We start from the raw sequence: 57,671 nt of genomic DNA, 5'->3' as shown, positions 1-57,671 counted from the left end.
GCGGCCGACACGATGTTTTCCGACGCGATCAATTCAATCTCGTTGCGCTGGCGTTTCAGCTCGCCTTGGATGGCGGCGTGCAGCGCAGGGTCGCGCGTTTCCAATGTTTCGGTGAAAAAGCCGGCGTCGCGGACATTAGCGGTCATGGATGATTTTCCTTTACAGGTGCCAAAGCGATATGATGCGCCTCTCTTACCGCAGGACCGCCCCGTTCTAAAGCATCAAAACGACCATGATCTTTATGAGGACGTCATGTAGGTTTCGTATCGGCGTCTTGCGTTTCGGGTCTGATCCCACCACAACTATGCGGAAGTTGCTGGATGGATGTCTGATGTCACTACAAAAAATCGCCTTTGTCGCCAGCCCGGTGCCGACAGCGCAGAACGCGCTGGACCGGTTGGTGGGGTTATACGGTGATGTGACCCCCGGCGACGCCGACGTGATCGTTGCTTTGGGCGGCGACGGGTTCATGTTGCAGACATTGCATGCGACCCAAGGATTGGATCTACCTGTCTACGGGATGAATCGCGGCACTGTCGGGTTTTTGATGAACGAATTTCACGCGGACGATTTGCCCGAACGGTTGAACGCTGCCGTCGAAGAGGTGATCAACCCGCTGGCGATGACCGCCCTGACCGTTGACGGCCAAATGCACGAATCTTTGGCGATTAACGAGGTCAGTTTGCTGCGCGCTGGTCCGCAAGCCGCCAAACTGCGGATCACCGTCGATGGCAAATTACGGATGCCTGAACTGGTCTGTGACGGTGCGTTGCTGGCGACGCCTGCCGGATCGACCGCCTATAACTATTCCGCGCACGGCCCGATCTTGCCGATTGGATCGGACGTGTTGGCATTGACCGCGATGGCGGCGTTCCGGCCCCGGCGCTGGCGCGGTGCCTTGCTGCCCAAAAGGGCCGTGGTGCGGTTTGACGTGATCGACCCCGCCAAGCGTCCGGTGATGGCTGACGCCGATGGCAAATCGGTGCGCGATGTCGCCAGCGTTGAAATCCGGTCAGAGCCGATGGTGCGGCACCGGATTCTGTTTGACCCCGGTCACGGCCTGGAAGAGCGGCTGATCAGAGAACAGTTTGTTTAGGCGTATGTGAGCGTCGAGCCCAAACGCGCGGTGACGCAAAATGTGCTGCTGGGCAGGCGCACCGCTGTTGAGCATCAGCAGTTATCTTCAATCGCCTCACATACCGTCTCACATTCCCGCTCGCTAGGAGAAGAAGAGTAAGTGAAATCATTATCACAGGTATCTTCGCAAAGGTTCACTATCTGGGAACAGGACTTTTGAGTTCTTCGTGAAATCATCAGGTACTGTTCGGTCATTTTGAGGTCACTAATAAGTTCCTCATATGTCATTTCGCGGCAATGGTTGCCAACATCTGCAAATCCAGTATTGCAAAGGTAGCCATTGCTGAACGGATTTAACGTCGCGTTATCTGGCACAAAGACCCTTTCGCATTCATCTCCAACTTCTCGAAATCCCCTGTCACATGCCCAACCCTTTGATCCTGGCAAAGTGAATAGGTTTGGAGTCAATTGAGCATTTTCTGGAACGACAACGAACTCACATTGGTCGCCTCTGCGTATGTAGCGGGTTATACATCTCCAACTATTTCCCGTGCGGTCCAATTCAGCGTTAGTGGGAATGATTATTTCATTACACGATTGAGTTGGGAACCCTTCTGGCTCGTAACCTCGTGGGCACGAACTCAAACCAAATGAGTTTTCAGTTGGTGCAACGGTTCTTGGCCTTTGCTTGACTTCGTTAAACGCTATGTAGCGAGAAACACTATCAATTCTCATACAAAATGAGTCAGAAGGTAATCCGTATGTGCGGATATAAAATCCCATATCAGTACCACTGGGGTTAGGAAGTGTACCCAGCGAGATAGCATATCTGCCATTCACTGCTTGTAGAAGCTCAACGTCTTCGAACCTCTCGCTATACTCAACGGTAAGTTGCTTGGCTTCATCCAGACTTGTTCTGGAGGCAACAATAAGCTTGCATTGATCGGCCAAGGCCGCGGCTGAAGATACAGCTGTGAGCAATGACAATGCCAGAATTGCGCATAGTTTCTTCGACATACTAGGCTTTCCTTACCTCAACGTACCCGCGGTTATTCGCTCGCGACAAGACTAAGGCCGTGCCATGCGCTTTGAAGTCCCCATCGATGACATTGCAATATAATATGGTTCAAAGTTCCACTTCGCCCCGTATAACACCTATTGCGTTCCCGTATCTGGCATCTGGGCGCAGTAGGGGCGCCTTAGACACCTAATCGGTCGCGCAGGGCGTAGTACCATGATCCGATCATCGAATAGGGCACGCGGAATGTGCGCCCGCCGGGGAAGGGGTACCATGGGACTTTGGCGAAAACGTCAAAACGGGTTTTGTCGCCGGAAACCACCTCTGACAAGATGCGCCCGAAGGTGTGCGATCCGGTCACGCCGTGGCCGCTGTAGCCGTGGGCAAAGTAGGTGTTGTTCCCGAGACGTCCCATTTGCGGTACGCGGCTGAACGACAGGGCGAAATTGCCGCTCCAGGCGTGGTCTATTTTGACGCCTTTCAGGCTTGGATAGACCTTTTCCATGGCGGGGCGCAGTTTGGCGACCACGTCGCTGGGGTCTGTGCCGCCATAAACGGTGCCGCCACCAAAGATCAGCCGTTTGTCGGCAGACAGCCGGAAGTAGTCGAGGATATAGCGCACGTCCTCGACACATTTGTCGGTGGGCAGCAGGGCGTTGGCTTGTGCGTCACCCAATGGCACGGTGGCCATCATTTGGGTCGATACCGGCATCACCCGCGCCGTCAAGGCGGGGATGACATTGCCAAGGTAGGCGTTGCCGCACAGGATCAGCGTGGTGCAGGTCATCGTGCCGTGGGCGGTTTTGACGACGGGTTTGGCGGCATCCGTATCCGCATGAATCACGGGTGATTGTTCATAGATCACCCCGCCGAGGCTTTCGAATGCGGCGGCTTCGCCCAAGCATAGGTTCAGCGGGTGCATATGGCCGCCCGTGTGGTCGATCATGCCACCGGCGTATACGTCAGACCCGATATGATCGCGCAGCTCTTGTTTGGTCAGCATATCTTGGTTGTGCAGCCCGTATCCGGCCCAAAGCGCGCGGCGTTCTTCAAGTTCTTTCATGTGGGCGGCGGTCAGGCCGGTGAAAATGTTGCCCTGCTTGAGGTCACATTGGATGTCGTAGGTTTTAACCCGCTCGCGGATAATTTCACCGCCTTCTTGCACCAGACCGGCGACAAAGTTCGCGGTGTCCTGGCCGTAGCGTTTTTTGATCGTTTGCAGGCTGGCATTCAGGCCGTTGACCACTTGGCCGCCGTTGCGCCCCGAGGCGCCCCAACCGACGCGGGCACCTTCGATGATTGCGACCTTGAAACCTTTTTCGGCAAGATGAAGCGCAGTGGACAGCCCGCTGTAGCCTGCACCAACGACACAAATGTCGATCGTATGGTCGCCCTTGAGCGATGGCCGTTCCGGCGATGGGTTGGCGCTGGCCGCGTAATAGCTGGTGGTGTGCTTTGTCTGGCCGTTGCTGGCGAATGTTTCGATAGCCATTGGTGCTCCGATGCTGCGCCAGGACCGGCGGCGCGACGTGATGTGGTGAGGAGGTCTTTGACTGCCGTTATGGGCTACCCAAGCGTTGCTTTGCAAGGGACGAGAGTGAAACATGCGTGCGATGTTTTGTCGGTGTGGTTGGTCAGCCTTTCGGTGAAAGACTGACCAGATTTTTGGTGGCTAAGCGCCCGCATACCCAAGAGGTTTCAGCGCGGCCCTGATTTCGTCCAAAATCAGGGGATCATCAATGGTGGCCGGCATTTTAAAGTCCGCGTTGTCAGCGATTTTGACCATTGTCGCCCGCAGGATTTTGCCAGACCGGGTTTTGGGAAGCCGGTCAACCACAGTCACCAGCTTGAACGCGGCGACCGGCCCGATTGTGGTGCGCACAGATGTGATGACTTCTTTGATGATGTCGGCGTGCGGGCGGTCGCACCCTTTATTGAGGCAGACAAAACCGAGCGGCAGTTGCCCCTTGAGTTCGTCAGAAACCCCGATCACAGCGCATTCACCAACATCAGGGTGGTTGGCCAACACTTCCTCCATCGCGCCGGTGGAAAGACGATGCCCGGCAACGTTGATCACGTCGTCTGTGCGCGCCATGATGTAAAGATAGCCGTCTGCATCAATCATTCCCGCATCCCCTGTTTCATAATAACCGGGGAAGGTGTTGAGGTAGGATTTCTTGTACCGCTCTTCGGCGTTCCACAGGGTGGACAGTGTGCCAGGTGGCAGCGGCAGTTTGATCGCGATGGCTCCCAGTTCGCCGGGTTCTTGCGGGTGTCCTGCCTCGTCCAGGATTTGCACGTCATAGCCGGGCATCGCCACGGTCGGCGATCCGATTTTGACGGGCAGCGGTTCGATGCCCACCGGGTTGCCCGCGATCGTGTACCCCGTTTCAGTCTGCCACCAGTGGTCATAGACGGGTTTGCCCGTCATCGCTTGGGTCCATTTGATCGTATCGGGGTCCGCACGTTCCCCTGCGAGATAGATCGCGTTCAGACAGGACAAGTCGTATTTTTTAACAAACTCGCCGGTGGGGTCTTCGCGTTTGACGGCCCGGAATGCCGTTGGCGCGGTAAAGAAGGATTTGACGTTGTGTTCTTGGATCACCCGCCAGAACGTGCCGGCATCCGGGGTGCCGATCGGCTTTCCTTCGAACACGATGGTGGTGTTGCCGTGGATCAGGGGGCCGTAGCAAATATAGCTGTGCCCGACCACCCAGCCGACATCGGACGCCGCCCAAAAGACATCGCCGGGATCGACGTTGTAGATGTTTTTCATCGTCCAGTTCAGCGCAACCAAATGGCCCGCAGTGGGCCGCACAACGCCTTTGGGCGCGCCGGTAGTGCCGGACGTATAAAGGATATAGGCTGGATGGTTGCCTTCGACGGGCACACATTCGGCGGGGGCGACGCCGTATTGAAAGCCGTGCCAGTTATAGTCGCGGCCGGGGATCAGGTTTGCGACTTCTTGTTCGCGTTGAAAAATCACACAAAAGTCGGGTTTATGGGTCGCCATGGTGATGGCGCCGTCCAGCAGGGGTTTATAGTGAATGACGCGCCCCGGTTCCATCCCGCAGGACGCCGCGATGATCGCCTTTGGCTTGGCGTCGTCGATGCGCACCGCCAATTCATGAGCCGCAAAACCGCCGAAAACAACGGAATGGATGGCCCCCAAGCGGGCGCAGGCGAGCATTGCCTCAAGCGCCTCGGGGATCATCGGCATATAGATAATCACACGGTCGCCTTTTTCGACGCCTTTGGCGCGCAAAGCCCCGGCAAGGCTGGCGACGCGGTTGCGCAGTTCGACATAGGAAATTTCGCGTTTGGTATGGGTGATCGGACTGTCGTAAATGATCGCGGTCTGTTCGCCGCGCCCGTTTTCGACATGACGGTCCACGGCGTTATAGCAGGTATTCACGCGCGCATCCGAAAACCATTCATATAGCGGCGCATTGTCAGCGTTCAGCGCGCGCGACGGCGGGGTGACCCAGTCAATGGCTTTGGCTTGCTCCATCCAAAACGCTTCTGGATCGGCTTGCCAAGCGGCGTAGACGTCTGCGTATCCCATCGTGTTCCTCCCAAAACAACCTATGGGAATGTGTTACGCCTGCCGAACCGTCCGGGCAAGCAGTGCGGGTGCGACAAAATCAAACCGCGTAAATTTTTTGACAGATTGGGTGGGTGGTTACGTGACGCGCCGTTTTTCTAAGGAACTGCGCGTTTTTCACACCATTTCACCAGCATTTGGATTGATAGGGTTTGGTCAGCGATCGCCCCATCGCCGCGATTTTTGCGCACGCCCGAGACTGGCCGCAGGCCACGCTTTGGCATTTCAACGATTTCTTATCCAGCTCTGGTTTCAAGATTCTGCCTTGGCATCACAGGCGGCGTCCTGTCTGTTTCAAGTACCATAGCGACAGCTCTCTTTCCGCTGCGATAAGCGTTTCGACGTTCAGTGTCCTTGTCACCAGTGCGCGGTTGATTGCACGGGTGCGTTTGTTCACGACGCCTGTCTCTTCTTCTTCAACATCCAACTTTTGGTACAGCGATAACAGGCGATTTTGCACGGATCGTAACGACATCGCCTGCCGGTCGGCGATCATTTTGTCAGTCAGCCCCAACGCAAGATCAACAAGCACGTTGAATTCGACTTCGTTCAACGTATCGCGCGGTTCAAATGATCGTTGTTGGAATTTATGGACTTCGCGGTCGACCATGATTTGGCCTTCGATCAACACTGCGCGCAGCGCAAGCTGAAGACGGTTGGTCGATGCGGTTTTGAGAATATAGCCATAGGCGCTATCGTTGGGGACGATTTTCGAAATGCCCCGCAAATACGCCTCGTCGGCGTAATTGGACCAGAAAAGAATGCGCGTTTGTGGCCGTGTGGCCCAGATTGTCCGCGCGGCCTCGACACCGTTGCGCGACGGCATTTGCAGATCAAGCACGACAGCCGGGTAATTCCCTGTCATGGCCTCTGTCTCTCCTTCACCGCCATCGGTCACATGTGTGATTTCGCTCACCTCGGGCAGCGAATCCCCCACGGTTTCAAGCATAAAATTTGCATGAAAGGGATCGTCCTCTACAATCAAAAGCTTCATTCCGCATCCCCTTGTGATCTCGCCGGAAGTGTCAGCATAACGCATGTTCCTGCCTCTTCTGTGATTTCCAGATGCGCAAGTATCAGGCGCGCCCGCGTTTCCATATGCGCCAGCCCGGACCGTCTGGGGCTATCGCGGCTCGATATGCCGCAGCCGTTGTCGCGCACCGAAATCAGCAACGCACCTTCGGCATTTTGGTCAACGATGACGTCGATACGTGACGCACCTGAATGGCTTGCTGCGTTGTTGACGGCCTCTTGGGCGATGCGGAACAGCGCGGTGCGGACCGTCGGGCTGATGTTGTCGATCATCCCGTTGGTCCGGTCTTCAACCATTGCAGCGCATACTTCCGAACGCGCGGCTTTGCCCAAATGTTCGGACATGGCATGGGTAAAACCAAACAGATCAAGCTGCGATGGTACGGCTTCGTCGATAATCAGCCGCAGGTCGCGAATGCATGTGGTCAGGCTATCCACCAAAAACTGGCGATCAGGCGTCGCATTGTCATTTGTGACAACACGCAGCAACCGTGTTAGATCCGCCAAGGTCTGGTCGTGCAGGTCCATCCCGATCCGTTGGCGTTCTTGTTCGAGCGCTTGCGTCAATTTGGATGCCCCTTGGCGCAAACCCTCTGCACGTGACTGGACCTCTGCCCGGGCAAGCACATCGCGCTGTGCTTTTTCGATGGCGCGCAATGCATGGAAATAAGGCGCAAGCAAATCAGCCAAATGCTGCGCAAGGCGCAGCGTTTTGTCGTCAAACAGGTTCGCCTCGCTGTGGGAAATATTCAAAGTGCCTATCAGTTGTCCCATGACTTTCATGCCCACGTGCACCCGTGATCTGAGGCCATGATTAAAGATCGGGGCGCTGCTGGCACCGGGAAACGTTTGACGGGGATCTTCCATCGCGTTGGTGCAGATCATATGGTCCACGCCACCTGTCAAAATGTCCCTGATCGGCGAATGCAATAGCCGGGTGCGTCGGCGGGACCAGCGCGTTGTGATCCCAGCTTCGTATGACACAAGCCAATCGGGGCCATCGATCAGGCAAATGTCAAAGTGGGTGTATGGCAACACTGTGCCAATCTCGTTTGCAACGGCAGCCAACGCTGATTGAATTTCAGTCTCGCACGCGAGGTGCGCAGAAATACGCAAGAAAATATCACGCTGGTCCGCGCTTAGGTATTGCCGCGATATATGTGTGTTCATCGTTCCCCCCGACGCTTGCACGTCCAACCACCACCCTAGCGCGTCTTTGCTTCCCCGAGAACCACAATACCCGCATCACCGGTGCGGGAACCCGCAACACATTTGCGGCTTGCGCGATTTACAGGGCAATCTGTTCCAGTGACGATGGGCGCTGGTGGTACGCGCTGGTTGCGTCGCACCAGATAAAAGAGTGCGGAGATAACTCTGTGCTTTATCTCGGGAGGAGAACCAAAATGAAAAAACTGCTGCTTAGCGCGGCGGCCATTGCGATGGCGTCATCATCCGCACAGGCCGACACATCCAACACACGTATCGCGCTGTCCAATAACTATGCCGGGAATTCCTGGCGTCAGGCAATGCTGCAATCTTGGGAAGAGGTCGGCGCTGGCGCTGTCGCAAACGGCACCGTCGCCGCTGCCGACGCGTTTACAACATCAGAAAATCAGGCAACCGAGCAGGCGGCCCAAATTCAAAATATGATCCTGCAAGGTTACGACGCGATCGTCGTCAACGCAGCGTCCCCGACCGCGCTGAATGGCGCCATCAAAGAAGCCTGCGATGCGGGCATCATTGTTGTGTCGTTTGACGGCATCGTCACAGAACCCTGCGCATGGCGTATTGCTGTCGATTTCGCTGAAATGGGCCGCCTGCAAGTCGAATACCTTGCCAGTCGTATTCCAGAGGGCGGCAATCTGTTGGAAATTCGCGGCCTTGCCGGTGTGTTTGTGGATGATGAAATCTCGGCTGGTATTCACCAAGGTGTCGCCGAGAACCCGCAATTCGAAATCGTTGGATCCGTGCACGGTGACTGGGCCCAAGACGTGGCGCAAAAGGCTGTAGCGGGTATTCTACCGTCGTTGCCAGATATCGTTGGTGTGGCGACACAAGGCGGTGACGGATACGGGACCGCACAGGCATTTGCCGCCGCAGGCCGCGATACGCCGCTGATCGTGTTAGGTAACCGCCAAGACGAAATGGCATGGTGGGCCGAACAGCACGCAGACAACGGTTATGAAACGCTGTCGCTATCCATCGCGCCGGGTGTTGCATCGCTTGCTTTCTGGGTTGCGCAGCAAATTCTCGACGGCGAAGACGTCGCCAAAGACCTGTCGGTGCCATTTTTGATGGTGACCCAAGACACGCTGGACGATGCGTTGGCCAGCACGCCCGAAGGGTCGGTTGCCACGGTTGACTACACGCTTGACGATGCCAAAGGCATCATCGCCGGAGCTATGTAATCACAATGAACAGTGCCACGCTGAATGGCACGCCAATTGTCGCCCTGACAAACGCCGAAAAACATTTCGGTGCCGTCAGGGCGCTTGATGGTGTGAGCCTGTCAATATGCCCGGGTGCATGTATCGGCCTTGTTGGTCATAACGGCGCGGGAAAATCCACGTTGGTGAACCTTGTCAACGGTGGGCTTGCGCCGTCGTCTGGAACGGTCACGTTCCCACAGTCGGGTGAAACGCGTGCGCTTGCCGCAGGTGTGCGGTCTGTATTTCAGGAGCTGTCGCTGTGTCCCAATTTATCCGTCGCCGAAAATCTGCGCATTTCGCACAGCGATCTGTCCGGCTTTGGCTGGCGCAAAAGGGCGCGTGCCGAAATTTTGCAAAGCCTTGATATCGTGTTTCCTGGCCATGGTATTGATCCCGATGATGCGGTTGATCGCCTGACAATCGCGGAACGACAAATGGTTGAAATCGCGATTGGGTTTGCGCCACGCGGCACCCAAGCCAAGCTGGTTATCTTGGACGAACCCACGTCATCGCTGGATGCGGGTATCGCAGAGCAGCTTTTGACACATATAAAAAATTACTGCGCGGATGGCGGCGCCGTGATTTTTATCTCGCATATGATCGGCGAAATTTTCACCGTCGCCACGCAGATCGTCGTGATGAAGGACGGGAAAATCGTGGCGTCGCGTTCGACAGACCAATTTGATCGCGCGTCACTTGTTGAATCCATGGGGCATGTGGTCGCCAACGCAAGCGATACCGCTGCGCAAGAGACGCGCGTGATTGGCGCCGAAATACTGCGCACGGATATCGGGCTTACGGCGCGCAAAGGTGAAATCATCGGTCTTGCCGGGCTGGCAGGTCACGGCCAAGCCGAGGCGCTGGCAAAGCTTTATTGCGATAGGACATCGTCATGGCGCCCGGGTCAGACGGGGGACATGGTGTTCGTCGCCGGAGACCGTGGCCGTGACGGGATCTTTCCGCTTTGGTCGATTTTACGCAACGCGACCGTTTCCACACTCTCGCAGTTTGGCAAACACGGGCTTGTCGATCGCGACCAAGAAGAGCGCATCGTCGCAGATTGGAAAACACGCATTGGCATCCGCACCAACGATACATCAAACAATATTCTGTCGCTGTCAGGCGGCAACCAGCAAAAGGTTCTTTTTGCCCGCGCGTTGGCTTCAAATGCGCCGGTCGTCGTGATGGATGACCCGATGCGCGGTGTTGATATCGGCACCAAACAAGACGTCTATGCGATGATCCGCGCCGAAGCGGCACAGGGCCGCACTTTCTTATGGTATTCAACCGAAACCGAAGAAATTTGCCAATGCGACCGGGTCTTTGTGTTTCGTGACGGGCAAATCTCTGCGGAACTGACGGGCGCGGACATTACCGAAGAACACATTCTCGAAGCATCGTTCGAAATGCAGGAGGTCAGCGCATGATCCGTCTTTTTGCCCGCCACCGTATTTTGCTACCAATCTTGTCGTTGGTAATCTTACTGGCCGCCACTTTTTATCTACAGCCACGCGCAATGAGCTATTTTGGCGTGAACCTGCTGTTCAACTTGGCGGTGCCCATTGCGCTGGCAACAATCGCCCAGATGATGATCATTATGGTCAATGACATCGATCTGTCGATCGGGGCGTTTGTCAGTCTGGTGGCCTGCATCACAGCCACATTTGTTCAAGACGCCCCACTGCTTGGGGCGCTGATATTGCTTGTTCTGATCGCAGGTTACGGTGTCATGGGCGCCGTGATCCACTGGTTTGAATTGCCCGCGATTGTCGTCACGTTGGGGATGTCCTTTGTGTGGGGGGGGATCGCGTTGACGATCCTGCCGTCGCCAGGCGGGTCATCGCCCGAATGGCTGCGCAGCACCATGACCGTGAAACCGCCCGTGGTTCCGATGGCTGTCGTCGCGGCCGTTCTCATTGGCGCATCGACACATGTTTTGATTATGCGCAGCGGTATTGGCACGGTGTTGCGGGGCGTTGGCGGCAACGCCGCCTCGGTGTCGCGGGCGGGTTGGCCGCTGTTGCGGCTCAAGGCGCTGGCCTACGCGCTTGCCGGTTTCTTCGGTGTGCTTTCAGGCATGGCGCTGGTCGGGCTTGCAACGTCAGCGGACGCGAACATCGCGCTGCGCTATACGCTCTTGTCGATTGCAGGTGTAATCTTGGGTGGTGGCGAATTCACAGGCGGCAAAGTCAGCCCGGTGGGGGCCGTCATCGGGGCCCTTACACTGGCACTGGCCGCATCGTTTTTGTCATTCTTACGGCTCAGTTCGGATTGGCAGATTGGGGCACAGGGGGCCATTTTGATCTTGGTGCTGGCAGCGCGCCTGATCTTTACGCGCCGCAACAGGCAAGAGGGATAATCCACATGTTGAAAACTGTTCTTTCACGCCCGTGGATATGGTCATGGGTCGCAGCCGCAGCAGCATTTGTGATGATTATGCTCATGACGCACGGGCGCGGCGCAAGCGAGCTTGCCTATGCGGCGCTTTCTTTCGGGGCATTTGCCGCAATTGTCGGGCTTGGTCAAATGCTGGTCATTACCTTGGGGCCCGGCAATGTTGACCTGTCGATCCCGGCGGTTATGACTTTGGCGGGCACGCTCGCGCTTAAGACGATGGGGTCGGACGCGAACACGGCCATTCTTGGGCTGGTGGTGGCGATCGGGGTCGGCGTTGCAGCGGGTGCTGCCAACTTTGCACTGATTTACCTGCTTCGATTGCCGCCGATTATTGCCACGTTATCGGCATCGTTGATTTACCAGTCGGTCGCCATTTGGTCGAACCGGGGGCTGCGGATTAAACCCCCGACCGGGCTTGCCGAATTTGCAACAGGGCGCACAATCGGCATTCCCAATGTTGCGCTGATCGGGCTGGGGTTGTCGATTGCCATCTGGATCGTGTTGGAGCGCACCATCTTTGGACGATGGCTGTTGTCATCGGGGCAAAACCTGCGCGCCGCGCGACTGGCGGGCATTCCTGTCGAACTCGTGCGCGCAACAACATATATTGCAGTCGCCGTGTTTGCATCAATCGCAGGCTACCTTTTGGCCAGTTTTTCAGGCGGAGCCGCGCTGAACATGGGGCAAGAATACCTGTTAACCTCAATCGCTGTGGTCGTCATTGGCGGCACGTCAATCGCGGGCGGTTATTCAAACGTACCCGGGGTTTGGGGGGCGTCGCTCTTTATGTTTCTTGTTGTGTCTATGTTGAATTCATACGGGCTCGGGGCAGGCGTTCGCATGATGCTGACAGGGGTTATCATCATCGGCATCGTGATCGCCGCCAGCACAAGGAAAACACGCGCATGACCGAATTACCCGCCCACCTTGTTGCGTATGATGACGCGTTTCTAAACCTTGTTCATCCCATGTCGCGGCTTACGCAGATCGCAACAGGTTTTACATGGACCGAAGGGCCGGTCTGGTTCGGGGATCATAATTGCCTGATGTTTTCCGATATTCCGTCACAAAGATTGATCCGTTGGGATCCCAAAAACGGCACCACGATCCTGCGCGAAAACACGCATTTCAATAACGGGAATACGCGTGATCGCCAAGGGCGCCTTGTTGGCTGCCGGCATGGCACCCGCGATGTTGTCCGCACCGAATATGATGGAACGCTCACCGTGCTTGCGGACCAATTCGACGGAAAACGTCTAAATTCGCCCAACGATGTCGTAGTGTCGTCCGACGGTGCGATCTGGTTCACCGACCCCACCTATGGGATCATATCGAATTTTGAAGGCCACCAAGCCCCGCGTGAACAGGCACATAACCACGTGTTTCGTGTTGATCCGGTGACGGGCGAAATCGCGGCGGTCATTTCCGATTTTGTGCAACCCAACGGGCTTGCTTTTTCCCCGGACGAGCGGCGGCTGTACGTCGCTGAAAGCGGATCTAGCCATGACTGCAACGTGCCCGCTGTGATCCGTCAGTTTGACGTGCATGGCGACAAGGTCACGGATGCGGGTGTCTTTGCGACACTTGATCGCGGGCTGCCCGATGGAATACGTGTGGACGTTGCGGGGAACCTTTGGTCGTCTGCCCAAGATGGCGTCCATTGCTTTGCGACAGACGGGAGGCTTCTGGGTAAAATCATTGTCCCAGAGACCGTCGCCAACCTTTGTTTTGGCGGCGCGGACGGTCAGCGCTTGTTCATGACGGCGACGACGTCTGTTTATCAGGTGTTTGTGGACATTAAAGGTGCTGAACCGTGGACAAGGTCATGCCTTTGACGGCAATGGGCAATGAAATCCGGATCACCAAAGATGATCCGCCACCGGTGACAAACAGTGGCGGATCATCTTATTGATTTGCGTTACCCGTAATGTGCCACAGGCGTTCCCGCCAAGGCCGCCATGTTCAGCAACCCGCGCGTTGTAATCGAAGGGGTGACAATGTGACAGCGGTTGCCCATACCCATCAGGATCGGCCCAACCTCTAGGCCGCCGCCCTTCATCTTCAGGATATTGCGCACGCCTGACGCGGCGTCTGTGTTCGCGAAAACCAGCACGTTGGCCGCACCCGGCAAATGGGCATCTGGAAAGACCCGGTTCCGCAGTTCGACGTCAAGTGCTGCATCGATGTGCATCTCGCCTTCATAGGCGAAATCGCGCGGTGCGCTGTCAAGAATAGCCATTGCCGCACGCATCCGGCGGCCTGAATCGCTGTCAAGGTTGCCGAACTGGCTGTGCGAGCAAAGCGCGATTTTTGGTTCAACCCCAAAGCGGCGCACGTGGCGTGCGGCCCCGATCACCGTTTCCGCGATCTGTTCGGGCGTCGGTTCGGCATGGACCTGCGTATCAGCGATAAACAGCGGACCATCTTCGAGGATCATCAACGATAGCGCGCCGACCGGGTGGAGGGTTTGGGTGCCCAGTACTTCGGTCACGTATTTCAGGTGCCATAGGAACTGACCGAAGGTGCCGCAGATCAATGTGTCGGCTTCGCCGCGTTGCACCATGACCGCGCCGATCGCGGTGGTATTGGTGCGCATGATCGCCTTGGCCAAATCCGGTGTCACGCCTTTGCGGGCCATCAGGCTATGATAGGTTTCCCAATAATCGCGGTAACGCGGGTCGTTTTCCGGGTTTACGATGCTGAAATCGACACCGGGCCGAATTTTCAGCCCGGCGCGTTCGCAGCGCTGGGCGATCACATCGGGACGGCCGATCAGGATCGGCGTGTCGGTGGTTTCCTCCATGATCGCCTGAGAGGCCCGCAACACGCGCTCGTCCTCGCCCTCGGCAAAGACGATGGAGCGGGTCGCGGTGCGCGCGGCTTCGAAGACAGGGCGCATGATCATCGCGGATTTAAAGACCGACCCGTCAAGGTTGGCTTTATAGGCTTTCATGTCGGGGATCGGACGGGTGGCGACGCCTGTTTCCATCGCCGCCTTGGCAACAGAACTGGCGACAACGCCCATCAGCCGCGGGTCAAACGGCTTGGGGATCAGATAATCGGCGCCAAACGTCAGTTTTTCACCGGAATACGCAGCGGCGGCCTCTGCGCTGGTGGTGGCACGCGCCAAGGCCGCGATGCCTTCGATGCAGGCGATCTTCATCTCGTCGTTGATGTCGGTCGCGCCAACGTCCAGTGCGCCGCGAAAGATAAACGGGAAACACAAGACATTGTTGACCTGATTGGGGTAATCACTGCGCCCGGTGGCGATAATGGCGTCCGGTTTCACGGCACGGGCGTCTTCGGGGCTGATTTCGGGGGTGGGGTTCGCCAATGCAAAGATGATCGGCGCATCCGCCATTTTCGCCACCATTTCGGGTTTCAGAACACCGGGTCCCGACAGGCCAAGGAACAGGTCCGCGCCGGCAATGACGTCACCTAGTGTAGCGGGTGTTGTGCCTTGGGCATATTCTGCCTTTTGCGGGGTCATGTCTTTTTCACGGCCATGGTAAACAAGGCCTTCGATATCACACAGATAGACGTTTTCGCGTTTGACGCCCAGTTTCAGCAGCATATTCAAGCAGGCAATTCCTGCCGCGCCGCCGCCGGTGCTGACGATTTTGATGTCTTCAAAATTTTTGCCCGCGACCCGCAGCGCATTCGTGGCCGCAGCCCCAACAACGATTGCAGTGCCGTGCTGGTCATCGTGGAACACGGGGATATTCATCCGCTCGCGGCAGATTTTTTCGACGATAAAACATTCAGGTGCTTTGATATCTTCCAGGTTGATCGCCCCAAAGGTGGGCTCTAGGGCGCAAACGATATCAGCCAGCTTTTCCGGATCGGGTTCGTTCAGTTCGATATCGAAACAGTCGATATTCGCGAACTTTTTGAACAAGACTGCTTTGCCTTCCATCACAGGCTTGGACGCGAGCGCGCCGATATTGCCAAGGCCCAAGACCGCGGTGCCGTTGGTGACAACGCCCACAAGGTTGCCGCGCGTGGTGTAGTCGCGGGCGGTGTCCGGGTTGGCTTTGATTTCTAGGCAGGCTTCCGCGACGCCGGGGGAATACGCGCGCGACAGATCGCGCCCGTTGGCCAACGGCTTCGTCGCGCGGATTTCTAGCTTACCGGGCTTGGGGAACTGGTGGTAATCCAGCGCGGCTTGGCGCGCGCTATCTTTGGCGTTATCTGTCATCATTGCTCTCCCAATATGGTTTAATGTTAAACCACTTTTTGCCGCTTCGGAAACTACTGCCTTTCGTTAATCACAGTTTCGGGGTTGTTGGCAAATCATTCGATCAGATTGCGTCTGTTTCAGTCATTGGAAATGGCGCTGCATCACGACACGATCGATCGGCGGAACACGATGACACGAGCCGGGCGATGGCCCGTTTGACCACCACATATTTGCGTACGGACCTTTGGTTTTTTCGCAAAACCTTGGGGATGCGGCATGATGTGATTTATACGACGGTCGCTGTGTTTTCGGGGCATGGGCTGCGCCTGGGCCCGCCATTTAGGATGCCAGAAAACACCCATTCGTTCGTCGCGCGTCGGCTGGCCGATCAGGCCCTTTCCACCCTGTCGGTTTTTAACCGGTCAAAGGTTCTGATCGGTATTCAGATGGTCGCGCAATTCTTCGATCCGGCGCAGAGCTTGGCCTTGGGTAAGCGAGGCGTCGAAAGGTTCTGTCGCACTTTCGCAAAGAACACGCAGCAGATCTGCCTGATCTCCGGTCATCGGAGAGTCCGGATCGTGCGGCGTCGATGTGAGAAGGGTATCTGTGACGACTTTTGGCGGTACGGCCATATCGAGGCTCCTTTTACTGTCATGTGTTTAACACCGCGTGCGGCGTTTCGGTTCCATCTGGGCTTGCATCCGGCGGCGTCACAGACCAGTCTGGCGTGATCAAACCGGAGCAAAAAATGACCCTGATCGACACCGCCCGCGCTGTGCGCGAAAACGCCTATGCCCCCTATTCGAAATTCAAAGTAGGCGCGGCGATCCGGTCCACGTCGGGTGCAATCTATGCCGGGTGCAATGTGGAAAATGTGGCCTATCCCGAAGGCACCTGTGCCGAGGCTGGTGCCATTGCAGCAATGATCGCCGCAGGTGACACGCGGATTGCAGAAATCGCAGTGATTGCTGACAGCCCAAAACCGATTAGCTGCTGTGGCGGTTGCCGCCAGAAGATCGCAGAATTTGCCGATGGATCGGTCGTTGTAACACTGACCACCGTGGACGGCGTCACGGCGCAGACAACAGTAGCAGATTTGCTGCCCGGTAGTTTCGACGCCGACTACATGAGCCGCGTGTAACATGGATGCGCGCGCGATCATTGCGGCGGTCCGGCACAAAGAAACGCCCAGTCAGGAAGAACTGCGCTGGTTTGCGAATGGTTTAGCGTCCGGTGCGGTCAGTGACGCGCAGGCGGGTGCCTTTGCGATGGCGGTGTGCCTGAACGGGCTGTCGGACGCGGGGCGGGTGGCCCTGACGCAAGGGATGCGCGATAGCGGCGATGTTCTTACCTGGTCTTTGGACGGTCCGGTGCTGGACAAGCATTCGACAGGGGGCGTTGGCGACTGTGTGTCTTTGATACTCGCACCGACGTTGGCGGCCTGCGGTGTTTACGTGCCGATGATTTCGGGGCGCGGTCTGGGACATACAGGTGGCACGCTTGATAAACTTGAAGCCATCCCCGGCCTGTCTGTGGACGTGTCCGAGGCGCAGCTGCGCCAGATTACCCGCGACGTGGGCTGTGCAATTGTCAGCGCGACAGGGCAAATTGCACCTGCTGACAAACGGCTTTATGCGATCCGTGATGTGACGGCGACGGTTGAAAGCGTCGATTTGATTACTGCGTCAATTCTGTCGAAAAAATTGGCGGCGGGGCTGGATGGTCTGGTTTTAGATGTGAAATGCGGGTCGGGTGCGTTTATGAAAACGCATGACGACGCCCGCGCCTTGGCCCGTGCGCTGGTGGACGCCAGCAATGGCGCCGGGTGCCTGACCGAAGCCTTGATTACCGATATGAATGCCCCTTTGGCCCCGGCGCTGGGTAACGCGCTAGAGGTAGGCATATGTATGGAGGTGCTGTCGGGAAATACCGCCGCCGCACCGCGTCTGTATGAATTGACCGTGGCGCTTTGCGTGCGCCTGCTGGATATGCGCGGTATTGCGGACGCTCAGGCAAAGGTGGTCGCGGCCATTTCGTCGGGGGCCGCGATGGCGAAATTCAGCGCGATGGTTGCGGCCTTGGGGGGGCCGCCGGATATGGCCGATGATTGGCACACACATTTGCCCAAAGCCCCGGTTGTGGTGCCGGTGCCTGCGCTGGATTCGGGCTATGTCGCAGCCATCGACGGCGAGGCGCTGGGCCTTGCCGTTGTTGCGTTGGGTGGTGGTCGGCGGGTCGAGACCGATAAGATCAATCCGGCGGTCGGGTTGTCCGATGTGATCGCGTTAGGCGAACAGGTACGATCGGGTGCGACGCTGTGTAACGTTCATGCCGCCACAGACGCAGACGCTGCGGCCGCGGTGCAAACGGTTCAAGCCGCGATCAGGCTGGGTGGCCCCGTGACGTGCGGCCCGTTGATCATTGAAAGGATCAGCTAAATGGCACGTGCATTTTTGATCGTGATTGACAGTGTCGGGATTGGCGGCGCACCGGATGCCGGCGCTTTTTTCAACGGTGATCTGCCTGATACAGGGGCGAATACGGTGGCGCATATTGCGCAGGCGGCGGGACTGCATGTGCCCGTTATGGACGCGCTTGGGCTGGGGGCTGCGGTCAGACTGGCCTCTGGCGAAGAGGCGCCCGGCTTAGGGGTGACGCCGACTGGCGCATGGGGCGCCGCGACCGAAGTATCACCCGGCAAGGACACACCGTCGGGCCATTGGGAAATGGCGGGCGTACCGGTGCCGTGGGACTGGCATGTGTTTCCTGATGAAAACCCTGCCTTTCCTGCGGATTTGACAGCGCAAATTTGTGCGGCTGCGGGGACCACAGGCATTTTGGGAAATTGCCATGCGTCCGGCACAACGATCATTGCCCAAGAAGGTGCCGCGCATTTGAAAACAGGGTGGCCGATTTGCTATACTTCGGCGGATTCTGTGCTGCAAATCGCGGCGCACGAAGATCATTTCGGTCTGGAACGGTTGCTGAAACTATGCGCTGATATCGCCCCGATTTTGCACGCGATGAAGGTGGGGCGCGTGATCGCGCGGCCTTTTGTGGGCGAACCGGGACATTTCAAGCGGACCGGAAACCGTAAAGATTACGCCATCGCGCCGCCATCGCCAACAATCTGCGACTATGTGCATGCGGCTGGCCGCAAGGTGTACGGCGTTGGCAAAATTGGCGACATCTTTTCGATGCGCGGCATTGATGACCTGCGCAAAGGACGCGACGACGTGCTCATGGGACATATCAGCGACCTTGTGGATGACGCGGATGACGGCAGCTTTGTGTTCGCGAATTTGGTCGAGTTTGACAGTGAATTTGGCCACAGACGTGATCCGGCAGGCTATAGCGCGCATTTGGCGTGGTTTGACGTCGCGTTGGGGCAGCTGTTGCCGCGGCTACGCCCCGATGATCTGTTGATCGTCACCGCAGATCATGGCAATGACCCGACATGGCCCGGGACCGACCACACCCGTGAACGGGTGCCGGTATTGGTGCATGGGATTGGGGCGCGCGCCTTGGGGCAATTGGCCTTTACCGATATCGCCGCAACAATCGCCGCGCATTTAGGCGTTACATATAACGGAGAGGGGCGCAGTTTCCTATGAATTTCAAAGCGATGCCAAAAGTCGAGCTGCACACGCACCTTGAAGGCGCGGCGCCGCCCGCGTTTATTGCCGGGCTGGCGAAAGAAAAGAAAATCGATATCAGCGGGATTTTTGACGCCAATGGCGGCTATGCATTCCGCGATTTTGACCATTTTCTGCAGGTCTACGAGGCCGCATGCACAACCCTGCAATCGCCCGAAGACTTTCACCGGCTGACGACAGCCGTGCTGGAAGAAACCGCGGCACATGGTGTGGTTTATATGGAAACATTTGTGTCGCCCGATTTTTGTGGCGGCGGTGATGTATCGGCATGGCGCGAATATCTTGCTGCGATGAAAGAAGCGGCCGACGCGGCAGAGCAGACCATGGGCATCACATTGCGCGGGATCGTGACCGGCATCCGGCATTTCGGACCGGATCAATGCAAAGTCGCGGCGCGCTGTGCGGCTGAGACCAAGGGTGATTTTGTCACGGGTTTTGGCATGGCAGGCGGTGAAATGGCCGGACGCCCCGGCGATTATGCCTATAGTTTTGACATGGCCCGCGAGGCAGGGTTGCAATTGACGGCCCATGCGGGCGAATGGGGCGGCCCGACGATGGTCGCCGAAACAATCCGCGATTTGAAAGTCGAACGGATTGGCCATGGCATCGGCGCGATTGACGACCCGGCGCTGCTGGCAGATATCGCTGCGCGCGGCATTGTATTAGAGGTCTGCCCCGGATCAAATGTGGTCTTGAATGCGGTCACCGGATGGGACGTCCACCCGATTGCCAAATTGCGTGATGCGGGCGCGGCTGTCACCGTGTCGACCGATGACCCGCCGTTTTTCCACACGACCATGACCAAAGAATACGAGATGCTTGCCAAAACCTTTGGGTGGGGCCAAGCCGACTTTGACGCGATCACCGAAACGGCGCTGGCCGCAGCATTCTGTGACGAAGAGACCCGCGCCCGTGTGGCGAAACGACTGGAGCTTAGCAATGACTGATCATGTGACCCATGTGACCCACCCGCTTGTGCAGCATAAACTGACTTTGATGCGCCAAAAGGAGACCTCGACCGGGGGGTTCCGCCAGCTCCTGCGCGAGATTGGTCAACTGTTGGCCTATGAGGTCACGCGCGATCTGCCCATGACGACGCGCCGGATTGAAACCCCGCTAGAGCCAATGGATGCGCCCGTGATTGATGGCAAAAAGCTGGCGCTTGTGTCGATTTTGCGGGCCGGCAACGGGTTGCTGGATGGGGTGCTTGAATTGATCCCGTCGGCGCGTGTTGGATTTGTGGGGCTTTACCGCGACGAAAAAACGCTTCAGCCGGTTCAGTATTATTTCAAGGTACCGACCGAGCTGGAAGACCGTCTTGTCATCGCGGTCGACCCCATGCTGGCAACGGGCAATTCGTCGGTTGCCGCGATTGATCTGCTGAAAAAGGCTGGCGCGACCAATATTCGGTTCTTGTGCCTACTGGCATCCCCTGAAGGGATCGCGCGAATGAAAGAGGCCCACCCGGATGTGCCGATTGTTACGGCAGCGATCGACAGCCATTTGAACGCGCAGGGCTATATCGTGCCCGGCTTGGGTGATGCCGGCGACCGGATGTTCGGGACAAAGTAAGCCAAAGACAGGTTTAGGCGCGCGATACGCGCCGCGCCTAAATATTGCAGATGTTTTGTAGGCTGACCCAATCCCCATCGGTCAATATCATCGGCGTCTGTGCGCCGTCCGCGGGCATCGCGGCAAGATCAGGCATTGTGCCAGAACGCCGATCAACCAGTGCCAGATACGGGGCTTGCGGAACCTGTGCGCTGACAAACAGCGCGTGCAGTGCATCGATGTCGGGCTGCGGGGCAGGGTCGGCAAGCATATCGTTGGCATAGTCGCGCAAAACATCGTTTGGGATTTCGCCAGTGGTCAGCAGCCGAAACGTCGTGCTTAGTCCTTCGCGTTCGAGCAGGACACCAAGCGGATCCATGTGGATCACTGCAGCCCGACTGGCCAGGATGTACCCCGCCAACGCAGCGGGGTCGGGTGCGGCTTGCACCAACGCATAGTCAACCAAAATCAGGCCGCCCGGAATTGAAAGCGCACCCTGCGCCAGTTCTGGCACCACGACAACTTGTGTCTTCGTCTCAGCGCCAAATAGGCGTTTTGCAAGGCGTCCAGCAGCTTGTGTCGCATTTGCTTCGCGGCAGGCAGCCCCCGTTTGCGTTTGCATATGACCAAGAATGGTCGCCCCGATCTCCACGCGTTTTGGCAGCGGCACAACCGCCAATGTTTGCCGCCGCAGTGCACCGGGCAGCCAGAAAACAGCCAACGCGAGTGTGACAGCGACGACGCCAGCAGTGATCCAGTGCCGCAGCTTACCGGGGTGCGGGCGTGCCTTGGCCAAGGCCGCTTGCACCTGATCAATCGCGTCGATCATTGTTGCGTCGGCGATTTCGATGATTTCGCTGCCGTCAGGATCGGGCGTGTAAATAGCGGGGCGTTCACCGGGGTTTTGCCGGGCGATTGCGGGCAGCGACCAATGCGCGATCGGTCGCCCTGCGCCATCCGCAATGACCAGTGTTGCATCGCCAAACGATACGACAACATCGCGCCGCTGTGCTTCGGCGTCGGCACGCCAAAGCCCATCGCTTTCTAATCGCACGTATTTATCAAGTGCCGTCATCTGCCCGCCACGTACCTTTTTTTGTCATACTAGACCGCAGGCTGGCGGATGTCATGTCGGTAATCGTCCGGGTGGCGTTAGTCGCAAGTGTAAGCCAGATCGCCGTCGCCAAAGTTGACGATCAAATAGTCGATCCGCGATTTGACGCCGCATACGCTGACGTAAACCTGCAGGCTGTCGCCGCCGGCGACCCATGCCGCTACGCCGTCGACTTTGGGGCCGTTGGCATAAAGGGTTGGAATTCGGGCGCGCATATCACGATCGGCAAAGATACGGTCAACTTCGTCACCTTCTTGCGCGATGCCGAACCGGTGGACGTTTGCCCGGTCTTGTTGCAGAATTGCGGCCACATCGGATAGCGCGACGCCGCGCGAATTGCGCATGTCGGCCGCATCCAGATCGGCGTAATAGCTGGTGATTTCACCAGCGAAGGCGGGTGATGTCAAAAACGACAGAGCAAATGTTGTCAAAATTTTCATTGAAATATCTCTTGGAAATTGGGTTGTAAGCCAATTTTGACCAAAAAAACGCGCCATGCAAGCATAGCGCGTTTCAAATTTGAACGGTTTGGCCAGCTTAAGCTGCTTTGGTATCTTGCCCAAAGCGTTTATAGAACGCTTGGTTTTTGTCCGCCATGTCGCGCAGTAGCGCGGGGGTGGTGAACCTTGCGCCAAATGTTTCGGTCAATTGGTCACAGCGTTCCGCCGCATAGGGTGTGCCGATGATGTCCAGCCAACTGAACGGACCACCTGACCAAGGCGCAAAGCCCCAGCCAAGGATCGCGCCAACGTCACCTTCGCGGATGTCTTCCAGCACGCCTTCTTCCAGGGCGCGCACGGCTTCCAGTACCTGCGCGAACATCAGGCGGTGCTGTACCGTGTGCAGGTCGGGCTGGTCGTCGGCCACAGGGTATTGTGCCGCAAGCCCATCCCAAAGTCCGGTACGTTTGCCTTTGTCGTCGTAGCTGTAGAAACCGCTGTTGGATTTGCGGCCCAGACGTTTTTGATCAAACATCCAGAACAATACCTCGTCGACCTCGCCATCGGGGTAATCGTCGCCCATCGCGGCCTTTGTCGCCTTGGCAATTTTCACGCCCAGATCAACGGATGTTTCATCGACCAGTTGCAACGGACCCAGCGGCATGCCCAGCAGCTTTGCAGCGTTTTCGATCAGTGCAGGTTCGACGCCTTCCTTCACCATGCGAATACCTTCGTTGATGTAAGGAATGATGCAGCGGTTCGCATAAAAGAACCGTTCGTCGTTGACGACGATAGGTGTCTTGCGGATTTGCCGCACGAAATCAAGCGCTTTGGCCACGGCCACGTCGCCGGTTTGTTTCCCTTTGATGATCTCAACCAGCAGCATCTTGTCGACGGGGCTAAAGAAGTGAATGCCGATGAACTTTTCAGCGTCGTTCGATGCTTTGGCAAGTTCGGTGATCGGCAGGGTCGATGTGTTCGTCGCAAAGATGCAATCGGGCCCAGTCACAGCCTGTACCTTGGCGGTGACCTCGGCCTTGACGCTGACGTCTTCGAATACCGCTTCGACGATCAGATCACAGCCCTTAAGTGCTGTGTAATCTGTCGTGGCGTTGATCAGGACCAGCACGGCTTCTTTTTTCTCTTCAGTCGCTTTTTTACGCGAAATCCCTTTGTCCATATAGGACGTGGTGTAGGATTTACCCTTGTCTGCGGCTTCCTGCGTGCTGTCGATCAGGACAACCTGAATGCCAGCCAGTGCAGAAACCAATGCGATGCCTGCGCCCATCATGCCTGCACCGATGATACCGACCTTTTTGACCTTTTGGTCGGGCGCATCGGGGCGGTTCGCGCCTTTTTCAAGGGCTTCTTTGTTGATGAACAAGCTGCGGATCATCGCAGATGACGATGGGTTCATCAAAATGTTGGTGAACCAACGCGCCTCGATCTTGAGCGCGGTATCGAAGGGAACCAACGCCCCCTCGTAGACGGCCGACAGCAATGCCTTGGCCGCAGGGAATGCACCTTGGGTTTTGCCGTTGACCATCGCGGATGCGCCGACAAACGTCATAAAGCCGGCCGGATGATACGGCGTGCCCCCGGGCATTTTATAGCCCTTTTCATCCCAAGGCTTCACGATGGATGGGTTGGATAGAACCCATTCTTTCGCCGCTGCCAATGGATCTGCCACGACTTCGTCGATGACGCCTGCACGTTTTGCGCCCTGCGGATCGTTCAGCTTGCCTTCAAGAAGCAGGGGTGACGCACCCATCGCGCCCAGCTTGCGGGCAAGACGTGTGGTGCCGCCCGCGCCGGGGAAAATGCCGACCATGATTTCGGGCAGGCCGATTTTGGCCTTGGCGTTATCCGCCGCGAAAATGCGGTGACAGGCCAGTGGAATTTCCAAACCAATGCCAAGCGCGGTGCCGGGCAGGGCGGCTGCAATCGGTTTGCCGCCTTTGTTGGTTTTCGGGTCCATGCCTGCGCGCTCGATCTTGCGCAGGATGCCGTGCATCCCCATCAAGCCGTCGAACAGACCCTTGGCAGGGTTGTCGCCCGCGCTTTCTTTCATCTTTGCGATGATGTTCAGGTCCATGCCGCCAGCAAATGTGTCTTTGCCGGATGTGATTACGATGCCTTTGACCGCGTCATCGGCGAGCGCATCGTCAACAAGGCCTTCCAGAACGGGCCATGCCTCCATCGACATCACGTTCATGGACTTACCGGGAACGTCCCAAGTGATGATCGCGACGCCATCAGCGCCTTTGTTCATGGTAAAATCAGTCATAGTGGGACTCCTTACACGCGTTCAATAATTGTGGCTGCACCCATGCCGGATGCGATGCAAAGCGTGGCAAGGCCTGTGCCTTTGCCAGTCCGTTCCAGCTCGTCCAGCAATGTACCGATAATGATCGCACCCGTGGCACCCAAAGGGTGACCCATTGCGATCGACCCACCGTTGACGTTGACCAAAGACGGGTCGACGTTGAAGGCCTGCATAAACCGCAGGACAACCGACGCGAACGCTTCGTTCACTTCGAAAAGGTCGATGTCACTGATCGACATGCCGCTGTCGCGCAGGATTTTTTCGGTCACGGGAACCGGACCGGTCAACATGATTGTCGGGTCGGTGCCGATTTTGGCTGTGGCCCGAATGATGGCGCGGGGCTTAAGGCCCATCGCCTCGCCATATTCCTTGGAGCCGATCAACACGCCAGCTGCGCCGTCCACGATACCAGAGGAGTTGCCGGCGTGGTGGATGTGGTTGATCTTTTCCAGATGCGGATATTTCATCAGCGCAACTTTATCAAAGCCGGGCATCACCTCGCCCATGGCCTGGAACGCCGGGTTCAATGCGCCAAGGGACTGCATGTCGGTGCTGGGGCGCATGTATTCGTCACGGTCCAGAATGGTCAGACCGTTAACATCCGTCACTGGGACGATGGATTTGGCAAAACGGTTGTCTGCCCAAGCCGCCGCCGCACGCTTTTGGCTTTCGACGGCCAGTTGGTCAGCCATCTCACGGGTAAACCCATATTCGGTCGCGATGATATCGGCAGAAATCCCTTGTGGCACGAAATACGTGTCCATCGCGATTGATGGATCGACTGCGATCGCCGCACCATCAGACCCCATAGGCACCCGACCCATCATTTCGACGCCACCAGCGATATAAGCCTGACCAGCCCCGCCGCGCACTTGGTTTGCGGCAAGGTTTACCGCTTCCATGCCCGATGCACAGAAACGGTTGATCGCGAGGCCGGGGATAGATTGATCAAGATCCGAAGCCAAAACAGCGGTGCGTGCAAGGCAACCGCCCTGTTCGCCGACTTGGGTCACGTTACCCCAAATCACGTCCTCGACGGCGTGGCCCTCAAGGTTGTTCCGCGTTTTGAGCGCGTTCAGCACGCCAGCAGACAGGCGGGCAGATGTCACCTCGTGCAGGCTGCCGTCGGCACGTCCTTTGCCGCGCGGGGTGCGCACGGTGTCATAGATATAGGCTTCGGTCATGGTTTCCTCCGTTTACGCAGACGCGCCAAAGGCGGGCTGCATCAGTTCATAGGGTGGTTTCCAACCGGGCTGGGCGGCAATCGCGTCCAGCCAGCGGTCAATATTGGGGTAATCCGCGCGGTCAAAGGTGAAGGGCTCGGGATAAAACAGGTACCCGGCACAACACAGATCCGCGACGGTGATATCATCGCCTGCAAGCCAAGCGTGATTGGTGAGTTGGTCATCAAGCGTCTTTAGCGCAGTCGCCAAACGCGCCGCCAAAAAGCTGATCACGTCGGCGTTGCGTTTTTCCGCAGGAAGGAAATTCATCTGGAACCGCAGCATGCCCGCAATGCTGGACAGTTTGTGGTTATCAAAAAACATCCAACGCAGGACTTCGCGGCGCGCATCGGCGGAACGCCCGCCCATTTTACCGGTCTTTGAGCTCAGATAATCAAGGATCACACCTGATTGGGTCAGCGTCAGATCGCCGTCTTGCAGCACCGGCGCCTCGCCCATGATGTTTAGATCACGGTATTCCGGGCTGCGTGATGCGCCTTTGAAAAAATCAACAAACACCGGTTCCCATTCGACGTCCATCATGGAAAGCGCCATGGCGACTTTGTAAGAATGGCCGCTTTCGCCAAAGCAATGCAGTTTCATGGTCATTAACTCTCTCCCAGAGTGTGCCCCTGCGGGGCTATTTTGAGTATTTGCAACAAAGCGAGGGGCGATGTTGACTGCTCTTTAACCATCTTGAACTAGCAATGACCCGCGGTACAGGCTGGAGAGCCGATGACCGCACAAAGCGAGGACCCTGGCCTGTGCTGCTGCGCCCCGGACGCGGGGAACTCTCTCAGGTTCGGGGGACTTTCTTGTCCTCGCTTTGGGTCAAATACTCCCGCCGGAGGCTCCGGCGGAAGCAGGTGTGTGCGACCTTAAAAGTTGGCCGCATCCAGCGCCATCACCGTGTCGGCGCCGCTGTTGATCCGTGCAAGGTGCATCGCCGTCGCGGGCAGCTGGCGCACCATGTAGTACCGGCCGGTCGCGATCTTGGTTTCATAGAACGCGGTGTCCGTGGCCCCACCATACAGTGCTTCCATTGCCGCTTTGGCCATGCGTGCCCACATCAAGCCAAGGCAGACATGACCCATCATATGCATGAAGTCATAAGACCCCGCCAACGCGTTATTTGGATTCTTCATGCCGTTTTGCATAAAGTACATACCAGCAGCCTGCAGATCCTTTGAGGCGGCCTTGAGCGGGTCCAGAAAATCGGCCTTCAGGGCGTCGTTACCGTCATTGTCTTTGATGAAGGTTTTGATCATCTCGAAGAACGCCATGACATGTTTGCCACCGTCTTGCGCCAATTTGCGTCCGACAAGGTCAAGCGCTTGCACGCCGTTGGCGCCTTCGTAGATCATTGCGATCCGCGCGTCGCGGGCGTATTGGGACATGCCCCATTCTTCGATATAGCCGTGACCACCATAGACCTGCTGGGCGGCTGTCGCGTATTCAAAGCCTTTGTCGGTTTGGAACCCCTTGATGACCGGCGTCATGAGAGAAATCAGACCTTCGGCTTCTTTGTCGCCATTGCGATGCGCGCGGTCGATCAGGTTGGCGCCCCAGAGGGTAAAGGCGCGTGCGCCCTCAACAAAGGATTTTTGATCCATCAGATTGCGCCGAATATCGGGATGCACGATCAACGGGTCAGCCGGACCATTCGGGTTTTGCGCCCCGGTCACTGCCCGTCCCTGAAGACGATCATTGGCATAGGCCACCGCGTTCTGATAGGCGCTTTCCGCTTGGGCATAGCCTTGCAGGCCAACACCGATGCGGGCCTCGTTCATCATTGTGAACATGGCGCGCATGCCTTTGTGTTCCGTGCCCAGCAAGAACCCTGTCGCCGCGTCATAGTTCATGACACAGGTCGAATTGCCGTGGATGCCCATTTTTTCTTCGATCGAGCCCACAGAAACACCGTTGCGATCGCCAAGGCTGCCGTCATCCTTGACGATAAACTTTGGAACGATGAACAGCGACACACCCTTGATGCCCTCTGGGCCGCCTTCGATTTTGGCCAAGACCAAGTGGATGATGTTGTCCGCCAGATCGTGTTCACCCGCAGAAATAAAGATCTTTTGGCCGGTGATTTTATAGCTTCCGTCGGCTTGTGGCGCGGCCTTGGTCCGCATCAAACCCAGATCGGTGCCGCAATGCGGTTCGGTCAGGTTCATGGTGCCGGTCCATTCGCAGGTGACCATCTTGGGCAGATACATCTGCTTTTGCGCGTCCGTACCGTGGGCATGGATCGCCGAATAGGCGCCGTGGGTCAGGCCTTGGTACATGTTAAACGCCATGTTGGCGGATACAAAAGGCTCTTGCGCGGCGGTGTTCATCACATACGGCAGGCCTTGTCCGCCATATGCGGGGTCGCAGTCCATGGCGGTCCAGCCGCCTTCTTTCATCTGTTCAAAAGCTGCTTTGAACCCGGTCGGGGTGCGCACAACACCATTTTCAAGCACGCAACCTTCTTTGTCGCCGACGACATTGAGTGGGTGTAACACCTCTGTTGCGACCTTGCCCGCTTCTTCGATCACAGCGCTGGTAAAGTCGCGGTCCAGATCGTCGTAACCTTCAATGTCCTGTTCGCTGACTTTCAACAGGTCGTGCAACACAAATTGCAGGTCTTTTGTTGGTGCATTGTAAATTGGCATTGTCGTCTCTCTCCCTAAAGTCGCGTGTCTGCGGCGGGTCAGGCCGCGTCGGATTTCCCTTTGGCAAGTTCGGCCAGCTTGGCTGCGCCCCATGCCATCTGTTGTTTCAGCTCGCCGATTGCTTCGTCCAACTCGGCCTTTTGGGCCTCCATGTCGGCCAAATGCCGTTCGGCAAGTTCATATGTCTTGGACAGCTGCGCCTCTTGGCCGTCGCCCATGTGGTAAAGGTCCAGCAATTGCCGGATTTCTTCGAGGCTGAACCCAAAGCGTTTGCCGCGCAGGATCAGCTTGAGCCGAGCCCGGTCGCGTTTGGTAAACAGTCGTTTTTGACCGTCGCGCACAGGGAACAGCAGTTCCTTTGATTCGTAAAACCGCAGTGTGCGTGGGGTGACGTCAAAGGCGTCGCACATTTCACGGATGTTCATGGTTTCAGTCGTCATTTTGCTTGTCCTTGGTGCATGTCGTTTGACGCGCACTTGCGGATTTGACCTCTACCTTACAAGCAAAGGTGACGTTAACGTAAACGTAACGTCGCGTCATTTTGAAGGTGACGAAAGGTAAGGTAATTTGACGTTAGGGCATGCGAAATTTTATAAGGGGGAAGAATGCCACATTTTTCCCCCTGAGACGATTATCCGAGCGTTTTCGCCGTGTCTTCGCGCAGGGATTTCAGCTCTTGCATGGTGTCTTCAAGCTGCTTTTTCTGTTCGGCCAATTCCACCATTTGACGGTCGGCCATGGATATCCATTCGCGCATCTGCGCCTGGGTTCCCTCATTTTCGTAGATCAACAGCCATTGCCGGATGTCTTCAAGTGAAAACCCGAACCGCCGTCCGCGCAATATCAGGGTCATGCGCGCGAGTTCTTTCGGGCCGTAGAATCGCGATCGCCCCTCTTTTTCGGGGGTCAGCAATTCAATGTACTCATAGTACCTCAATGTGCGCGGTGTCACATCGAACTGGGTGCACATTTCTTTGAATGATAAGCGTTTATCAGGCATGGCATCCTCCCTTGTCTTACGTTAGCGGCAGTTTTGTGCGTGGGCAACGGTTGGAATGATCAAGTTTGCCCCGATGATGGATCCGGCCTTGCGGTTGTCGCACAGGCCGTCACAATTACATCCACCGGTCAACGCACCGAGAGGAGCAAAAATGACAGACAGCACAGAACAAACGCGCGTCAAGGTCGCCCGCCAATTCATCGAGGCGATTCCGCATGCCAAGGCATTGGGGATGGTGCTGACAGAAATCGGGCAAGGGACCGCCGAAATCACCATGCCCTACGACGTCCGCCTGATCGGTGATCCCGAGACAGGCGTTATCCATGGCGGTGCCGTATCGGCGCTGATGGATACATGCAGCGGTGCCGCCGTGATGTCGCACCCCGCCGCGCCGATGGCCACCGCGACGCTTGATCTGCGGATCGATTACATGCGCCCGGCCAAACCGGGTGATATGATCACAACCCGCGCTGAATGTTATCATGTGACCCGTTCGGTGGCATTTGTCCGGGCGACGGCGTTTGATCATGACCTGTCGCGCCCTGTTGCCACGGCAACCGGTGCATTTACCGTTGAAAGGCCAAAGACATGAAACGCCCCGAACCCGTACAGGTCGTAAAGCAACGCCGCGATGCGACGCTGCAAAATCTTGTGGCTGGCGTGCCTTATATTCAGTTTCTGGGTATAAAAATGGACCGGCGTGGCGACGAGTTGACCGGTATTTTGCCCTATGATGACAAGTTGATCGGCAATCCAATGCTGCCTGCCCTGCATGGCGGCGTTACAGCCGCGTTTCTTGAGGTGACAGCGATTATGGAGCTGTCGTGGTCGCTGGTTTGGGAGGACATGGAAGCGGGGCGTGCGTTGCCAGATGCTCCGCGTATGTCGCTGCCTAAAACAATCGACTTCACGGTTGATTATCTGCGCACCGGCTTGCCGCGTGATGCCTATGCGCGTGCGCGGGTAAACCGATCTGGTCGGCGGTACGCATCGGTGCATGTCGAGGCATGGCAAGACAATCGCAGCCGATTGTTCGCGCAAGCGACAGGACATTTCCTGATGCCGCCGCGCGATGGCTGACGCGGCAAGACTGACCCATCGCCGCGTTCTGACGATTACGATTCCCATCGTGTTGTCCAACGCGACAATTCCGATCCTCGGGGTCGTGGATACAGGTGTGATTGGGCAGTTGGGGCAGGCGGCCCCCATTGGCGCGGTCGGGATTGGCGCGATCATTTTGACCGCGATTTACTGGATTTTCGGTTTTTTGCGGATGGGCACGTCGGGTTTGACGGCCCAAGCGGTCGGTGCAAACGCCCGCGAAGAGGTCGCCGCGCTTTTGACGCGCGCGTTGATCATCGGGCTGGCTGCGGGTGCTGTCATTATCGCACTGCAGGGTGCGCTGTTTGCGGGGGCGTTTGCGGTGTCGCCGGCCACCCCCGAGGTGGAATCACTGGCACGCCAATATATGGCGATCCGCGTTTGGTCGGCGCCCGCGATGATTGCACTTTACGGGATTACGGGATGGCTGATCGGGCAGGAACGCACCCGCGCTGTTTTCGCGATGCAACTGCTGATGAATGGGACGAATATCGGCCTTGATCTGCTGTTCGTGCTGGGGTTCGATTGGGGTATCGCGGGTGTGGCGTGGGCCACGTTCATTGCCGAATGGGCCGGATTGATCTTGGGGCTTTGGATGTGTCGTGCCGCCTTTGCGGTGCCTGATTGGCGCGATTGGTCGCGGGTGCTGGACCGGGCGCGGCTGATCAACATGGCTGCGGTGAATTCGGACATCATGATCCGGTCTGTTCTGCTGCAAGCGATTTTCGTGAGCTTTTTGTTTTTTGGCGCGAACTTTGGCGCGGTCCAACTGGCGGCGAACCATATTTTGCTGCAATTTCTGAGCGTCACAGGCTATGCGATGGACGGTTTTGCCGTCGCGGCCGAGGCGCTGGTCGGGAATGCGATAGGCGCACGGTCACGCGCCGCGTTGCGGCGAAGCGCGGTCATGACAACCCTTTGGGGGGGGATCATCTGCGTCTTGCTTGCCGTGTCATTCGCGGTTTTCGGAACAACGATCATCGCGATCATGGCAAGGAACGTGCCGGTGCAAGACGCAGCAGCCGTCTATCTGCCTTACATGGTTGCCGCGCCAATTGTGGGTCTGCTGCCTTGGATGCTGGACGGGATATTCATTGGCGCGACCCGCACAAAAGACATGCGCAACATGATGATCATTTCCGCGATCATCTATTTTGTGACCGTCATTCCGTTGATGCATGCATACGCAAATCACGGACTTTGGCTGGGGTTGCTGATCAGCTTTGTGGTGCGCGGTGTCACGTTGGCGTGGAAATATCCGGGATTAGAGGCGGCTTCAGAGCCAGTCGCCTCTGCCTGACCCGACCGCATCGGCAACAGATGCATAGCCATCACGTTCCAGCAGGGCGTCCAGCCCGCGCGTAATGTCATCGACCAGTGAAACGCCGCCGTACACCAACGCCGTATAAAGCTGCACAATGCCAGCGCCAGCGCGGATTTTCTGATAGGCTTGTTCAGCGCTGCCAATGCCGCCGACACCAATGATGGGCAGATTGGTCATGCCCGATAGTTGGGCCAAGGTGCGCGTGGATTTTTCGAACAACGGCTGCCCTGACAATCCGCCCTTTTCTGCAGCATGTGGTCCGTGCAGCCCAATCCGGTCCAAGGTGGTGTTTGTGGCGACGATCGCGGAAATGCCAGACGCATTTGCGACCTCCGCCACTTCGGCCAATTCGTCGGATGTAAGGTCTGGCGCGATTTTCAAAAAGATCGGGATCTGGGTTTGTAGCGCTGCACGGGCCTCCATCACACCGGCCAGCAGCGCGGCAAGGGCAGCTTTGCCTTGTAGATCGCGTAGCTTTTCTGTGTTGGGTGACGATACATTCACTGTCGCGAAATCGACATGCGGTCCGCAATGGGTCAAGACCGTCGCAAAGTCGGCGGCGCGGTCTGTGCTGTCTTTGTTGGCGCCCAGGTTCAGGCCCAGAATGCGGCCGTTCGGGCGCGCGGCGAGGCGGCGGCCAATCGTTTCCATGCCGTCGTTATTAAACCCGAAACGGTTGATCGCGGCCTGATCTTCGGTCAGGCGAAACAGACGCGGCTTTGGGTTGCCCGGCTGCGCGCGCGGCGTGGCGGCGCCAACCTCAAGAAACCCGAAACCGGTGCGGGCCAGCGCATGTAGCGCCGTCGCGTTTTTGTCGAAACCTGCGGCCAGTCCCACGGGGTTTGGCAGATCAAGCCCGGCAAACTGGGTGCGCAAACGGTCTGTGGTGAATGGGCCGCCACGCGGGCCTAACCCGGTGTTCAGCGCCTTTAACGCCAAACCATGCGCAGTTTCGGAATCGCACCGCCGCAGCGCGGCCAAACCAATCGTTTCAAGCAACTTCATGTGAGGTCCGGAAATTGGTGGGTGCCGTCAACCAGCGGCAGCGGGGCATCCCACAAAATGTCGGAGAGCCGCAGATTTCGGTACAGATGCGGGAACAAGACACCAGCGCGCGCGGGCTCCCATTTCAGCGGGTCAAGGCTGTCTGCCTCCAGCGCCAGCAACACCAGCCCTTCGACCCCTGCGAAATATTTGGCCGCCGTTTCGGCGACCGTTTCGGCAGTCGAAAAGTGCACATAGCCATCGGCAACATCAATCGGCGCGCCGGGTGTTTCGCCGTTGGTTTGCAGGTCAGCCCATTCATGGGCGCGGAAAATTTTATATATCAGCATGCTCTTGTCATGCAGGTTGCACACAAATTGGTCAAGCATCTGATCACCACCCGATGTGCAACCCGTTAACGCGGGGGCAATCATCCTGCGGTGGCGATGCTATTTGACTCTGTAGCGGGCCATTGCCAAGCTAAGGTCATTCCAAACTGGGGACTGAAACAATGATTTCACGTATTTTGACATCCACCTGTGCGCTTGCACTGTCGGCAGGGACGGCGATGGCCGACTATTCGCTGACGATCCTGCACACCAATGACTTTCACGCGCGGTTTGAACCGATCAGCGCGTATGATTCCGGCTGTTCCACCGAGGACAACACCGAAGGAAAATGCTTTGGCGGTACGGCCCGTCTTGTGACCGCATTGGCCGACGCGCGCGCGCGCAGCAACAACAGCATCCTTGTGGATGGTGGCGACCAATTCCAAGGCACATTGTTCTATACATACTACAAGGGCGCGATGGCGGCCGAGTTCATGAACAAGCTGGGTTATGACGGAATGACCGTCGGCAACCACGAATTCGATGATGGCCCCGAAGTGCTGCGCGGCTTCATGGATTCGGTGAACTTTCCGGTCCTGATGTCGAACGCGGATGTTTCGGCTGAACCGCTGCTTGCAGATGTTCTGATGAAATCGACCATCATCGAGCGTGGCGGCGAAAAGATTGGCCTGATCGGTCTTACACCCGAAGACACCGATGAATTGGCAAGCCCCGGCGATAATGTTGTGTTCAGCGACCCGTCTGCCGCTGTGCAGGGCGAAGTGGACAAATTGACAGCCGAAGGCGTGAACAAAATTATCGTTCTGTCGCACTCTGGCTATGCCGTCGATCAGGCAGTTGCTGCCAACACAACGGGCGTCGATGTTATTGTCGGCGGTCACGACAACAGCTTGCTGGGTGATATGGAAGGCGCCAAAGGCCCGTACCCAACGATGGTTGGTGATACAGCAATCGTGCAGGCCTATGCTTATGGTAAATTTCTGGGCGAATTGAATGTCACCTTCAACGACGAAGGTGTCATTACCGAAGCCGCTGGCGCACCGATCCTGATGGATGGCGCCGTCGTCGAGGATGAAGCCACTGTGGCGCGGATCACCGAATTGGCCGCCCCGCTGGAAGAAGTACGTAACAAAGTCGTAGCCGAGGCCAGCGCCCCAATCGAAGGCAACCGCGATATTTGCCGTGCCATGGAATGTTCCGGCGGCAACCTGATCGCTGATGCGATGCTTGACCGCGTTGCAGACCAAGGCATTCAGATCGCGATTGCGAACTCTGGTGGTATTCGCGCCAGCATCGATGCCGGCGAAGTGACAATGGGCGAAGTCCTGACGGTACTGCCGTTCCAAAACACGCTGTCGACTTTCTTTGTCAGCGGCGAAACGGTTATCGCGGCGCTTGAAAACGGTGTCAGCCAGATCGAAGAAGGCGCGGGCCGTTTCCCACAGGTTGCCGGGATCACATTCAAAGTTGACCCGGCAGCAGACGCCGGCAGCCGTGTTTCGGACGTGATGGTTGCGGGCGCGCCAATTGATTTGGCGGCGACCTACGGGTTGGTGTCAAACAACTATGTGCGCAATGGCGGCGATGGCTATGCGATGTTCAAAGACGCGGCCAACGCCTATGACTTTGGCCCGGATTTGGCCGATGTAACGGCGGAATATATGGCAGCACAAGGGCCGTACACACCGTATACCGACGGTCGCATCACCATTAAATAACACGGGATTTTCCCGGACCGGGACGCGCCGCAGGTTTGTGCGGCGCGTTTTTTTATGCGCCTGAACCACCGCGTTTCGCGCCGCAATAGCATACCGCGCGCGCCACGCCACCGTTGTGATGCAGCCCGAATCGGCCCGAACATGTCGGTCGCGCCTGGACATTTTGGCACTTGCGGCGCGGCAACCTTGCCTATCTGTCATGTCACGATCAAAAAAACCACAAGCGACGCGGGTTTCATTTTTGGCGCGTGCTGCCTGGTAAGCATTTCAAAGCACATAAAATTTTCTGCTTTTATTGACGTGCCACGCGTGCGGTTTCCTGTTTGCGGGAAATACCGTAGGTCTGAGAATTTAAAAAATGAAGTCGGGTTTTCCTGACTACCTTTAATAGCAGACCGCGATAAGCTTATTACACTATTTTACGACCAAGACGTTTTTTTCGAATTATTAATTTACTCTATTTTCCGCATTCCGTGCGGGGTGGTATGGGTCATGAATTATATCGACAAGACATTTCTCGCCTTGACGCGTCCAGCAACTGCGACCGGTTTGTTTTCTCAGGACTCGTTAAAGGCAATTACGGCGTCAAGCTATGGTATTCCCACGACCGAATTATCGGGTGTGGCTAGCGCACGATTTGACAAGTTGGATGTCGCGCCGTTTTCGGGCGCAATAAGCACCGATATTTCGCGCGACGGATATTCGGTTCAATACGGCGCTGCATGTGCGTCCGGTACAGGCCCGTTGGACGCCAGTGTTCAATTAATGTGGCACGGTTCAATCACAACATCGGCGGCATTCCCGCGTGCAGCGATTGGGGTTGCGCGCGCAGTTCCACTGACGATGGCCGCTCTGGACAATGACATACCAAACCCGGTGCCGACCGAACCTGCCGCGCTCGAAGCAGCACGTCGAACGGTACTATTGGCGCGGCTTGCCGCAAATGCCCATGATCCGAACGGGATTAGCGCAACGTTGATCGACGATTGGTTGGCAGATAACGGTGTCGCGGATTTAACGATGCTGCTGGAAAACCCGTCCGTCATGGCCACGCTCAGCCAATGGGTTTTGTCCTTCACGCCAATCCCCGGCACGGTGGCTGCCGCACAGACCGAATTTCCCGTCGCTGCCGCGATTATGGTGCGCGATGTCACGGCACCGGGTTTCCGGTTGGTCGATCTGGTGCAAGCCTCACAAGATGTCATGGCACGATTGCGGCTGGACGGCGTGACCCCCAAATCAAGCGGCGATCACTTGCCGCGGGGGCGGCCCGTGGTGGTTTGGGTTGTGCCAATCACGTGGTTCGACGATGGCGACTGGCCCGGTGCCGATGTCAACACACGTATTCGAAACGCCAATACATGGCTTGCCGCATCAGGCATTGCCCTTGCTCCGACGCTTTAAATTTAACGTCCCCCGTCATTTTTCGACGGGTATTTCACACACTGAATTGCAACGATGAAGGAGGTTACAAAATGGCAATCGCATTCCCATTTGTCGAAGTTTCTATTGATACCAAAGGACTTCAACCCGAGGTCCAACGGGCACCGGGGGTCTTGGCAATCGTAGGCGGCACCAACAATAAGGGGACGGCCGCAAATAACGACCCTATTGTCGTCAACAGCTTAGAGGATGCCGTCCCGCTGTTCAACGAAATGGCGGGCCCGAATATCGTGGCAAAGTCCGCGCTGTATCGCGCCTTGGAAATCGCGTTTTTGCAAAATCCCAGACCGTCGAAAATATACGCGGTCAAGGCCGCAACCACGGCCGGCGGACTAACCGCATTGGAAGCGCTGGACGACGTGACCTTTGTCGCGCTGGCCGATGACCCGGTCAAGACAGGGGGCGGGGGCACAGCGCCCGTCGCCGCATTAAAAGCGCATGTTGAAAACCAATCGGCAGCAGGGAATAAACGGATCGGCGTCGCCGCGATTGATCCACAAATTGCCGCATCGGCGACATACGGCGCCGACATCATAGCGCTAGCGACCCCACTAAAAGCCACAACCCCGCGCATGGTCATGGTCGCCGCTCGCGGCGCAGTCAACGGCGCTGGCACAAGCGCCGATGTTGCGGTGGCAGCGGCCTCTGCAATCGCGGGGCAGGCACCCGCATCCTCTTTGGTCCTTAAGAAAATATTCGGCCTGACGATACCCTTGGCCAGCCAATATAGTCCCGGCGAGATTATGGCGCTGTCCAACGATGGCATTATTGCCGTCATTGATCCTGCATTGGTGGCAGGCGAAAGCCTGCATTTCGCGGAAGGCACGCTGTACACGACCGATGCCGCGCAAAAGTATATTGATCTGGTCCGGCTGCTGGACGATGTGGAGTTTCGTCTGCGTGCCGGATTGATCGGCCTGATCGGGGATGCGCGCATCACCCGCACCGGGCTTGCCGCTGTGATCCGAAAAGCCGAGGGGATTCTGGGTGTGGTCAAATCGACCGGCGCCATTACAGGGTATTCATTTAATATTCCTGCCTACAACGCCCTGCTAAAACCTGAATCCGCCCGCAGCGCGACAGAAACGCAGATTATTTTCACCGCACGATCAGAGCGGCTCGTCGATATGGCAGTGACAATTGTAATTGGCCCGGCAATTCACCGGCTTAAAATTGCGTTGCAGCCAAAGTTTTAATTTAAAAATACAAAAGGATATTTGATATGCCTACATGGAATTCACACCTATCCATTAAATACGACACGGGTGACGGTGAAAAAACAATTACACCAATTGAAAGCTTTCAGCCGACATTCGCCATGAATGCAGAGCCGATGCATTCTATCGAAGCCATCAATATCGGCGTTGTCTATTTGCCAGAACAATTAAACTTTTCCATTACGGTTAAGGCGGTCGGCACTGCCACGGCTGAATTGACCATGCTTGCCGCCAAAGGCACGCCCTTCAATATCGTGATGGAAGAGGTCGATGAGGGCGACGTTGAATGGTCGCTTACAGAGGTTTTGTTATCTGATTGCATCATCACCAACGCGACACCATCGTCTGCGGCTATTTCTGGCGCACCCACAGCAACATTTTCGGGTTTCGCGCTTGGTGGCAAAGTATCATCTGCCGGCGACTCTGCAGTCGCTGGTGCGCTGTAGGGCGCGGCGGATATGTCTGGTTCAGGAACACCTGGCGGGCGGACGTTTGCCTCGCTTGTGGGCAACGGCGGGCGCAATGGTCCCAAACGGATCACACGCACGGGACTGGCGTTGGTACACGAAAACGAGATCGTGTACCCCGCAGCCGGGTCGGCCGCGCAGGCCGTCGCAGCCATCGGTGACGCCAAAGGCGCTGTGCAGGTGTTCTTTCCGGTCCAGATAGAAATTCGTGAACTGTCCGCACGTGAACCTTCACCCCCGGCCGACACGACCGCCGACGTTCTTTTCCGCGCCGCGGCTGAAATCGACCCCTAACCCAGCGGATGCGCAGTTGCCAATCGCATAGAACAGCCGCCCGCTGAACCGTCACGCACGTCTGTCATCATCAATCGCACAAGGTATTTGAATGCCCGTCCAAGTCCACATTCCCCTGAAGGTCACGATCGACCCTGCTGTGGCGGGGGCATCGTTGGCAGGGCAATTGCGCCATGCGGTCGTCAGCGGCGTCGGGCGGGCATTGGCTGAACTTGATCGCGAAGTGATCGCGCCGCGCGGCGGGTATGCGTGGCCTAGCTACGCCGCCCCTGAAATCACTTGGTCGCTTGGTGCAGGGACCACGGGGATGCCGGGCGACGATTGGCGTGCTGGTATTGAAGACGAAATTCGCCTTGCGTTGGATGCCGCGGTTACCGCGGCACCTGCGTCCGCGACCAAAGCGCTGGATGACGCGCCCGAGGCGATACCTGTCGGCCCATTAGGCCGGTTCGACGCGCGCCAGTTGGACGCCGACGGCAGATACCTTGTCCCGTCCTATGAAACCGACCTTCCATCGCCGGATGCACCGATATCATTGGATTATTTCAACGCGCATACGGAATGGCACACGACGCACGATGTCGCGCTTTGGTATTTCAGGGGCAATCAATCCCGGTTCATTCAGCTGATGCAAGCCCATCTGGCACACGACGTTAGCCCGCGCCCGCATGCGGGACAGGTTTTTGGGCTGCTGTACCGCGCGAATGGCGCTTATGAGATTGCCGTGGTTTCCATTAACCGGACAACACAAGACGCTGTTTACTTCGACATTGTCCGCAGGTTTTCGCCGGGTGACAAAATGATTATTGCGTCACCTGATCGTGCAACATCGGGTGGGGCGCTGAACAGAAATAATTGGATGGCGCTGTCGAAGCTTCGCCAGTTTACGTCCCGCGACGATCTGGAGGCCCTTCACTTTGAAAGGTTTTGCAGGCTCGGAAACTTGGCGCGCACCCCGCAAGCTGGCGAAACCGAAGAGGATGCGCGCACGCGCGCCTTCTACCGACAGACCGCCACCGCATGGGCCAGCGAAACCGATCGCGAAATCGATCTGAGCGGGCCAAAGCAGGCAGCAGAGCTTGACGGACTATTTTGCATCATTCCCGCGAACGCCTTTTCCGGCCAATCCATCCGCCTGTTGCCCATCTGGCGCGTCATCGAAAAGACCGATGCAGTTGACGGGGACGGGGGCGCGCCGTCAGAAAACCCCGGCGATACTGCGGGCGGTGATGCCGGTTCCGGCGGCGGATCAGCCATGGCCGAACCGTCAGCGCAACAAGCCAAAGGCCAAGCGTCGCGGTTCCCGATGTCTATCGGTGGTGAAACGATCACGCTTGATTTTGAACCCTTTGATGGCGAACCCAGCTTTGACGATCTTGGCGCGCTCGGGGACCGGCTGCGTGTGCTGATGGGGCAGATTGCCTTTCGGCTTGAAATGCCGACGGGAAATTATCCCGCATCGTTCATTATTGCCGCCGGTCAGGTTTTGGGTGCACGCGCCAGTGCTGTCGGGCAATACGCGGCCCGCACCCCTGCGGCGACAAATGTGCGCAATACAATGGCGGGTGATGGCAACCTTGGCGATATTCACATCGGCGCCACCGACAGCCCGTCGATCCGTGTCCTTCGATTTCTGGCGGCGACGGCGCCGATGATGACGCGTTTCGAACGCATTCTGCACGATATTATCGGTCTTCCCGCCGTCGCCGCCATGATCGTTGGGCCCCACGCGGGCCAGTATCCCGCGTGGGGATTGGCGTTTTATAAAATATATACCCCGATCATCACTGACAGCGGGTCGCAGATGTTTTTGCGGGCCTGTCAAATAAAGATGCTAGAGGCGTTGCGGGCCTCGCAGGTCGCCATCGACACGCGATTGAACCGCTTTGACGATTACTATGCCTCGGTGCGCACAATGTTGTTCAGTTTTGTGTCCACACAAGCAGAGCTACAGTCACTGCGGGATAGGCTGGCGGAAGAAGACACGCGCGTATCGACCTTTTCTGCCGGTGTCGCGGCGGTTTACAGCACATGGAGCAGTGCGCGCGAGGCCCTGTCCACCAGCATGTCCGATCACTATTTAAACCGGAATTATCTGACCGCGACACAGGTCCAAGGGCGAATTGTGCGCGCAGGAAACGTCGTGAAAATCCGCGACGACAGCGGGCGTGATTGGACACTGGCCGAACTGGACGAAGCGATTGCGTTTCGGATGCGCACAGCGACCTCGACCGACCCGCTGATCAACCATTTCCGTGACATTACCGAAGTCGTCGAGACCTTTCGCCAGCGACCTGCCAGCGCCTATTTCTACTTGCGATCATTGTTGATGGAGATGAAGGCAGACAATCACGCCATGCAGCGCAAGACGCAAAGCCGCGTGAACTTTGCCTTTCGGGCCGGCAAAATTCGCGAAGACCTGCCAAACCGAACTGTATCCGGAACGTCCGTTGCGCTGCAGGGCATTCACCTTCTGGCCCACGAGGCGATCGGTGACGCGTTCTTGGGCGACAAAATCTATGGGATGGGCATCGACCAACTGATGGACGTTGAATTGGGTGTTCAGGGTCTGATCCTGTTTGGTGAAACGGTTTCGGTGCTGGCGCTTGCTGCGATCTGTCCGCCTGCTGCTGCGGTTCTGGGCGCGGTTTACGCCGGGATGCACTACTATCAAGCCTCACAGATGGACACGCTCTATAACGCCCTGCTGGATCCCGAAGGCATCCTGAACAAGGCTGAAGTCGAATTTGATCTTTTCCTTGCGGAATTCGAGGTCGTCATGTCGGTCATACCCGAGGCCGGTCCCTTGCTGCGGGGCAGCGCATTTGCGGGCAAGACCGTCCTTCGGAGCGGGGTACGGCAGGGCGGGCGCATCATTTCTAAGCGCCTGCGCCGGGAATTGCTGCTGTCGGTGGGCCGCCAGCTCAAGCGCGGTGTCGCTCAGGCTGTTGTAACAGGCGTTTTGACAGACCGCGCGATGGCTTTGGCGCTGCCGCATCTTATCGGTCCCGTTTTTGCCGAGGTAAATACAGCAATATCGCGTGCGTCGGGCATGCCGCCACCGGTTCCGGTGCCGACAGGGCCTGCGCCCGAAGACGTCGCAGCCCCCACCGAAACCGCACTGATCCGGCGTCTGGAAGAATACGATGATACCTTGCATTTTGATGACAGTACGCACTCCGGACTGGAGGACGGGACATGATCCTCAATTTTGTCAGGCAAGGGTTCCGGGGGTCGATTGATATATCTGCGACCGTGCGCGGCAATGCGGAGTTTCGCGCTGTCGTGTCACGCATGACCGACGAACTTGGGATTCCCCATCGCCGTGCGCGCCGTATCGCGGAAGACATGGTGGGATGGGCCGCCTTGCGACACGGCGATAATTTGATCGCCGGGCGATCTGCGATGATTGATGATATTATCCAGATCCGGTCCCGGCTCGACGAGCTATACGCGACAGTCCTGAATTACGACAGTCCGCATACGACAACAGCGAACCGCGTCGTTTCACCGCGCGATATTGATGTACAGCTGGCTGAACTTGCGCAGGCCTATCGCCGGCTTGACGAACAGATGACGCAGCTTCAACTTCCGTTTTATGCGTCACCTTACACGCTGGGCGACGTTGGGTTGCCGCGCCATTTGCTGGATGAAATCGACAATGCGCCGCGGGTATCGACATCGGGACAAACACATCGGCCCCATGCTGACGATGTGCGCGCACACACCCAATATGATGGCGGTTTTCGTCGCCGACTTACCGGCGTGCGCTACTATTTTGTGCGACAGGCAGACGGCAGTTATGTTCGCACATTCACAGACGGGGCCACGGCCACCTTGCGGCTGGTGGATGGGCGCTACAGGATCACCACGCGTGACCGCGCGGGGACTTTGCTCAGTGAATTTGGCGAATTCGACATCCTGCACACACCCTTTGGCCGCAAGCCGCGCACGACTGCTGTGATGCAGGCGCACCATGGCATGCAAGACAGCCTGATGTCATCGCTGTTCGGCGGGTTCGGCTACGATCGCAATTCTGTCCCGACCATGTGGTTGCGCAATTCGCGTGCCGGATCACCCCATGGTATGATCACAGACGCGCAAAATACGCGGGCCGTCCATCGTCGCGCTACGGCGGGCGGTACGCCGCCAGCAACCGGTGCCACATCACCGCCCGTGGCCGCAGGAGGCGCCCCGGCGCCCAGTACCGGCATGACCTATTCCGACATCCGCAACAAAGCGATTGAAGATTTCCGGCTTGGTCAAGTGCCGCACGAAAAAGCTGTCGAATACCTTGCAGCCTTTGACGCCTATTTCGAACGCACCGTTTTGCCACAGGTGCGCGCCGCAGGCGCCTTGCACTTGCTTGGCACATGGACACCCAGAGGGGGCTTGTAAAAATGATAGATCACACCGACCCGAATCTTGACGAGATGCTGGACCTGGTCGCACCACGCCCGCTTTGCCAGCCTGCGACAAATACTGAAATCGCAGACATGAACAGGGCGGCGCCGCTGCCAAATGACCTTGCCCGGCTTTATGCGCGTGACAGTACATTTGGCATGCCCGGTTTCGAGCTGTTCCCGCCCGGTATCTATTGTGATGTCAACGCAAACCGATCCAACTTCGGGCTTCTGCGTGACCTGATATACTTTGCGGACGACGGAAGCGACGGGTTCTTCTTTTGCGACGCTGACGACATTCTGGGACTGGGTGCGAATGCGATCGGTTGGGTCGATCGCGCGAACTTGCAGCCTGACGCGGTCGTGCCCGTCGGTGATGACCTTGCGGCAGTGCTGTTACGCCTGTCGCGCGACGAAGATGTCGCACGCGGTGAAACACTTTCGGCGCGCGCCCTTGACCGCCTGCGCCAACGGTTTGCACAGGGGCTGCCTGCCACGATTATCGCCCGCCCGCCTGCGGACCCGTTGGATATTTTCAACGCGTGGCCCACGCGGCGCGTCACAATCACGTTTCCGACTGCAGACATTCTGGGATTGGCAAATGGTCTCTATTGGCCCGCCTCCGGGCGCACGATTTTTGGCATCGATAAAATCACGATGGCCGCGAACAACAGCCTCGCCATCATTGGTCACGACCCGGTTCTGGGTACACTGGCGGTCACGCGTGGTGACTTCGCAAACCTTCCTTCCGATCGTTTGCTCGCGATCGGTACGATGAACGAGCCGTCAAACTACAAAATTCTTGGCCGTACCGCCGATGTGATCCGGTTCTGGATTGATCAACAGCAACAGGAGCAACCCCAATGACGCGCAAAAGTTTTGAACGCGGTCTACTCGCACCCACACGCGATATGAAAATTGGCGTACCATCTGCGGTGATTGGCTTGTTTCCGGTTGTGGTGCCGCTGTTTGCTGTGTCGACCATCTCGATTTCGGAAAGTTTCCATTTGCCACCCCTTGGGTCGGGCGGCGACCGCGTCCTGATGGACACCCACGATGACACGATTTCTATTTCCGCCGTCCTTCCGGGAACCGAAAGGTTCGTTTGGAAAAGTGCGTTGGAATTGCTGGCCCAAGTGACCCTTGGTGTGAACCCTTGGCAATCCTTATCCGGTGGGTTGACGGGCGGGATGCAGCTTTGGACATCCATGACTTTGCGTTCGGATATTTACATCAAGAACCTGTCTTTTTCGGCGACGGCACAGAAACGCGATGTGATCGATGTGACGCTGACACTTGCCCATTTGCCGCGCAATCAACTGCTGACGCTGGGGCTTGAGGCGGTCGGTGTTGGTGCCGCTATCGCGATTGATATGACTTAAGGAGGACAGCAAAATGAATCTGAATTCCCCTATCACCGCGCGCCTGACACCCGATGGTCGCCGGCCACCGCGCGATGAAGTCACCATCGTGCGCGCAGACATCACGCGTGGATTGCCGCATCGGATCGACATCGCTCCGCAAGGGCTTCGTCTATATCTGACAGTCGCGACAGGCCAGTTTCGCAGCCTAATGAAGATGCCACCGGAAACCCAAGTGTCGCACGGTGCGACACAACAGCAAGCGGACGCAGACGCCGATATCGCGCCGATTGCTGACTTTAAAGACCTGCAAGCGCGCAAAGCCGCGCAAACCCGTGTTGCGCTGGGCCAGTCGCGCGCACGGGCCTGCCCGCGACTTGTTTTTGTCAATGACGGCAAATTCGTCGGACAATGCCCCGCCGTTCTGGGGCAATGCATCTTGATCCCGGCCGCGCCGCGTCTGCCAAATAGTGCTGGAACCTGGATCGAAGTCACCGGATTGTCGATCAAAGCTGGCGCACTTGTCGGGGGCGGCAGCACGTCAAGCTGGATCGAATTGGGCTGGCGCGACATTCGCGCGGGCAGCGCCACGTTCGATTCCCGCGTCTTGCGCCCGGGTCTTGCTGAACGCCTGTTTTACGTGCGCACCGATGTTTCCGGATCACGCCAAATTGTGCCTGTCGCGGCTGCGCTATCTTCGGACGATGCCGATGTGCGCGCACAGGCAGGTGGCATAAACTGGAGGCTGTCACATGACCGTTTATAAGCCGACAGAACACCTAAGTCGCGTTCCGTGCTGGGCATTTCGGTTCTACAAGTCCGGCCCCCAAAGAACACCGGGCGATCCTATTTTAACCATCGATCAAAGCAGTCATTTTGCAGAAACGACCATGTCCCTTGAAGGCGGGCTAACGCCGGGGCGGTTAAAGATTTCGCTGGCGCGGTTGACGGACAGTGACTTTGGGCTGCTCGCCAAGGAACGGCTTGGCGGTACGGTCGAAGATCCCAAAGAGATCTACGTATCCGTCGCTTTATTCTGGCGCAGCGGATTGGATTTTTTTGGCGGTGATTTCGATCAGGATAAAGTTATCGAAACCTTCCGCATCACAGAACTTAACCGCAAGACCGAAGGCCTTGAAGTGATGACCGAAATCACGGGCCGCCGCGCCGTCTATGACCGGCTGGCCGCCACTGCGACGCCTGACACAGATGCGATCGAGGACACAACGCCCCTTGGCCGGATCGAAGCCTGCCTTTTGGCTATCCAGTGGCAGAACAATAAAGATTTCGTAATCTACCCCCATGATCCCGACGCAGAAGGTGAAACTGCGCGGATCATGCCCAACAGCAATATGATCGATGTGCTGACACAGGCGCGCGAAGAAATACATCGCCGTCCACCGTATCGGCGGGGGCGGCCGATCTACCTGATCCGCGATGGGAAACTGCATATCGGACCTGGGCGTCCGATCCCTTACGACGCGGTCAAGCCGTTGAACGCGGATACAGGGTTGATTGAACCGATTGAGACCGGCCGCGTGAATGCGCTTGATTCCGGGACGAAGGCAGTGGGCACAAAACCGGACGATCGCGAAACTTGGGCGTTAAAATGCGTCGGTCGCAGAGATATCCAGCCCGGTGACGTTGTCTGTTTCCGACGCCCGTCACCACTGACAGGCACCTTTGGCGGCTTCGGGTTGCCAACGCTTCCCGCAGGTCTAGACGACGGCGATGACGTCCAGCAACACGTTTATGTTGCAAGTGTTACCCATACAATGTCGCGGGCCATGGGCTGGATTACGGACGTTGCTGGTGTGGCCGTAGATGGCACCGATATCAATCAAACCGCGTGGGATGTGTTTCAGGTCGCTGACCCACACGTGCCCGCCTTTAACGAGGAAACCGCACAGGGGCAGGGCGGTGCATCTGCCCTCAGCCGCGCAATCAACGCCCGCATCGGTTTGGCAATGTCGCAGCGCCGTGTTTCCGATATTGCGGAAATTCGCGCACATCATATCGAAACCACCGCCGAAGAGGGACGTGTTGTCGCGGCGGCACAGGCGTCAACGATATTGCGCGGGATCATCGATGAAGGCGGCCCGCGCCAAGCCCGTCTTGATGATATCCGCCGTGAAGACGGCGACATCCAAGTCAACGTGCCCTACGTCACAAATTTTGCGTGGGGGCCGTTTGGGCATGTCCTGCCCCGCTATCCGGGGATGCGGGTGATGACTGTCAACAATGGCAGTGATCCTGCTGATCCTGTTGATATCGGGGCGCTTTGGCAAACCCGCGACGGGTCGCCTGTTCCGTCGCCGGCTGAACCCGGAGACTGGTGGCTAATCCTGCCGGCCTATCAAGGATCGCCGCCAACGGCGGCGACAGGCACCGACGCCTTGCCGGGTAGCGACGCGCAAGCCTCGCACGACCTCATCACCGCGAACGGAGGCCGGGCGATCACCGTAAACGGTTTTTCGATCAAGGCATTTACAGCCGATAGCATGCCCGGCGCGGATGCCCGCCCTGATTTGGCTGACGACGGTGGCATCATCATCGAACAGGCAAACACAGGGTCCGCCATCAGGATGTTCTCTGACGGGCGGATCGAAATAGAGGCCAAAACCGATCTGACATTGAAGGCGGACAATATCGCCTTGGTCGCTCGCGGCTCTGGGAAGGTGGATGTATCCAATGGCTAACGATATTCGCAGGTTAACACCTGCACAAGAACGGAAACTTTTAAAATGGGCGCCGACGCTTGTGCCCATATTTCCCGATGCTCACCAGTATGGCGACATCAGCCTGCGTGCGGGTCCGACAGGCGCGCTTGATCTGGATCTCGTACAGGGCCAAGAAAATCTGGAATTGCAGATCCGGACGGCGATTGTGACAGCGCTGGGGTCGGACCCTTTGAACATGGACCACGGTTTCGGTGGTCATTCCGTGATCGCCCAAGAACGCGATCCGATGATGCGCCGCGAACAGTTGCGCTTTGCCGTGCTTGCCGTTTTGACTGCCGATTCACGCGTCAAACACGTTGAACGGGTGCTGATCGGGGCTGAAATCGCAGCCTTTTATGGCACCCAAGCAGCGGAAAATAGCATCGACACCTACGGCACATTGACCGTCGAGGCCCAGTTTCACATCGCCCCCGGCGAACCTGTCAGCCTGACCGTTGGCCCTCTGCCAACTGATGCGTTGCTTTAAACGATTTTTAAAGGAGACATTTCGATGACAAATACAGTTCAACAGGATCTGGCAGAGATTGCAGCCATCGATGCCAGCCAACTGCTTAGCACTGGGTCGGACACCTACGGGCTTCAGCCTGCCGGATTTGTTCCCAAACCTTACGGGCGGATCGTTGCCGAACAGCTTGCGCTTGCACAACGGTTGTTCGGGGCGGATGTGGACCTGGCTGCGGGATCGGTTATTCGCCGTATTTGTGAACTGACATCCGCCGAACACGCCCGCACCTATCAAACCCTGTCCGGCATCAACGACGATCAAACCGTGCCGACCGCGCGGGGGCAGGGGCTGGATCGTCTGGGCGAAGAGCTTGGGATGCCACGCCCGTTCCTGCCCGCAACTGGCACCGTAAAGTTAAGCCTTGTCGGCCCTCTCCCTGACGGGCGCGACACGCTGACAATACCGGTCGGGGCACGGATGTTGACCAAAGGCGGCCACCACGTCGCGACAGCAAAAACAACCACTCTGTCGGTCAACCAACCGTCAAAATCCGTGCCCGTCACGGCGTTCTTTCCCGGGCCGGAACACAATCTATCGGTGGCGGACCCCAACCAGATCATCACCCGGTGGAATGCCCTTGATGAAGCATTGACCGCGGTCGATTCAGTCATGGCAACACGCGAAGACACATCTTTGGAACAGGTGGTTGAAATCGCCCATTCTGTCGATCTGAAAGGGGGTGAACTGCGCTGGAGTGATGATCGCTACCGCCAACTGCTGTTGCGCGCCCCGCGGTCGGTCTGGTCCCGCGAAGCAATTGAAATCGCCGTATCTTTCGTGCCGGGGGTCCGAAAAACAAAGACGGTGGACGAATTCGGCGGGTTGGACATCGAGAAATCAATCTTTGGAAATTTCAACTTTGGGGAACGGGTGTTCGGGACAGAACGCGATATCGCGTCGCCTTATATGTTTACAATTCTGGTCGCTCCGACAGCTGCCGCAATTTGGCAGGGGCCAGACGGGTTGGCGGCCCAGATTGCCGAAGCCGTCGAAGACCTGCGCCCCATCGGTATCTTTCCCGAAATTCGCGAGGCGACGCAGATCGGCGTCGGGATAGCCTGCGATCTGGTGGTTGACGGAATTCCGCTTCCGTCCGGAAGCCGCGCTACGGTCAACGGCTCTGCGCCCGCGCTTGCGCTGAAGGCCCGCCTGATTGAACGTATTCAATCGTATATTGACGCCTTGCCGTTCGGCGAGGCCGTAAGCCCTGCGAAAATTAGCTGGTTGCTGATGAACGAACCGGGTCTTGCAGATGTGCGCGACCTGCGTCTCACGCGGTATCCGGTTTCTGCCGGAGAAATCGACTTTGACCAGGCGCAACAATCGGGGGCCGTGCAACGGCTGGCCTGCGGTGAAAGCCTGCGCACCGGCAAGGACCAGATCGCGGTGTTCGCAGACAATCCCGATGATTTGGTTATCGTGTAAGGAGGCAGGAAAATGGACGGTACATTCGACATCGACCGCTGGTCAGGCGACTTCATGGGCCAACACGCGGATACAATTGCGGGTCCGCTTTCTTCGACGCTGCGTCACGAGGATTTAAGCGTCGACAACCAAGGTCGCGTGACGGTGCCCGCGGGCAGTTACGCCCCATTGTTATGGATATCACCCAAGGACGACCTAGGCGACGAAACCATTAATGTGGAAATATCCCAACTGGCACCGGCGCCAATCGCACGTTTGGACGCGCTGGAATTCGCGCCATATTCCGAACGGGGCGGCTACATCCCCTATCTGGCGCCGACAACAGGTCCGGGCGAAAAAACCAGTGTGGCGTTTACCTATCAGGTCGTTGCGCGCCGGGGCGGCCGTGTGGTGCCAAAGGCGCAGATCAAGAACCAGATCAAGGTACGTGTCACCAATGGCCGCTTTGCCAAACTGATGGCGTTCACGCAGCTCGAAACGCTGCGGGTCCGTCGCCTTGGTCGTGAAATTGCCGCACGACGAACGCTTTTCGGGGCTGTTGGAAACGGGCTGGATCGCGTTGGTCGCGAATTGGCCGTGCCGCGCATGGACGACCGGATCGACGTCAAGAACGGAGAAATGCTTGTCGATCAGGAACCAGAAACGGATGCCGCATATCGGCGCCGCCTTGGTATCTACCGCCCGTTCTTCATGCCAACACGCAATGCGGTGCTGAACCAGCTAAACAGTGCCCATTCCATTCTGCGCGAAACCGGATTCGACGCCAATTTTGATGTTCTCGAAACCGACAACCCGTTTATGATCGGTTTTAAAATCGTCGCCGTCGGAGAAACAGAAGCCGCGGCACACCGCGCGCGATTGAACTACCTGAACTACCTGCGCGACACGGTGCTGATCGACGCCGCAAAGAACGTTCCGGCGACGCGGCACCTGCCAAGTCGCCAACGCAAGCGCGAACAGGCGATGCGCAACCGGTTGCGGGCCGGATTGGAATTTGAAACGGGGATTGAACGATCAATCGCGCCTTGGCTTGCTGTCGCTTTTGATCGTCTTGTCAGGCTTGCCGCACATCTGGGTATCACGACCGTCAAATGGAAGATTTTGCAGGCGCAAAGCGACGCGTCCGATAGCCGCTTTGAACTCGGGCTTTGTGCGCGCATCAAAGCCCCCACCGCCAGCGACGCACAGGCGTTTCGCACCCGCATTGACGCGGCCAGACCACCTGTGGATGACCCGGAAATCGCGGGTGTTCTTGCAACCCTTCAAGCAAGCAATAACCAATCCAATGATGCGGCATGGCTGTTCCTGGCGTGTGGGTTCAGAACATTTCAACCTGTTCAGGCTGGGCAAGTAATAGTGTCACATGCATCCATTGGGCCGCTAAATATTACCGGGCCCGACGTGATGACCTTTCATCAGGGCCGCGCAGGTGTTGGCCTGCACGCGCGCCTGAATAACAACAATGGATCCGCACCGGATCTGGCCCTTGCAAACGCGCTTGGGGCGCTTGCGCAGAACTGGCCGAATACTCTTGCGAATTGGACTGTCCTGACGCAGGCCCAGACAACGGCGGCCTTCGAACACATGGGAAAACCGGACAGTGATCTTGGGCCGCTGCTGAAATCGATCGGGTTGACGCCGCCTGCGAATTTTGGCGACTTTGCAAGGGCGTTCAAATCCTATCCGCGCCATGTATTTCGCATTTTGACGTTCGACGGCAGCATGGGCGCTGCGCTTGCGGGCCAGTTTGACGCCGCGTCTGACTTGCTTGGCGATATTGCGGATACGTTGGGGTCAAACGGGGCGTCCGCGATGACGTTTGTTGCGATTGCAGGCCAGCTGGCGCTGATCGTTTCCTCCATCGGGCTACCGCAGGTCGGGACCAACCTTGGTCCGCGTCGTTCATCCGACTTTTTCTGGAACGTCCAAGCCGTGTCGACACCAAAAGGCGCGGGCTGGATGCGCCTGACAGGGCAGGGCACGCGCGCGCTTTTGAAGGCCAACAAAGAAGGTGTTTATGCCGTCACATGTCTGGCCTATTCGCGCATCGGAAAGACCGATCCGTTTGAATGGCGCATCACATTGCCACGTGACGCCGTGCTGACATACCCGCAATATGAAATCCTGATGAACATGTTGTCACGCATGTTTCCGGTCGGGGTCGAAGTGAACACTTGGGACATCCGCCGACATAATGTCGCGCTGGATGGCATCACCCAGCAGGCCCTGTCGCCGCGTTTATCGCGTTCATATCGCCCTTTCAAACGATCACGCTTCAATGGGACCGGCGACACGCCAGCCCTGTCACCTCGTACATAAGAAGGAACCAGAATCATGCCGTCAGAACAATTGTTTTTAACTGAAAACATGACATTCAGCGCCGCCTTTGACACGATGATCGCGGCCAATCTTGATCAGAACCAGATGAATACGCTGATCTGGGGAATACTGGGTGAAAACCTGGGCGAGTCGCGACATGTTTTTAATTACGCCGATACCTTCGTTGCCGAAAAGCCGGGTTGCGCGGTCAGCTTTGAACGCAGTTTCAGCCATACAGACTGGATCGACGGCGAAAGTGTGGTGCAGGCCGAAGAAACGACCATCGAAGAGGGGTTCAATACCCGTTTCCACCGTATCGAGGATGATTTGGACAGTCTTGGTGCCGCACTTGAAAAGGTATCGGGATGCTGCGGTGACATGCGCACGGAACTTTCGGCGCGGTTGGGCGAACTCAGAACCGAAATCAACCGGATCAACACAGAGATACACGGCTATCATGGCAGCCCACAACCATCGTGGCCTTACTATCCCATGCCAATCAATCCGCCCGTCTCACAGCCCCAGCCGGTTCCGTATCCCGGGTATTACCCTAATCCGCAGCCTTTCCCCTATCCCGGCGGTATCGACATTGATGGTCCGATCGTCATGCAGCCGTGGCAGGGGCACGTCACACCGTCACCCGGCCACTACTATGAAGCCACGCTTGCCGGATTAACCCAGCCCGTGTTCGAAGCCAGCATGGTGATGAGGTCAAGCAACGACCCCACAATTGGCACAGTGGCCGGTTTGCCAGCGCGCAGGTTGGATATCGACGAATTCAACGGCACCATGCACGAAGTTTGGTCAACCTCCGCAGGTCTGGTTCTGACACCTGCGGGCGAAGGCGTAATGCAGGTGGATCAGGTCGATCGGTCTTGGGTCAACCCGACAACCAAGGCGGTGGGCGATGTGGCGCAATGGTTCGGTGATAATCCAAAGGCAACAAAAGAAATCTTTTCCGACAAGGAAATAAGCGTTGGCGCCTTGATCGAAAGGTTCGGAACGGACCGTCTTGATGGCGGCGCCACCCTTGAATCCCGCTTGCGCAGCTTGCCATCAGGGATGAAGCTGCAAGGGCCAAATGATCTGATCAGTGCGCTTGCCGACCGTGCTGTGTCGACCAGCAAGCGGCAGGGTGTCGGAATGGAAACCCTCGTGGCGAATATCGGCATTTCATCGGGCGCCAAAAATGTCGCGGACGTCAGCATCGAAAGCTACAAAGCGCTGCCTGTGACGGTGCGCGAAACACTTAAGGAAAATGGCGTCAAAACCGTTGGCAACTTCACAGACAGTGCACCAGGCAAAATCGCCGAAATGTTTGAAAAGGCGGGCATTCAAAATGCGACGTCCAACCTGGCCCGCTGGCAGGGCGAAGCACAGATGGTCACAAAACTGGGCGCAAGCCTGACGGGGAGAGAGGTATAAAATGGCGCTGAAGGCACTTGCCGTGCTGGGTGACACATCCGCGACCCCGGGTGGATCCGCGGGGCCAGAGGGGTCTGTTGGGGTTTGGACACCGGGCGCAGTGTCGGAAAGCAGTTACACCCAGATGACCAATCATGGCCCGGACGTGATCCACAAAGCAGAATGTACATTCCGCTACGTCGGTGCCAAGTCCAACCCGGGCGACACGACAGCAGAGTCGACAGTGACGCTTTCGGCCAGCGCGACGGTCCTTCGGGTGGATGGCGGTGGTGTCTTGCTGGACGGCGACACCGCCCAAGATTCTTGGGGTAACACGCTGTCAGTCAGCGCCTCAGCGCCGGCACAAACAGCCACCTAGTGCCAGCCGCAAGGCGATGCGCGCAGCCCATTCGACATGGGGCATTCGATGCTGCGCGTCCGCAGGTGAAAGGATTGTTTTTGCCATTTTCTTGCGGCACGGCCGATCGCCATCTTGACGTCCTGTAACCTGTGAAATATGCACGCTTTTGTTACGCGGGCGTTGTGTAATGGTTAAGACCTCAGTTTTCCAAACTGAAGATGCGGGTTCGATTCCCGCCGCCCGCTCCACACATCATCACATTTGAATGATCATTATACGGCACACTGTCTTGTGTAACCGAAGCGGCGGTTTTATGTGATTTATCAAGCAATAGATAGAGAATGACATGGCCCGAACCCCAAAAGTCGTTGCAGAGCGCGCACCTGGTAAAAAAATAGGCGCGCTCAGAGCGCTTTGGCCGTTTTTAAAACCCTACAAATTCAATTTGATTGGTGCGGGCTTGGCGCTGGTATTCACGGCCACGATTTCGCTGATCTTGCCGATTGCTGCGCGTTTGGTGGTGGACAACTTTGGCACCCCCGATGGCGCGATGCTTGAAAACCATTTCAAGACGATGATGACCTTTGCTGGTCTACTCGCTGTGGGGACCGCGGTGCGGTATTTCCTTGTCACGCGGTTGGGTGAACGCATTGTTGCGGACATTCGCAAGGCGGTGTTCGGGCGGATGATCGGGATGAGCCCGGCGTTTTATGAACGTGTGATGACCGGAGAGGTGTTAAGCCGGATCACTACGGATACGACCCTTATTCTATCGGTTGTGGGCAGTTCTGCATCGATTGCGTTGCGGAATGTCATGATCTTTTTTGGTGGGGTCATTTTGATGCTGCTGACATCGGTCAAAATGAGCCTGATGGTGCTTTGGCCGATACCAGTTGTTTTAATCCCGATGACGATTTTGGGGCGGCGCGTCCGTAACTTGTCGAAGGAAAACCAGGATCTGATCGCGGAATCAAGCGGCGGCGCCTCTGAACAGTTGCTATCGGCCCAAACCGTTCAAGCTTTTACCCACGAAGACCGCAGCCGCGCCAAATTCGATGCGGTGACCGAACAAAGCTATCGTTCGGCCCGCCGCCGCATCTTGAACCGGGCCTTTTTGACTGCTGTGGTCATTTTTATGGTCTTTTCCGCCATCGTGATGTTTTTGCAGATGGGGTCCCAAGACGTAAGGACTGGTGAGACCACCGAAGGCGGGCTGGTCCAGTTCATGATCTATACCATCATGGTCGGCGGCGCGGTTGCGGCGTTGTCCGAAGTTTGGGGTGAATTGCAGCGCGCCGCTGGTGCGACCGAACGGTTAGTCGAATTGCTTACGATCGAAGATACCGTGCAGGATCCGGTGACGCCCCTGCAACTTTTGCCACCTGTGCGGGGCGCGCTGACCTTTGACAACGTACACTTCAGCTATCCATCGCGCGCGGATATTCCAGCGCTGCATGGCATTAATCTGGATATCAAACCGGGCGAAACGATCGCGTTGGTTGGGCCGTCAGGTGCAGGCAAAAGTACAATGATCCACATGGTGCAACGGTTCTATGATCCGCAAGTTGGTGCGGTGCTCTTGGACGGTAAAAACCTACGCGACATGAAACGGTCAGAGTTCCGCAAATTTGTGGCCCTTGTCCCGCAAGATCCTGTGATTTTTGCGGATACGGCGCGCGAAAACATCCGGTTTGGCCGCCCAGAAGCCACGGATGCCGAAGTAGAAGAGGCCGCGAAAGCCGCTGCCGCGCATGACTTTTTAATGGCACTGCCCGACGGATACGAAAGTTACGTCGGTGAGCGCGGTGTGATGCTGTCGGGCGGGCAAAAACAGCGGATCGCGATTGCGCGCGCTATTTTACGCGACGCCCCAGTATTGTTGCTGGACGAAGCGACAAGTGCGCTTGATGCTGAAAGCGAATTCGCGGTGCAAAAAGCAGTGGAAGAGTTGGCGCAGTCAAGGACCACGTTGATTGTGGCGCATCGGTTGGCGACGGTGAAAAAGGCTGACCGCATTGTGGTTTTTGACGCGGGAAGAATCGTCGCAGAGGGTACACATGACAGTCTTGTCGCGCAGGGTGGTCTGTATGCCCGATTGGCAAAACTTCAGTTCACCGATGGCGTTGCCGCTGAGTAGTTCATAGATTTTCGTAGCGTCAGACTTGCGTAACTGTGGCGATTTGCTCACCTTGTGGTCAAGAGGGAGACCGTTTCGACAAGAAGCGGCGAATTTCAGGGAGGAAAACCGGCATGGCCTATGTGAATTTTGCGGACCGCAATGCGATTGAAAACGAAATGCCGTGGGCCGATCGTGATCTGCCCACCACAACATTCCAGATGTTGAGCGAGACCGCCGCAAAGCATGGGACACGCAACGCTGTGACCTATCGTTTGCTGTCGGATCCGGACACAAGGTCCGAGACGCTGTCTTGGAATGATTTGCGCGACAAAACCGCGCAAACTGCCAATCTTTTTCGGTCGTTGGGTGTCGAAGAAACCGACGTCGTCGCCTTTTTGTTGCCCAACGCAACCGAAACCGTGCTGACCTATCTGGGTGGGCAGGTCGCCGGGATCGTTAATCCGATCAACCCTTTGCTGGATGCCGAAAATATCTCGGCCATTTTGCGCGAAACCAATGCGAAAGTTTTGGTAACTCTGAAAGCATTCCCAAAAACCGATGTGGCCCAAAAAGCGGCCGAGGCGGTGCGGTTTGCGCCAAACGTCAAAACCATCCTCGAGGTGGATTTGCTGCGCTACCTGACGGGGTTGAAGCGATTTATCGTGCCGATGATAAGACCGAAAAATCCTGTGAACCACGATGCGCGGGTGCTGGACTTTAACGCCGAACTGGCCAAACAGCCGAAACAACTCAACTTTGCTGATAGCATGGAAGACCGAGTTGCCGCCTATTTCCACACCGGTGGAACGACAGGCGTGCCCAAGGTCGTACAGCACCGTTATTCCGGCATTGTCTACAATGGCTGGCTGGGCGCGCGCCTGCTGTTCACCGAGGAAGACGTGCAAATCTGCCCGCTTCCTTTGTTCCACGTGTTTGCGACAATTGTTTCGCTTGGGGCCTCGTTGGCGTCGGGCGCAGAAGTCGTGTTTCCGACCCCGCAAGGCTATCGTGGTGAAGGGGTTTTTGATAATTTCTGGAAGCTCGTTGAAAAGCACAAAGTGACCTTTATGATCACTGTGCCAACGGCGATGTCGGCGCTGATGCAGCGCAAGGTCGATGCTGATATTTCGACGTTGCGCCTTGCGTTTTGCGGGTCCGCGCCACTGCCGCTTGAACTCTACAAGCGGTTCGAGAGCGCGGCTGGCGTGACAATTTGCGAAGGCTACGGCCTGACCGAAGCGACCTGTCTTGTCTCGATCAACCCCCCGGAAGGCGAAAAGCGGGTTGGGTCGATCGGGATTCCGTTTCCCTATACCGACGTCAAAATTATCTCGGTGGCGACCGGCGAGGAAGTCAAACAAGACAATATCGGCGAGATTTGCCTGTCGAATCCGGGCGTCTACGGTGGCAAAACCTACACCGAAGCCGACAAGAACAAAGATATGTTCTATCCGGGGCCTCAGTCGGACACGCAATACTTGCGGACGGGTGATTTGGGCAGGATTGACCCCGACGGGTATCTTTGGATCACCGGGCGGGCAAAGGATTTGATCATTCGCGGCGGACACAACATTGATCCCGCCGAAATCGAAGAAGCGCTTGCGGGTCATCCTTCGGTCGCTTTTGCAGGCGCGATCGGTCAGCCTGACGCCCATGCTGGTGAAATCCCATGTGTTTATGTGGAACTTGTTGCAGGTGCCACCGTCAGCGAGGACGACCTTATTGAATTCGCCAAGGACCATATTCACGAACGCGCGGCCTATCCCAAGTACCTTGAGATTTTGGATGAATTGCCGAAAACTGCGGTTGGCAAAATCTTTAAACCCGATCTGCGTAAACGTGCGATCACCCGGATCTATAACGAAGCGCTAAGCGGGTTTTCCGCCGAAGTCCAAAGCGTCCGCGAGGATAAAAAGCGTGGTTTGGTCGCGCATGTTGTGAAAACGGGTGATGTCAGCGATGATGAAATCCGTAACGCCCTTGCCGCCTATACGGTGGCTTGGGAAATTGGTGAAGTGACGCAATAATCAAGGATCGAAGTATGGCAAAATTGGCGTTTTTGGGTCTTGGCGTGATGGGTTACCCGATGGCAGGACATTTGCAGACGGCTGGCCATACGGTTGTTGTTTATAATCGCACGACGGCCAAGGCGGAAAAATGGGCTGCACAGTATGGTGGCGCGCATGCACCAACGCCGCGCGCTGCGGCGGCGGGTGCATCTATGGTGATGTCATGCGTGGGCAATGACGATGACCTGCGTGCGGTCTGCCTTGGCGCGGATGGGGCCTTTGCCAGCATGGCGCCGGGGACGATTTACGTGGATCACACGACCGTCTCTGCCGCCGTCACGCGCGAGCTGCACGCCGCCGCCGCTGCCGCTGGCATTGCGTTTATTGATGCGCCAGTCTCTGGCGGGCAGGCCGGCGCCGAA

The 57,671-nt window shown here is 57.1% G+C and carries 51 protein-coding genes and 1 tRNA gene (2 of these 52 cut by a window edge); 34 read left to right on the top strand and 18 right to left on the bottom strand.

The window, feature by feature from the left end; all coding sequences use genetic code 11:
* Positions 1-146 carry the start of a serine hydroxymethyltransferase gene (glyA, locus tag ACXJGX_RS03435; RefSeq protein ID WP_474778732.1) on the bottom strand. The gene continues 1,150 nt to the left of window position 1, outside the view, so the window shows 146 of its 1,296 coding nt (coding positions 1-146); its start codon is at positions 144-146; its stop codon lies beyond the left edge, outside the window.
* Positions 147-331: 185 nt separating this feature from the next.
* Between glyA and ACXJGX_RS03430 the strand changes: the two genes are divergently transcribed.
* Positions 332-1,096, top strand: a complete 765-nt coding sequence (locus ACXJGX_RS03430; RefSeq protein ID WP_474778731.1) for an NAD kinase — start codon at positions 332-334, stop codon at positions 1,094-1,096.
* A gap of 74 nt (positions 1,097-1,170) precedes the next feature.
* On the opposite strand, the gene ACXJGX_RS03425 is transcribed toward ACXJGX_RS03430, so the two are convergent.
* The 5 genes from ACXJGX_RS03425 to ACXJGX_RS03405 form a co-directional block, all read right to left on the bottom strand.
* On the bottom strand, positions 1,171-2,094 hold the full coding sequence (locus ACXJGX_RS03425; RefSeq protein WP_474778730.1) for a hypothetical protein: 924 nt from the start codon (positions 2,092-2,094) through the stop codon (positions 1,171-1,173).
* 182 nt (positions 2,095-2,276) lie between these two features.
* Positions 2,277-3,587 (bottom strand): NAD(P)/FAD-dependent oxidoreductase, encoded by a 1,311-nt coding sequence (locus ACXJGX_RS03420; protein WP_474778729.1) that lies wholly within the window; start codon positions 3,585-3,587, stop codon positions 2,277-2,279.
* Between the two features lie 180 nt (positions 3,588-3,767).
* Positions 3,768-5,660 carry a propionate-CoA ligase PrpE gene (gene prpE / locus ACXJGX_RS03415; RefSeq protein ID WP_474778728.1) on the bottom strand — a complete coding sequence of 631 codons (1,893 nt, stop codon included), beginning with the start codon at positions 5,658-5,660 and terminating at the stop codon, positions 3,768-3,770.
* A gap of 310 nt (positions 5,661-5,970) precedes the next feature.
* Complete coding sequence (locus ACXJGX_RS03410) at positions 5,971-6,693, bottom strand: DNA-binding response regulator (protein WP_474778727.1); 723 nt, start codon at positions 6,691-6,693, stop codon at positions 5,971-5,973.
* A complete protein-coding gene (locus ACXJGX_RS03405) occupies positions 6,690-7,901 on the bottom strand; it encodes a GAF domain-containing sensor histidine kinase (RefSeq protein ID WP_474778726.1) in 1,212 nt (403 codons plus the stop codon). Before ACXJGX_RS03405 ends, ACXJGX_RS03410 begins: the two co-directional genes overlap by 4 nt.
* 233 nt (positions 7,902-8,134) lie before the next feature.
* Between ACXJGX_RS03405 and ACXJGX_RS03400 the strand changes: the two genes are divergently transcribed.
* The 5 genes from ACXJGX_RS03400 to ACXJGX_RS03380 are packed head-to-tail and all read left to right on the top strand — an operon-like array spanning position 8,135 to position 13,392.
* Positions 8,135-9,139, top strand: coding sequence for a substrate-binding domain-containing protein (locus ACXJGX_RS03400; protein ID WP_474778725.1), 1,005 nt, complete (start codon positions 8,135-8,137; stop codon positions 9,137-9,139).
* A gap of 5 nt (positions 9,140-9,144) precedes the next feature.
* Entirely contained in the window at positions 9,145-10,587 is a 1,443-nt protein-coding gene (locus tag ACXJGX_RS03395; RefSeq protein ID WP_474778724.1) for a sugar ABC transporter ATP-binding protein, read from the top strand.
* Positions 10,584-11,519: an ABC transporter permease gene (locus ACXJGX_RS03390; protein WP_474778723.1), complete on the top strand. Its 936-nt coding sequence runs from the start codon at positions 10,584-10,586 to the stop codon at positions 11,517-11,519. Before ACXJGX_RS03395 ends, ACXJGX_RS03390 begins: the two co-directional genes overlap by 4 nt.
* 5 nt (positions 11,520-11,524) lie before the next feature.
* Positions 11,525-12,466 carry an ABC transporter permease gene (locus ACXJGX_RS03385; RefSeq protein WP_474778722.1) on the top strand — a complete coding sequence of 314 codons (942 nt, stop codon included), beginning with the start codon at positions 11,525-11,527 and terminating at the stop codon, positions 12,464-12,466.
* Positions 12,463-13,392, top strand: a complete 930-nt coding sequence (locus ACXJGX_RS03380) for an SMP-30/gluconolactonase/LRE family protein (protein WP_474778721.1) — start codon at positions 12,463-12,465, stop codon at positions 13,390-13,392. The genes ACXJGX_RS03385 and ACXJGX_RS03380 overlap by 4 nt, the downstream gene beginning before the upstream one ends.
* A gap of 83 nt (positions 13,393-13,475) precedes the next feature.
* On the opposite strand, the gene ACXJGX_RS03375 is transcribed toward ACXJGX_RS03380, so the two are convergent.
* Together ACXJGX_RS03375 and ACXJGX_RS03370 are read right to left on the bottom strand one after the other, a co-directional pair.
* A complete protein-coding gene (locus ACXJGX_RS03375; RefSeq protein WP_474779184.1) occupies positions 13,476-15,755 on the bottom strand; it encodes an NADP-dependent malic enzyme in 2,280 nt (759 codons plus the stop codon).
* Between the two features lie 404 nt (positions 15,756-16,159).
* Positions 16,160-16,369: a DUF3072 domain-containing protein gene (locus ACXJGX_RS03370; RefSeq protein WP_474778720.1), complete on the bottom strand. Its 210-nt coding sequence runs from the start codon at positions 16,367-16,369 to the stop codon at positions 16,160-16,162.
* Positions 16,370-16,485: 116 nt separating this feature from the next.
* On the opposite strand from ACXJGX_RS03370, the gene ACXJGX_RS03365 reads away from it, so the two are divergent.
* The 5 genes from ACXJGX_RS03365 to upp are packed head-to-tail and all read left to right on the top strand — an operon-like array spanning position 16,486 to position 20,965.
* Positions 16,486-16,878 carry a cytidine deaminase gene (locus ACXJGX_RS03365; RefSeq protein ID WP_474778719.1) on the top strand — a complete coding sequence of 131 codons (393 nt, stop codon included), beginning with the start codon at positions 16,486-16,488 and terminating at the stop codon, positions 16,876-16,878.
* Between the two features lies 1 nt (position 16,879).
* Positions 16,880-18,175 carry a thymidine phosphorylase gene (locus ACXJGX_RS03360; protein WP_474778718.1) on the top strand — a complete coding sequence of 432 codons (1,296 nt, stop codon included), beginning with the start codon at positions 16,880-16,882 and terminating at the stop codon, positions 18,173-18,175.
* Complete coding sequence (locus ACXJGX_RS03355) at positions 18,176-19,351, top strand: phosphopentomutase (RefSeq protein ID WP_474778717.1); 1,176 nt, start codon at positions 18,176-18,178, stop codon at positions 19,349-19,351.
* Positions 19,348-20,340 (top strand): adenosine deaminase, encoded by a 993-nt coding sequence (locus ACXJGX_RS03350; protein WP_474778716.1) that lies wholly within the window; start codon positions 19,348-19,350, stop codon positions 20,338-20,340. Before ACXJGX_RS03355 ends, ACXJGX_RS03350 begins: the two co-directional genes overlap by 4 nt.
* Positions 20,333-20,965 (top strand): uracil phosphoribosyltransferase, encoded by a 633-nt coding sequence (gene upp / locus ACXJGX_RS03345; RefSeq protein ID WP_474778715.1) that lies wholly within the window; start codon positions 20,333-20,335, stop codon positions 20,963-20,965. The genes ACXJGX_RS03350 and upp overlap by 8 nt, the downstream gene beginning before the upstream one ends.
* A 37-nt stretch (positions 20,966-21,002) precedes the next feature.
* Here the strand turns inward: upp and ACXJGX_RS03340 are convergent, their stop codons facing one another.
* The 8 genes from ACXJGX_RS03340 to ACXJGX_RS03305 form a co-directional block, all read right to left on the bottom strand.
* Positions 21,003-22,019, bottom strand: coding sequence for a hypothetical protein (locus tag ACXJGX_RS03340; RefSeq protein WP_474778714.1), 1,017 nt, complete (start codon positions 22,017-22,019; stop codon positions 21,003-21,005).
* Positions 22,020-22,096: 77 nt separating this feature from the next.
* Positions 22,097-22,498: a hypothetical protein gene (locus ACXJGX_RS03335; RefSeq protein ID WP_474778713.1), complete on the bottom strand. Its 402-nt coding sequence runs from the start codon at positions 22,496-22,498 to the stop codon at positions 22,097-22,099.
* A gap of 97 nt (positions 22,499-22,595) precedes the next feature.
* The gene (locus tag ACXJGX_RS03330) at positions 22,596-24,785 is read right to left on the bottom strand and encodes a 3-hydroxyacyl-CoA dehydrogenase NAD-binding domain-containing protein (protein ID WP_474778712.1); all 2,190 of its coding nucleotides are present in this window, start codon (positions 24,783-24,785) and stop codon (positions 22,596-22,598) included.
* An 11-nt stretch (positions 24,786-24,796) separates the two neighbouring features.
* Positions 24,797-26,008: an acetyl-CoA C-acetyltransferase gene (locus tag ACXJGX_RS03325; protein WP_474778711.1), complete on the bottom strand. Its 1,212-nt coding sequence runs from the start codon at positions 26,006-26,008 to the stop codon at positions 24,797-24,799.
* Between the two features lie 12 nt (positions 26,009-26,020).
* A complete protein-coding gene (locus tag ACXJGX_RS03320; RefSeq protein WP_474778710.1) occupies positions 26,021-26,656 on the bottom strand; it encodes a glutathione S-transferase family protein in 636 nt (211 codons plus the stop codon).
* Positions 26,657-26,925: 269 nt separating this feature from the next.
* A complete protein-coding gene (locus tag ACXJGX_RS03315; RefSeq protein ID WP_474778709.1) occupies positions 26,926-28,704 on the bottom strand; it encodes an acyl-CoA dehydrogenase C-terminal domain-containing protein in 1,779 nt (592 codons plus the stop codon).
* Between the two features lie 38 nt (positions 28,705-28,742).
* On the bottom strand, positions 28,743-29,144 hold the full coding sequence (locus ACXJGX_RS03310; protein ID WP_474778708.1) for a MerR family transcriptional regulator: 402 nt from the start codon (positions 29,142-29,144) through the stop codon (positions 28,743-28,745).
* Between the two features lie 191 nt (positions 29,145-29,335).
* Positions 29,336-29,704: a MerR family transcriptional regulator gene (locus ACXJGX_RS03305; RefSeq protein ID WP_474778707.1), complete on the bottom strand. Its 369-nt coding sequence runs from the start codon at positions 29,702-29,704 to the stop codon at positions 29,336-29,338.
* A gap of 151 nt (positions 29,705-29,855) precedes the next feature.
* On the opposite strand from ACXJGX_RS03305, the gene ACXJGX_RS03300 reads away from it, so the two are divergent.
* From ACXJGX_RS03300 to ACXJGX_RS03290, 3 genes are read left to right on the top strand one after another with little or no spacing between them, the layout of a single operon-like run.
* Positions 29,856-30,296 (top strand): PaaI family thioesterase, encoded by a 441-nt coding sequence (locus ACXJGX_RS03300; protein WP_474778706.1) that lies wholly within the window; start codon positions 29,856-29,858, stop codon positions 30,294-30,296.
* Complete coding sequence (locus ACXJGX_RS03295) at positions 30,293-30,784, top strand: PaaI family thioesterase (RefSeq protein WP_474778705.1); 492 nt, start codon at positions 30,293-30,295, stop codon at positions 30,782-30,784. Before ACXJGX_RS03300 ends, ACXJGX_RS03295 begins: the two co-directional genes overlap by 4 nt.
* Positions 30,777-32,105, top strand: coding sequence for an MATE family efflux transporter (locus ACXJGX_RS03290; RefSeq protein WP_474778704.1), 1,329 nt, complete (start codon positions 30,777-30,779; stop codon positions 32,103-32,105). The genes ACXJGX_RS03295 and ACXJGX_RS03290 overlap by 8 nt, the downstream gene beginning before the upstream one ends.
* On the opposite strand, the gene ACXJGX_RS03285 is transcribed toward ACXJGX_RS03290, so the two are convergent.
* A complete protein-coding gene (locus tag ACXJGX_RS03285) occupies positions 32,082-33,134 on the bottom strand; it encodes a quinone-dependent dihydroorotate dehydrogenase (RefSeq protein WP_474778703.1) in 1,053 nt (350 codons plus the stop codon). The two genes, ACXJGX_RS03290 and ACXJGX_RS03285, sit on opposite strands and share 24 nt — an antisense overlap.
* Complete coding sequence (locus ACXJGX_RS03280) at positions 33,131-33,463, bottom strand: DUF952 domain-containing protein (protein WP_474778702.1); 333 nt, start codon at positions 33,461-33,463, stop codon at positions 33,131-33,133. Before ACXJGX_RS03280 ends, ACXJGX_RS03285 begins: the two co-directional genes overlap by 4 nt.
* A gap of 161 nt (positions 33,464-33,624) precedes the next feature.
* On the opposite strand from ACXJGX_RS03280, the gene ACXJGX_RS03275 reads away from it, so the two are divergent.
* From ACXJGX_RS03275 to ACXJGX_RS03180, 20 genes are all read left to right on the top strand, one after another.
* Entirely contained in the window at positions 33,625-35,181 is a 1,557-nt protein-coding gene (locus ACXJGX_RS03275; protein WP_474778701.1) for a bifunctional metallophosphatase/5'-nucleotidase, read from the top strand.
* A gap of 492 nt (positions 35,182-35,673) precedes the next feature.
* On the top strand, positions 35,674-36,585 hold the full coding sequence (locus tag ACXJGX_RS03270) for a hypothetical protein (RefSeq protein ID WP_474778700.1): 912 nt from the start codon (positions 35,674-35,676) through the stop codon (positions 36,583-36,585).
* Between the two features lie 71 nt (positions 36,586-36,656).
* On the top strand, positions 36,657-37,820 hold the full coding sequence (locus tag ACXJGX_RS03265; RefSeq protein ID WP_474778699.1) for a hypothetical protein: 1,164 nt from the start codon (positions 36,657-36,659) through the stop codon (positions 37,818-37,820).
* Between the two features lie 26 nt (positions 37,821-37,846).
* Positions 37,847-38,287 carry a hypothetical protein gene (locus tag ACXJGX_RS03260; RefSeq protein WP_474778698.1) on the top strand — a complete coding sequence of 147 codons (441 nt, stop codon included), beginning with the start codon at positions 37,847-37,849 and terminating at the stop codon, positions 38,285-38,287.
* Between the two features lie 12 nt (positions 38,288-38,299).
* Positions 38,300-38,602: a hypothetical protein gene (locus tag ACXJGX_RS03255; protein WP_474778697.1), complete on the top strand. Its 303-nt coding sequence runs from the start codon at positions 38,300-38,302 to the stop codon at positions 38,600-38,602.
* Positions 38,603-38,693: 91 nt separating this feature from the next.
* Positions 38,694-41,804 carry a hypothetical protein gene (locus ACXJGX_RS03250; protein ID WP_474778696.1) on the top strand — a complete coding sequence of 1,037 codons (3,111 nt, stop codon included), beginning with the start codon at positions 38,694-38,696 and terminating at the stop codon, positions 41,802-41,804.
* Positions 41,801-43,000, top strand: coding sequence for a hypothetical protein (locus tag ACXJGX_RS03245; RefSeq protein ID WP_474778695.1), 1,200 nt, complete (start codon positions 41,801-41,803; stop codon positions 42,998-43,000). Before ACXJGX_RS03250 ends, ACXJGX_RS03245 begins: the two co-directional genes overlap by 4 nt.
* A gap of 2 nt (positions 43,001-43,002) precedes the next feature.
* A complete protein-coding gene (locus tag ACXJGX_RS03240; RefSeq protein WP_474778694.1) occupies positions 43,003-43,872 on the top strand; it encodes a hypothetical protein in 870 nt (289 codons plus the stop codon).
* Positions 43,869-44,387: a hypothetical protein gene (locus ACXJGX_RS03235; protein WP_474778693.1), complete on the top strand. Its 519-nt coding sequence runs from the start codon at positions 43,869-43,871 to the stop codon at positions 44,385-44,387. Before ACXJGX_RS03240 ends, ACXJGX_RS03235 begins: the two co-directional genes overlap by 4 nt.
* A 13-nt stretch (positions 44,388-44,400) precedes the next feature.
* Complete coding sequence (locus ACXJGX_RS03230) at positions 44,401-45,132, top strand: hypothetical protein (protein WP_474778692.1); 732 nt, start codon at positions 44,401-44,403, stop codon at positions 45,130-45,132.
* Entirely contained in the window at positions 45,119-47,065 is a 1,947-nt protein-coding gene (locus tag ACXJGX_RS03225) for a hypothetical protein (protein WP_474778691.1), read from the top strand. Before ACXJGX_RS03230 ends, ACXJGX_RS03225 begins: the two co-directional genes overlap by 14 nt.
* Complete coding sequence (locus tag ACXJGX_RS03220) at positions 47,058-47,573, top strand: hypothetical protein (RefSeq protein ID WP_474778690.1); 516 nt, start codon at positions 47,058-47,060, stop codon at positions 47,571-47,573. The genes ACXJGX_RS03225 and ACXJGX_RS03220 overlap by 8 nt, the downstream gene beginning before the upstream one ends.
* Positions 47,574-47,597: 24 nt before the next feature.
* Positions 47,598-49,037, top strand: coding sequence for a hypothetical protein (locus ACXJGX_RS03215; RefSeq protein ID WP_474778689.1), 1,440 nt, complete (start codon positions 47,598-47,600; stop codon positions 49,035-49,037).
* 12 nt (positions 49,038-49,049) lie between these two features.
* Positions 49,050-51,356, top strand: a complete 2,307-nt coding sequence (locus ACXJGX_RS03210; RefSeq protein WP_474778688.1) for a hypothetical protein — start codon at positions 49,050-49,052, stop codon at positions 51,354-51,356.
* Between the two features lie 15 nt (positions 51,357-51,371).
* Positions 51,372-52,781: a hypothetical protein gene (locus ACXJGX_RS03205; protein WP_474778687.1), complete on the top strand. Its 1,410-nt coding sequence runs from the start codon at positions 51,372-51,374 to the stop codon at positions 52,779-52,781.
* A gap of 1 nt (position 52,782) precedes the next feature.
* On the top strand, positions 52,783-53,139 hold the full coding sequence (locus ACXJGX_RS03200) for a hypothetical protein (protein WP_474778686.1): 357 nt from the start codon (positions 52,783-52,785) through the stop codon (positions 53,137-53,139).
* A gap of 155 nt (positions 53,140-53,294) precedes the next feature.
* A tRNA-Gly gene (locus tag ACXJGX_RS03195) sits at positions 53,295-53,369 on the top strand.
* 98 nt (positions 53,370-53,467) lie between these two features.
* Positions 53,468-55,258 carry an ATP-binding cassette domain-containing protein gene (locus tag ACXJGX_RS03190; protein ID WP_474778685.1) on the top strand — a complete coding sequence of 597 codons (1,791 nt, stop codon included), beginning with the start codon at positions 53,468-53,470 and terminating at the stop codon, positions 55,256-55,258.
* Between the two features lie 113 nt (positions 55,259-55,371).
* A complete protein-coding gene (locus tag ACXJGX_RS03185) occupies positions 55,372-57,267 on the top strand; it encodes an acyl-CoA synthetase (protein WP_474778684.1) in 1,896 nt (631 codons plus the stop codon).
* A 14-nt stretch (positions 57,268-57,281) separates the two neighbouring features.
* Positions 57,282-57,671, top strand: the 5' portion of a protein-coding gene (locus ACXJGX_RS03180; protein ID WP_474778683.1) for an NAD(P)-dependent oxidoreductase. Its footprint extends 483 nt past the window's final position; only the first 390 of its 873 coding nucleotides appear in the window; it begins with the start codon at positions 57,282-57,284; its stop codon lies beyond the right edge, outside the window.

It is taken from the genome of Yoonia sp. SWMV100, assembly GCF_056108365.1.
Note: the sequence above shows the minus strand (reverse complement) of the source record. Positions and strands in the feature narration are given on the sequence as shown.

What these genes read in the sequence shown, in the direction of transcription:
- ACXJGX_RS03395 (WP_474778724.1), top strand. Translation starts at nt 9,145, where the DNA reads ATGAACAGTGCCACGCTGAATGGCACGCCAATTGTCGCCCTGACAAAC.
- ACXJGX_RS03245 (WP_474778695.1), top strand. Translation starts at nt 41,801, where the DNA reads ATGATCCTCAATTTTGTCAGGCAAGGGTTCCGGGGGTCGATTGATATA.
- ACXJGX_RS03400 (WP_474778725.1), top strand. Translation starts at nt 8,135, where the DNA reads ATGAAAAAACTGCTGCTTAGCGCGGCGGCCATTGCGATGGCGTCATCA.
- ACXJGX_RS03205 (WP_474778687.1), top strand. Translation starts at nt 51,372, where the DNA reads ATGCCGTCAGAACAATTGTTTTTAACTGAAAACATGACATTCAGCGCC.
- ACXJGX_RS03240 (WP_474778694.1), top strand. Translation starts at nt 43,003, where the DNA reads ATGATAGATCACACCGACCCGAATCTTGACGAGATGCTGGACCTGGTC.
- ACXJGX_RS03305 (WP_474778707.1), bottom strand. Translation starts at nt 29,704, where the DNA reads ATGCCTGATAAACGCTTATCATTCAAAGAAATGTGCACCCAGTTCGAT.
- ACXJGX_RS03280 (WP_474778702.1), bottom strand. Translation starts at nt 33,463, where the DNA reads ATGCTGATATATAAAATTTTCCGCGCCCATGAATGGGCTGACCTGCAA.
- ACXJGX_RS03335 (WP_474778713.1), bottom strand. Translation starts at nt 22,498, where the DNA reads ATGAAAATTTTGACAACATTTGCTCTGTCGTTTTTGACATCACCCGCC.
- ACXJGX_RS03410 (WP_474778727.1), bottom strand. Translation starts at nt 6,693, where the DNA reads ATGAAGCTTTTGATTGTAGAGGACGATCCCTTTCATGCAAATTTTATG.
- ACXJGX_RS03320 (WP_474778710.1), bottom strand. Translation starts at nt 26,656, where the DNA reads ATGACCATGAAACTGCATTGCTTTGGCGAAAGCGGCCATTCTTACAAA.
- ACXJGX_RS03185 (WP_474778684.1), top strand. Translation starts at nt 55,372, where the DNA reads ATGGCCTATGTGAATTTTGCGGACCGCAATGCGATTGAAAACGAAATG.
- ACXJGX_RS03425 (WP_474778730.1), bottom strand. Translation starts at nt 2,094, where the DNA reads ATGTCGAAGAAACTATGCGCAATTCTGGCATTGTCATTGCTCACAGCT.
- ACXJGX_RS03365 (WP_474778719.1), top strand. Translation starts at nt 16,486, where the DNA reads ATGACCCTGATCGACACCGCCCGCGCTGTGCGCGAAAACGCCTATGCC.
- prpE (WP_474778728.1), bottom strand. Translation starts at nt 5,660, where the DNA reads ATGGGATACGCAGACGTCTACGCCGCTTGGCAAGCCGATCCAGAAGCG.
- ACXJGX_RS03250 (WP_474778696.1), top strand. Translation starts at nt 38,694, where the DNA reads ATGCCCGTCCAAGTCCACATTCCCCTGAAGGTCACGATCGACCCTGCT.
- ACXJGX_RS03390 (WP_474778723.1), top strand. Translation starts at nt 10,584, where the DNA reads ATGATCCGTCTTTTTGCCCGCCACCGTATTTTGCTACCAATCTTGTCG.
- ACXJGX_RS03210 (WP_474778688.1), top strand. Translation starts at nt 49,050, where the DNA reads ATGGACGGTACATTCGACATCGACCGCTGGTCAGGCGACTTCATGGGC.
- ACXJGX_RS03325 (WP_474778711.1), bottom strand. Translation starts at nt 26,008, where the DNA reads ATGACCGAAGCCTATATCTATGACACCGTGCGCACCCCGCGCGGCAAA.
- ACXJGX_RS03230 (WP_474778692.1), top strand. Translation starts at nt 44,401, where the DNA reads ATGAATCTGAATTCCCCTATCACCGCGCGCCTGACACCCGATGGTCGC.
- ACXJGX_RS03295 (WP_474778705.1), top strand. Translation starts at nt 30,293, where the DNA reads ATGAAACGCCCCGAACCCGTACAGGTCGTAAAGCAACGCCGCGATGCG.
- ACXJGX_RS03350 (WP_474778716.1), top strand. Translation starts at nt 19,348, where the DNA reads ATGAATTTCAAAGCGATGCCAAAAGTCGAGCTGCACACGCACCTTGAA.
- ACXJGX_RS03190 (WP_474778685.1), top strand. Translation starts at nt 53,468, where the DNA reads ATGGCCCGAACCCCAAAAGTCGTTGCAGAGCGCGCACCTGGTAAAAAA.
- ACXJGX_RS03270 (WP_474778700.1), top strand. Translation starts at nt 35,674, where the DNA reads ATGAATTATATCGACAAGACATTTCTCGCCTTGACGCGTCCAGCAACT.
- ACXJGX_RS03340 (WP_474778714.1), bottom strand. Translation starts at nt 22,019, where the DNA reads ATGACGGCACTTGATAAATACGTGCGATTAGAAAGCGATGGGCTTTGG.
- ACXJGX_RS03285 (WP_474778703.1), bottom strand. Translation starts at nt 33,134, where the DNA reads ATGAAGTTGCTTGAAACGATTGGTTTGGCCGCGCTGCGGCGGTGCGAT.
- ACXJGX_RS03290 (WP_474778704.1), top strand. Translation starts at nt 30,777, where the DNA reads ATGGCTGACGCGGCAAGACTGACCCATCGCCGCGTTCTGACGATTACG.
- ACXJGX_RS03375 (WP_474779184.1), bottom strand. Translation starts at nt 15,755, where the DNA reads ATGACAGATAACGCCAAAGATAGCGCGCGCCAAGCCGCGCTGGATTAC.
- ACXJGX_RS03215 (WP_474778689.1), top strand. Translation starts at nt 47,598, where the DNA reads ATGACAAATACAGTTCAACAGGATCTGGCAGAGATTGCAGCCATCGAT.
- ACXJGX_RS03220 (WP_474778690.1), top strand. Translation starts at nt 47,058, where the DNA reads ATGGCTAACGATATTCGCAGGTTAACACCTGCACAAGAACGGAAACTT.
- ACXJGX_RS03225 (WP_474778691.1), top strand. Translation starts at nt 45,119, where the DNA reads ATGACCGTTTATAAGCCGACAGAACACCTAAGTCGCGTTCCGTGCTGG.
- ACXJGX_RS03330 (WP_474778712.1), bottom strand. Translation starts at nt 24,785, where the DNA reads ATGACTGATTTTACCATGAACAAAGGCGCTGATGGCGTCGCGATCATC.
- ACXJGX_RS03310 (WP_474778708.1), bottom strand. Translation starts at nt 29,144, where the DNA reads ATGACGACTGAAACCATGAACATCCGTGAAATGTGCGACGCCTTTGAC.
- ACXJGX_RS03355 (WP_474778717.1), top strand. Translation starts at nt 18,176, where the DNA reads ATGGCACGTGCATTTTTGATCGTGATTGACAGTGTCGGGATTGGCGGC.
- ACXJGX_RS03380 (WP_474778721.1), top strand. Translation starts at nt 12,463, where the DNA reads ATGACCGAATTACCCGCCCACCTTGTTGCGTATGATGACGCGTTTCTA.
- ACXJGX_RS03275 (WP_474778701.1), top strand. Translation starts at nt 33,625, where the DNA reads ATGATTTCACGTATTTTGACATCCACCTGTGCGCTTGCACTGTCGGCA.
- ACXJGX_RS03360 (WP_474778718.1), top strand. Translation starts at nt 16,880, where the DNA reads ATGGATGCGCGCGCGATCATTGCGGCGGTCCGGCACAAAGAAACGCCC.
- upp (WP_474778715.1), top strand. Translation starts at nt 20,333, where the DNA reads ATGACTGATCATGTGACCCATGTGACCCACCCGCTTGTGCAGCATAAA.
- ACXJGX_RS03200 (WP_474778686.1), top strand. Translation starts at nt 52,783, where the DNA reads ATGGCGCTGAAGGCACTTGCCGTGCTGGGTGACACATCCGCGACCCCG.
- ACXJGX_RS03315 (WP_474778709.1), bottom strand. Translation starts at nt 28,704, where the DNA reads ATGCCAATTTACAATGCACCAACAAAAGACCTGCAATTTGTGTTGCAC.
- ACXJGX_RS03420 (WP_474778729.1), bottom strand. Translation starts at nt 3,587, where the DNA reads ATGGCTATCGAAACATTCGCCAGCAACGGCCAGACAAAGCACACCACC.
- ACXJGX_RS03260 (WP_474778698.1), top strand. Translation starts at nt 37,847, where the DNA reads ATGCCTACATGGAATTCACACCTATCCATTAAATACGACACGGGTGAC.
- ACXJGX_RS03255 (WP_474778697.1), top strand. Translation starts at nt 38,300, where the DNA reads ATGTCTGGTTCAGGAACACCTGGCGGGCGGACGTTTGCCTCGCTTGTG.
- ACXJGX_RS03300 (WP_474778706.1), top strand. Translation starts at nt 29,856, where the DNA reads ATGACAGACAGCACAGAACAAACGCGCGTCAAGGTCGCCCGCCAATTC.
- ACXJGX_RS03430 (WP_474778731.1), top strand. Translation starts at nt 332, where the DNA reads ATGTCACTACAAAAAATCGCCTTTGTCGCCAGCCCGGTGCCGACAGCG.
- ACXJGX_RS03235 (WP_474778693.1), top strand. Translation starts at nt 43,869, where the DNA reads ATGACGCGCAAAAGTTTTGAACGCGGTCTACTCGCACCCACACGCGAT.
- ACXJGX_RS03265 (WP_474778699.1), top strand. Translation starts at nt 36,657, where the DNA reads ATGGCAATCGCATTCCCATTTGTCGAAGTTTCTATTGATACCAAAGGA.
- ACXJGX_RS03405 (WP_474778726.1), bottom strand. Translation starts at nt 7,901, where the DNA reads ATGAACACACATATATCGCGGCAATACCTAAGCGCGGACCAGCGTGAT.
- ACXJGX_RS03370 (WP_474778720.1), bottom strand. Translation starts at nt 16,369, where the DNA reads ATGGCCGTACCGCCAAAAGTCGTCACAGATACCCTTCTCACATCGACG.
- ACXJGX_RS03385 (WP_474778722.1), top strand. Translation starts at nt 11,525, where the DNA reads ATGTTGAAAACTGTTCTTTCACGCCCGTGGATATGGTCATGGGTCGCA.